The 55,864-nt window shown below is 72.6% G+C and carries 50 protein-coding genes and 3 pseudogenes (1 of these 53 cut by a window edge); 26 read left to right on the top strand and 27 right to left on the bottom strand.

The features are described 5' to 3' along the window. A protein-coding gene (locus ACIODU_RS32460) for a CaiB/BaiF CoA-transferase family protein (protein ID WP_356428505.1) crosses the window boundary here: on the bottom strand, positions 1 to 464 show its start. The gene continues 661 nt to the left of window position 1, outside the view; only the first 464 of its 1,125 coding nucleotides appear in the window; the start codon lies at positions 462 to 464; the stop codon falls past the left edge of the window. A gap of 274 nt (positions 465 to 738) precedes the next feature. Between ACIODU_RS32460 and ACIODU_RS32455 the strand changes: the two genes are divergently transcribed. Next, positions 739 to 897 carry a hypothetical protein gene (locus ACIODU_RS32455; RefSeq protein WP_401772524.1) on the top strand — a complete coding sequence of 53 codons (159 nt, stop codon included), beginning with the start codon at positions 739 to 741 and terminating at the stop codon, positions 895 to 897. A gap of 30 nt (positions 898 to 927) precedes the next feature. On the opposite strand, the gene ACIODU_RS32450 is transcribed toward ACIODU_RS32455, so the two are convergent. Together ACIODU_RS32450 and ACIODU_RS32445 are read right to left on the bottom strand one after the other, a co-directional pair. Beyond that, the gene (locus ACIODU_RS32450) at positions 928 to 1,080 is read right to left on the bottom strand and encodes a hypothetical protein (protein WP_161312314.1); all 153 of its coding nucleotides are present in this window, start codon (positions 1,078 to 1,080) and stop codon (positions 928 to 930) included. Positions 1,081 to 1,164: 84 nt separating this feature from the next. Further along, positions 1,165 to 1,857, bottom strand: a complete 693-nt coding sequence (locus ACIODU_RS32445; protein ID WP_401772521.1) for an endonuclease V — start codon at positions 1,855 to 1,857, stop codon at positions 1,165 to 1,167. Between the two features lie 50 nt (positions 1,858 to 1,907). Here ACIODU_RS32445 and ACIODU_RS32440 point away from each other — a divergent pair, with 50 nt between their 5' ends. Continuing rightward, a complete protein-coding gene (locus tag ACIODU_RS32440) occupies positions 1,908 to 2,207 on the top strand; it encodes a YciI family protein (RefSeq protein ID WP_401772518.1) in 300 nt (99 codons plus the stop codon). A gap of 34 nt (positions 2,208 to 2,241) precedes the next feature. Here the strand turns inward: ACIODU_RS32440 and ACIODU_RS32435 are convergent, their stop codons facing one another. Then, complete coding sequence (locus ACIODU_RS32435) at positions 2,242 to 3,417, bottom strand: WD40/YVTN/BNR-like repeat-containing protein (protein WP_401772515.1); 1,176 nt, start codon at positions 3,415 to 3,417, stop codon at positions 2,242 to 2,244. A gap of 189 nt (positions 3,418 to 3,606) precedes the next feature. Here ACIODU_RS32435 and ACIODU_RS32430 point away from each other — a divergent pair, with 189 nt between their 5' ends. From ACIODU_RS32430 to ACIODU_RS32415, 4 genes are all read left to right on the top strand, one after another. Continuing rightward, positions 3,607 to 4,023: an SsgA family sporulation/cell division regulator gene (locus ACIODU_RS32430; protein WP_356428516.1), complete on the top strand. Its 417-nt coding sequence runs from the start codon at positions 3,607 to 3,609 to the stop codon at positions 4,021 to 4,023. 100 nt (positions 4,024 to 4,123) lie between these two features. After that, entirely contained in the window at positions 4,124 to 6,385 is a 2,262-nt protein-coding gene (locus ACIODU_RS32425; protein WP_401772512.1) for an ATP-binding cassette domain-containing protein, read from the top strand. 113 nt (positions 6,386 to 6,498) lie between these two features. Further along, complete coding sequence (gene ddaH / locus ACIODU_RS32420) at positions 6,499 to 7,275, top strand: dimethylargininase (RefSeq protein WP_401772510.1); 777 nt, start codon at positions 6,499 to 6,501, stop codon at positions 7,273 to 7,275. Positions 7,276 to 7,579: 304 nt separating this feature from the next. Further along, the gene (locus tag ACIODU_RS32415) at positions 7,580 to 8,554 is read left to right on the top strand and encodes an acyl-ACP desaturase (protein ID WP_356428524.1); all 975 of its coding nucleotides are present in this window, start codon (positions 7,580 to 7,582) and stop codon (positions 8,552 to 8,554) included. A gap of 129 nt (positions 8,555 to 8,683) precedes the next feature. On the opposite strand, the gene ACIODU_RS32410 is transcribed toward ACIODU_RS32415, so the two are convergent. Both ACIODU_RS32410 and ACIODU_RS32405 read right to left on the bottom strand, forming a co-directional pair. Next, positions 8,684 to 8,962 carry a WhiB family transcriptional regulator gene (locus ACIODU_RS32410; RefSeq protein ID WP_356428527.1) on the bottom strand — a complete coding sequence of 93 codons (279 nt, stop codon included), beginning with the start codon at positions 8,960 to 8,962 and terminating at the stop codon, positions 8,684 to 8,686. 108 nt (positions 8,963 to 9,070) lie between these two features. After that, complete coding sequence (locus tag ACIODU_RS32405) at positions 9,071 to 9,868, bottom strand: VOC family protein (RefSeq protein WP_401772506.1); 798 nt, start codon at positions 9,866 to 9,868, stop codon at positions 9,071 to 9,073. Positions 9,869 to 10,018: 150 nt separating this feature from the next. Here ACIODU_RS32405 and ACIODU_RS32400 point away from each other — a divergent pair, with 150 nt between their 5' ends. Beyond that, positions 10,019 to 10,735, top strand: a complete 717-nt coding sequence (locus tag ACIODU_RS32400; RefSeq protein ID WP_401772503.1) for a TetR/AcrR family transcriptional regulator — start codon at positions 10,019 to 10,021, stop codon at positions 10,733 to 10,735. Positions 10,736 to 10,897: 162 nt separating this feature from the next. Further along, positions 10,898 to 12,949 carry an NAD-binding lipoprotein gene (locus ACIODU_RS32395; protein WP_401772500.1) on the top strand — a complete coding sequence of 684 codons (2,052 nt, stop codon included), beginning with the start codon at positions 10,898 to 10,900 and terminating at the stop codon, positions 12,947 to 12,949. On the opposite strand, the gene ACIODU_RS32390 is transcribed toward ACIODU_RS32395, so the two are convergent. Further along, entirely contained in the window at positions 12,934 to 13,926 is a 993-nt protein-coding gene (locus tag ACIODU_RS32390) for a multicopper oxidase domain-containing protein (RefSeq protein ID WP_356428649.1), read from the bottom strand. The two genes, ACIODU_RS32395 and ACIODU_RS32390, sit on opposite strands and share 16 nt — an antisense overlap. A gap of 202 nt (positions 13,927 to 14,128) precedes the next feature. Between ACIODU_RS32390 and ACIODU_RS32385 the strand changes: the two genes are divergently transcribed. Both ACIODU_RS32385 and ACIODU_RS32380 read left to right on the top strand, forming a co-directional pair. Then, positions 14,129 to 16,609, top strand: a complete 2,481-nt coding sequence (locus tag ACIODU_RS32385) for a ThuA domain-containing protein (RefSeq protein WP_401772497.1) — start codon at positions 14,129 to 14,131, stop codon at positions 16,607 to 16,609. 62 nt (positions 16,610 to 16,671) lie between these two features. After that, complete coding sequence (locus tag ACIODU_RS32380; RefSeq protein WP_401772547.1) at positions 16,672 to 18,837, top strand: OmpL47-type beta-barrel domain-containing protein; 2,166 nt, start codon at positions 16,672 to 16,674, stop codon at positions 18,835 to 18,837. A gap of 107 nt (positions 18,838 to 18,944) precedes the next feature. On the opposite strand, the gene ligD is transcribed toward ACIODU_RS32380, so the two are convergent. Next, positions 18,945 to 19,985 (bottom strand): non-homologous end-joining DNA ligase, encoded by a 1,041-nt coding sequence (gene ligD, locus ACIODU_RS32375; protein ID WP_356428541.1) that lies wholly within the window; start codon positions 19,983 to 19,985, stop codon positions 18,945 to 18,947. A 75-nt stretch (positions 19,986 to 20,060) separates the two neighbouring features. Between ligD and ACIODU_RS32370 the strand changes: the two genes are divergently transcribed. From ACIODU_RS32370 to ACIODU_RS32350, 5 genes and pseudogenes are all read left to right on the top strand, one after another. Beyond that, positions 20,061 to 21,128, top strand: a complete 1,068-nt coding sequence (locus ACIODU_RS32370; protein ID WP_401772494.1) for an ATP-dependent DNA ligase — start codon at positions 20,061 to 20,063, stop codon at positions 21,126 to 21,128. A gap of 181 nt (positions 21,129 to 21,309) precedes the next feature. Next, complete coding sequence (locus tag ACIODU_RS32365) at positions 21,310 to 22,371, top strand: NAD-dependent epimerase/dehydratase family protein (protein WP_401772492.1); 1,062 nt, start codon at positions 21,310 to 21,312, stop codon at positions 22,369 to 22,371. A 160-nt stretch (positions 22,372 to 22,531) separates the two neighbouring features. Beyond that, positions 22,532 to 23,209: pseudogene (locus ACIODU_RS32360) on the top strand (glycosyltransferase family 2 protein); the annotation flags it as partial. Positions 23,210 to 23,946: 737 nt separating this feature from the next. Next, complete coding sequence (locus ACIODU_RS32355) at positions 23,947 to 24,597, top strand: DUF2064 domain-containing protein (RefSeq protein WP_401772545.1); 651 nt, start codon at positions 23,947 to 23,949, stop codon at positions 24,595 to 24,597. Between the two features lie 2 nt (positions 24,598 to 24,599). Continuing rightward, positions 24,600 to 25,382 carry a class I SAM-dependent methyltransferase gene (locus ACIODU_RS32350; protein ID WP_401772489.1) on the top strand — a complete coding sequence of 261 codons (783 nt, stop codon included), beginning with the start codon at positions 24,600 to 24,602 and terminating at the stop codon, positions 25,380 to 25,382. 49 nt (positions 25,383 to 25,431) lie between these two features. Here the strand turns inward: ACIODU_RS32350 and ACIODU_RS32345 are convergent. After that, a pseudogene (locus tag ACIODU_RS32345) lies at positions 25,432 to 25,488 on the bottom strand (hypothetical protein); the annotation flags it as partial. A 215-nt stretch (positions 25,489 to 25,703) separates the two neighbouring features. Here ACIODU_RS32345 and ACIODU_RS32340 point away from each other — a divergent pair. Together ACIODU_RS32340 and ACIODU_RS32335 are read left to right on the top strand one after the other, a co-directional pair. Further along, the gene (locus ACIODU_RS32340; protein ID WP_356428553.1) at positions 25,704 to 26,114 is read left to right on the top strand and encodes a hypothetical protein; all 411 of its coding nucleotides are present in this window, start codon (positions 25,704 to 25,706) and stop codon (positions 26,112 to 26,114) included. Positions 26,115 to 26,215: 101 nt separating this feature from the next. Then, entirely contained in the window at positions 26,216 to 26,632 is a 417-nt protein-coding gene (locus ACIODU_RS32335; RefSeq protein WP_356428556.1) for a hypothetical protein, read from the top strand. Between the two features lie 78 nt (positions 26,633 to 26,710). Here ACIODU_RS32335 and ACIODU_RS32330 read toward each other — a convergent pair whose 3' ends face one another. Then, positions 26,711 to 27,166: a YchJ family protein gene (locus ACIODU_RS32330; protein ID WP_401772486.1), complete on the bottom strand. Its 456-nt coding sequence runs from the start codon at positions 27,164 to 27,166 to the stop codon at positions 26,711 to 26,713. Between the two features lie 86 nt (positions 27,167 to 27,252). Further along, positions 27,253 to 28,215: a helix-turn-helix domain-containing protein gene (locus ACIODU_RS32325; protein ID WP_401772484.1), complete on the bottom strand. Its 963-nt coding sequence runs from the start codon at positions 28,213 to 28,215 to the stop codon at positions 27,253 to 27,255. A 51-nt stretch (positions 28,216 to 28,266) separates the two neighbouring features. Between ACIODU_RS32325 and ACIODU_RS32320 the strand changes: the two genes are divergently transcribed. From ACIODU_RS32320 to ACIODU_RS32300, 5 genes are all read left to right on the top strand, one after another. Continuing rightward, positions 28,267 to 28,692, top strand: a complete 426-nt coding sequence (locus ACIODU_RS32320; RefSeq protein ID WP_401772481.1) for a cupin domain-containing protein — start codon at positions 28,267 to 28,269, stop codon at positions 28,690 to 28,692. 139 nt (positions 28,693 to 28,831) lie between these two features. Then, positions 28,832 to 29,503, top strand: coding sequence for a GntR family transcriptional regulator (locus ACIODU_RS32315; protein WP_401772478.1), 672 nt, complete (start codon positions 28,832 to 28,834; stop codon positions 29,501 to 29,503). Between the two features lie 5 nt (positions 29,504 to 29,508). Continuing rightward, the gene (locus ACIODU_RS32310) at positions 29,509 to 30,480 is read left to right on the top strand and encodes a dihydrodipicolinate synthase family protein (RefSeq protein ID WP_401772543.1); all 972 of its coding nucleotides are present in this window, start codon (positions 29,509 to 29,511) and stop codon (positions 30,478 to 30,480) included. Continuing rightward, positions 30,477 to 32,213, top strand: a complete 1,737-nt coding sequence (gene araD / locus ACIODU_RS32305; RefSeq protein WP_401772475.1) for an L-arabinonate dehydratase — start codon at positions 30,477 to 30,479, stop codon at positions 32,211 to 32,213. The genes ACIODU_RS32310 and araD overlap by 4 nt, the downstream gene beginning before the upstream one ends. A 73-nt stretch (positions 32,214 to 32,286) precedes the next feature. Then, the gene (locus ACIODU_RS32300) at positions 32,287 to 33,648 is read left to right on the top strand and encodes a 6-phospho-beta-glucosidase (protein WP_401772472.1); all 1,362 of its coding nucleotides are present in this window, start codon (positions 32,287 to 32,289) and stop codon (positions 33,646 to 33,648) included. Positions 33,649 to 33,804: 156 nt separating this feature from the next. On the opposite strand, the gene ACIODU_RS32295 is transcribed toward ACIODU_RS32300, so the two are convergent. The 3 genes from ACIODU_RS32295 to ACIODU_RS32285 form a co-directional block, all read right to left on the bottom strand. Beyond that, positions 33,805 to 34,605 carry an SAM-dependent methyltransferase gene (locus ACIODU_RS32295; protein WP_356428575.1) on the bottom strand — a complete coding sequence of 267 codons (801 nt, stop codon included), beginning with the start codon at positions 34,603 to 34,605 and terminating at the stop codon, positions 33,805 to 33,807. Between the two features lie 133 nt (positions 34,606 to 34,738). After that, entirely contained in the window at positions 34,739 to 34,975 is a 237-nt protein-coding gene (locus ACIODU_RS32290) for a DUF397 domain-containing protein (protein ID WP_161312563.1), read from the bottom strand. Beyond that, on the bottom strand, positions 34,976 to 35,839 hold the full coding sequence (locus ACIODU_RS32285; RefSeq protein ID WP_327233477.1) for a helix-turn-helix transcriptional regulator: 864 nt from the start codon (positions 35,837 to 35,839) through the stop codon (positions 34,976 to 34,978). 208 nt (positions 35,840 to 36,047) lie between these two features. On the opposite strand from ACIODU_RS32285, the pseudogene ACIODU_RS32280 reads away from it, so the two are divergent. Together ACIODU_RS32280 and ACIODU_RS32275 are read left to right on the top strand one after the other, a co-directional pair. Further along, positions 36,048 to 36,500: pseudogene (locus ACIODU_RS32280) on the top strand (ATP-binding protein); the annotation flags it as partial. A 251-nt stretch (positions 36,501 to 36,751) separates the two neighbouring features. After that, entirely contained in the window at positions 36,752 to 37,198 is a 447-nt protein-coding gene (locus tag ACIODU_RS32275) for a hypothetical protein (protein WP_401772467.1), read from the top strand. An 18-nt stretch (positions 37,199 to 37,216) separates the two neighbouring features. Here ACIODU_RS32275 and ACIODU_RS32270 read toward each other — a convergent pair whose 3' ends face one another. The 12 genes from ACIODU_RS32270 to ACIODU_RS32215 form a co-directional block, all read right to left on the bottom strand. Continuing rightward, on the bottom strand, positions 37,217 to 38,257 hold the full coding sequence (locus tag ACIODU_RS32270) for a sugar kinase (protein ID WP_401772464.1): 1,041 nt from the start codon (positions 38,255 to 38,257) through the stop codon (positions 37,217 to 37,219). Then, a complete protein-coding gene (locus tag ACIODU_RS32265; RefSeq protein ID WP_401772462.1) occupies positions 38,254 to 39,156 on the bottom strand; it encodes an SMP-30/gluconolactonase/LRE family protein in 903 nt (300 codons plus the stop codon). The genes ACIODU_RS32270 and ACIODU_RS32265 overlap by 4 nt, the downstream gene beginning before the upstream one ends. Then, positions 39,153 to 39,794, bottom strand: coding sequence for a bifunctional 4-hydroxy-2-oxoglutarate aldolase/2-dehydro-3-deoxy-phosphogluconate aldolase (locus ACIODU_RS32260; protein ID WP_401772459.1), 642 nt, complete (start codon positions 39,792 to 39,794; stop codon positions 39,153 to 39,155). The genes ACIODU_RS32265 and ACIODU_RS32260 overlap by 4 nt, the downstream gene beginning before the upstream one ends. Before the next feature lie 73 nt (positions 39,795 to 39,867). Next, positions 39,868 to 40,770, bottom strand: a complete 903-nt coding sequence (locus tag ACIODU_RS32255; RefSeq protein ID WP_401772456.1) for a hypothetical protein — start codon at positions 40,768 to 40,770, stop codon at positions 39,868 to 39,870. A gap of 5 nt (positions 40,771 to 40,775) precedes the next feature. After that, the gene (dgoD, locus tag ACIODU_RS32250; RefSeq protein ID WP_401772453.1) at positions 40,776 to 41,921 is read right to left on the bottom strand and encodes a galactonate dehydratase; all 1,146 of its coding nucleotides are present in this window, start codon (positions 41,919 to 41,921) and stop codon (positions 40,776 to 40,778) included. Beyond that, positions 41,918 to 42,745 carry an FCD domain-containing protein gene (locus ACIODU_RS32245; RefSeq protein WP_356428595.1) on the bottom strand — a complete coding sequence of 276 codons (828 nt, stop codon included), beginning with the start codon at positions 42,743 to 42,745 and terminating at the stop codon, positions 41,918 to 41,920. The genes dgoD and ACIODU_RS32245 overlap by 4 nt, the downstream gene beginning before the upstream one ends. Before the next feature lie 92 nt (positions 42,746 to 42,837). Next, a complete protein-coding gene (locus ACIODU_RS32240) occupies positions 42,838 to 43,596 on the bottom strand; it encodes an SDR family NAD(P)-dependent oxidoreductase (protein ID WP_401772449.1) in 759 nt (252 codons plus the stop codon). 166 nt (positions 43,597 to 43,762) lie between these two features. Beyond that, complete coding sequence (locus ACIODU_RS32235; RefSeq protein ID WP_401772446.1) at positions 43,763 to 45,898, bottom strand: alpha-galactosidase; 2,136 nt, start codon at positions 45,896 to 45,898, stop codon at positions 43,763 to 43,765. Continuing rightward, positions 45,895 to 46,743, bottom strand: a complete 849-nt coding sequence (locus ACIODU_RS32230) for a carbohydrate ABC transporter permease (RefSeq protein WP_356428604.1) — start codon at positions 46,741 to 46,743, stop codon at positions 45,895 to 45,897. The genes ACIODU_RS32235 and ACIODU_RS32230 overlap by 4 nt, the downstream gene beginning before the upstream one ends. Then, entirely contained in the window at positions 46,743 to 47,645 is a 903-nt protein-coding gene (locus ACIODU_RS32225) for a carbohydrate ABC transporter permease (RefSeq protein WP_401772444.1), read from the bottom strand. Before ACIODU_RS32225 ends, ACIODU_RS32230 begins: the two co-directional genes overlap by 1 nt. 1 nt (position 47,646) lies before the next feature. Then, the gene (locus ACIODU_RS32220) at positions 47,647 to 48,936 is read right to left on the bottom strand and encodes an extracellular solute-binding protein (protein ID WP_327233488.1); all 1,290 of its coding nucleotides are present in this window, start codon (positions 48,934 to 48,936) and stop codon (positions 47,647 to 47,649) included. 207 nt (positions 48,937 to 49,143) lie between these two features. Continuing rightward, a complete protein-coding gene (locus tag ACIODU_RS32215; RefSeq protein WP_401772441.1) occupies positions 49,144 to 51,294 on the bottom strand; it encodes a glycoside hydrolase family 27 protein in 2,151 nt (716 codons plus the stop codon). Positions 51,295 to 51,502: 208 nt separating this feature from the next. Here ACIODU_RS32215 and ACIODU_RS32210 point away from each other — a divergent pair, with 208 nt between their 5' ends. After that, the gene (locus tag ACIODU_RS32210) at positions 51,503 to 52,747 is read left to right on the top strand and encodes an ROK family protein (RefSeq protein ID WP_356428613.1); all 1,245 of its coding nucleotides are present in this window, start codon (positions 51,503 to 51,505) and stop codon (positions 52,745 to 52,747) included. A 102-nt stretch (positions 52,748 to 52,849) separates the two neighbouring features. Here ACIODU_RS32210 and xylA read toward each other — a convergent pair whose 3' ends face one another. Further along, positions 52,850 to 54,019, bottom strand: a complete 1,170-nt coding sequence (gene xylA / locus ACIODU_RS32205) for a xylose isomerase (protein ID WP_356428616.1) — start codon at positions 54,017 to 54,019, stop codon at positions 52,850 to 52,852. Positions 54,020 to 54,298: 279 nt separating this feature from the next. On the opposite strand from xylA, the gene xylB reads away from it, so the two are divergent. Continuing rightward, positions 54,299 to 55,774, top strand: a complete 1,476-nt coding sequence (gene xylB, locus ACIODU_RS32200; protein WP_401772436.1) for a xylulokinase — start codon at positions 54,299 to 54,301, stop codon at positions 55,772 to 55,774. Positions 55,775 to 55,864: the final 90 nt, after the last annotated feature.

Here is a 55,864-nt window from a genome sequence, read left to right as displayed (position 1 = left end):
TCGTCGGCCTTGCCGATCATGGAGAGCGCGCCGGAGAGGGCGATGTAGCCGATGTCGTGCCCGGCGCTCTGCGCGAGCGGGCCGTCCTGGCCCCAGCCGGTCATGCGGCCGTACACCAGGCGGGGGTTGCGGGCGAGGCATTCCTCGGGGCCGATGCCGAGCCGTTCGGCGACGCCGGGCCTGTTTCCCTCGATCAGCAGGTCGGCCCGCTCGACGAGGTCGAGGACGCGGGCGGCGCCTTCGGGCGACTTGAGGTCGATCAGCACGGAGCGCTTGTTGCGGTTGGTGAGGTCGGCCGCGGGGTCGATCCCGAGGCCGGCGCCGCCGGGACGGTCCACCCGTACGACATCGGCGCCGAGGTCGGCGAGCGTCATGGCGGCGAACGGCCCCGGCCCGATGCCGGCCAGCTCGACCACGCGTACACCCGCCAGCGGACCGATTCCCGTCGCTGCCGCGTGGGCCATGGGGCTCTCCTCAACACTGGGGCACAGCCGGTGGAACAGCCGTGGGGACAGGAACGGACACCACACCGCCCAGGCCTCCCGGCCAGAGCGAGCGCTCAGCCCTGATGCCCGATAGTACGAGGGATAAGCCGCCGATCCGGTCCCCGCCTCCCGGTTCGGCGCGGATACGATCGGCCGTCCGTCGAGGTCCGGTCGCGGGGAGGGGGTCACGGCGGGAGCCGTCGAAGCGGGCGGTCGGTGCGTCGGCGAGGCGGGCGCGGGCACGAACGTGAGCGTGTCGGTACCGGGGGGGGTGGCGGCCGGCGCGGTCGAGCGGGGGCAGGTGCTCGCGGCGCCTGGCTCGATCGGCGAACACGCCCGCTTCGCGGCGGCGGTCAGCCTGCTGTCCGAGGAGCACGGGGGCGCCGACGTGCGCACGGGCGAGCGCGGCTGAACCCCGGTCGGTGGAGCCGCCGGAGCCGTCCTAGTCGAGGCCGTACGACAGGAGGGCGACGACGGATATCGCCGCGATCGTGCCCACCAGCATCAGGACGCCCGCGACGACCGTCACGACGGTGAGAGCGCGCTCCGCCTTGCTGGGTTCCACCGGTCCGGCGCAGATCTGCTCGTTGGTCATGCACCCAGGCTGCCCAGCGGTGGCGCGGTGCGATATCCGTACAGATACTCAGGTACGCCGAATCGGGGGGCGTCGCCAGGGTGTTCAGGCTGTGGCCTCACGGAGCGCTCGGCGGCACAGGGTGTCGGCTCGGCGGGTGGTTTCCGGGAGGCGGTAGGTGGGGGACAGCCTCAGGGTGTGGGCGCAGGCCGTGGCGAGGGTGACCCGGTGGCCCACGGAGACGAAGACCGGTTTCACGGCCTTCTGGGTGCGCAGCGCTCTGCCCACCTCTTCGGTGTCGTCCGCCAGGAGCGGCGTGGAGTCGCCCCGCTCCGGGCCCGGTTCGTCGTACGTGAACAGGAACGGGTTCTTCGCGACGCCGATCACCGGCAGCCCGGTGACGACGCCCAGGTGGCTGGCGAGGCCGAAGCGGCGCGGGTGGGCGCGGCCGTAGCCGTCGCAGACGATCAGACCGGGTGGGGAGGAGAGCGCCGCCAGGGCGGCCAGGACGGTCGGGATCTCGCGGAACGCCAACAGCCCGGGGACGTACGGGAAGGTGACCCGGCCGACCGCGGTCGCCTCGTCCACCACCGCGAGGGTCGCCGCGTCCAGCACCACGGCCGCCGCCACGACGACGTCCCGCTCGTCGTCGTACGCCACGTCGACCCCGGTCACCAGGCCCGTGCCGGGCTCAGGGCCCGGCTCGTCCAGGACGACCCGCCCGCGCAGTTGGTCCTGGAGGGCGCGCGCCGCCGTCTCGTCGGCGGGCATCTCGAACGGTGTCACGGTCCGCGTCATGATCGGCCATTTTAGGGCGTGGCCGGAGGCGGTTGGTTAGTCTGGTGATCATGTTCGTACTGGAATTGACCTACACCGCGCCCGTCGAGCGGGTGGACGCCCTGCTGACCGCCCATGTGTCGTGGCTCGACGCCCTGTACGCGTCCGGGGTCTTCCTCGCCTCCGGCCGCAAGAACCCCCGCGACGGCGGCGTGATCCTGGCGGTGGGCGGCGACCGCGCGGAGATCGAGCGGCTCGCCGCGACGGACCCGTTCGTGACCGGCGGGGTGTGCGCCTACCGGATCACGGAGTTCGCCGCGACGAAGACCGCCCCCGCGCTCGCCCCGTACCGCGAGGAACTGCCCGGGTAGCCCGGCGGGGGCCGCGGCCCCCGCCGGACCCGCCTCAGCGCCTCCCCGAGGTCAGCCGGGCCACCCGGCCCTTCTCCCCCGCCGCCCAGCAGCCGAGGTCCGCGGTGCAGTCGACGGTGTCGTACGAACCGGTGTCGACCGTGCGCCAGGTGCGGCCGCCGTCCGTCGTCAGGTCCGTCCCCGTCGGGCCGACGGCCAGGGCCGCGGAACGGCTGTACGGCAGCCACGCCACGCCCGAACGGTAGGCGGGCGGCGGGGTCGTGGCCTGCCGCCAGGTGCGGCCGCCGTCCCCGGTGACCGACGCGGCGCGCGGCGACGCCTGGTCGGCGCGGTAGTCGCCGCCGACCGCCAGACCGTGCTTCCGGTCGCGGAAGGCGAGGCCGAACACGCCCCGCGCCGGATCGCCGGCCGGGATCGTGGAGTCGGTGACGGTCCAGTGCAGGCCCCGGTCGGCGGAGTGCAGAACACGCGCCGTCGCGGCGCCGCCGGTGGCCAGCCAGACGTCCTTCGGCCCCGACGCGACCAGGCACTGCCCGCTCGCCGCGAACCCGGCCTCGCCCGGCAGCGCGGCCGGCATGCCCGCGTCCGGCAGGACCTTCCAGGACGCACCGCCGTCCCGGGTCGACAGGATGCGGAACCTGCCGTCGACCGGGTCGCTCATGGCGAGCCCGTGCCGGCTGTCGAAGAACGTGACGCAGTCGTAGAAGGCGCGGGCGTCGGTGTTCCGGAAGGACTCGGTCCAGCTCGTGCCGCCGTCCTCCGTACGGAAGATCCGGGACGCCTCGCCCTCCCCGATCGCCAGCGCCACCGCGCGCCGCCCGTCGAACGCCTCGATGTCCCGGAACTCCAGCTCCGCCTCCGCCGCCCCCGCGGGCGACACGTCACGCCAGGTGCGGCCTCCGTCGGAGGTGCGCAGCACGGTGCCCGCCGAGCCGGCGACCCAGGCGCTCGTACGGCTGACGGCGGCCAGGCCGCGGAAGCGCGCGTCGGTGCCGGTGTCGGTGAGGTGCCAGCCGAGCGCCCCGCCGCCGGTCCTGTCCTGGCCCTCCGGCGCCCCGCCCGCGTGTGACGCACCGTCCGGCCGGCCGTCCCGCCGGGACGCGCCGTCCGCCTGGGCCGGTACGGCGAGGGCCGCCGCGAGCGCCGTACCGCTCACCCCGACTGCCAGTCCCGCCAGCACCGTTCGCCGCAACTTCCCCATGGGTCTCATGGCGCTGGAAGCTAGCCCACCCGCCCGGCGCCGTCCAGAGCGGGCCGGTCCCGTCCCGACGAGCCGCGCCACCGAAGAGGTGACGCAGGTCACTCTCGATTTCGAGCACGGATCGGGTCTCCCGGCCGTCTTCCAAGTAGCAGGCGACCGTGCGCGGTCGATGTTGGATCCGTCGAAGGGGAGCACGCCGTGTCACCCGTCATCGAACAGGCCGTGCAGGCCCGGCTGGTCGCGTCCGTGCCCCGCATGGAGACCGTCCCCGCGACGCTGCACTACGACCAGGGGGACCCCTTCGCGGTGCGCATGGCGTTCCCGCCCCCGGCGACGCTGGAAGGCACCGACGTCACCTGGGAGTTCTCCCGGGAGCTGCTGGCGCTCGGGATGACAGAACCGTGCGGGGTGGGGGACGTGCGCGTGCGCCCCTTCGGGTACGGGAGGACGGTCGTGGAGTTCCACGCCCCGGAGGGGACGGCGATGGTCCACCTGCGGACGGCGGAGCTGCGCCGCTTCCTGGACCGTACGCAGGGGCTGGTGCCCGTCGGCCGCGAACACCTTTACCTGGACCTGGACCACGACCTCAAGGTGCTGCTGCGCGACGCCTGCTGAGGCGCTGTCGCGCGCGGCGGCACCGCGCGCGGCCGCGGACGGGTAGTGGTCCGGAGAATCCCGACAGAAGGTGTCCGGATGCCTGGCTAGCGTCGGCCGCATGTCTCAGCACCTCGTCATCACGGGCGCCCGTGAGAACAACCTCCGTGACGTCTCCCTCACCCTCCCCAAGAACCGGATCACGGTCTTCACCGGCGTCTCGGGATCCGGCAAGTCGTCGCTCGTCTTCGGTACTGTCGCCGTGGAGTCGCAGCGTCAGTTGAACGAGACCTTCCCCTCGTTCATCAGGAACCGGCTGCCCCGGTACGAGCGGCCCCGCGTCGACGCCGTCGAGCACCTCTCGGTGGCGATCGTGGTCGACCAGAAGCCGGTCGGCGGCAATGTCCGCTCGACCGTCGGCACGATGACGGACATCTACGCGATCCTGCGGGTGCTGTTCTCCCGCCACGGCACCCCGAGCGCCGGCGCGGCGAGCGCGTACTCCTTCAACGACCCGTCGGGGATGTGCACCGCCTGCGACGGGGTGGGCCGGGTCATGCGGCTCGACCTCGACCGCGCGATCGACTGGTCCAAGTCGCTCGACGAGGGGGCGTTGCTGCTGCCGGGGCTCTCCGTGGGCGGCTGGGAGTGGCAGCTGTACGCACGCTCGGGGCGCCTCGACCCGGCGAAACCCCTGGGGGAGTTCAGCGAGGCCGAACGGGAACTGCTGCTGTACGGGGGCGGCTTCCAGGTCCGGGTCGAGCTGTCGAGCGGCTCGGCGGACACCCGGTTCGAGGGGCTCGTGACCCGTTTCACGCGGCTCTTCCTCAACCGGGACACGGCCGGTCTCTCCGAGAGGCGCAAGGAGGCGGCGGCGCGGTTCACCGTGGAGCGGCGGTGCGAGGAGTGCGACGGGGCCCGGCTCAACGGGGCGGCGCGCGCCACCCGGATCGGCGGGCTCACGATCACCGACTACACCCGCATGGAGGTCACCGACCTGGTCGGCGTGCTGGCGGCGCTGGACGATCCGGTGGCGGCCCCGGTCGCGGCGGCCGCGCGGGAGCGGCTGGAGCGGCTGACCGGCATCGGGCTCGGCCACCTGAGCCTGGACCGCGAGACGTCCACCCTGTCCGGCGGCGAGGGGCAGCGCCTCAAGCTGGTGCGCCACCTGGGGAGTTCGCTGACCGGACTCACGTACATCTTCGACGAGCCGAGCGTGGGCCTGCATCCCCGCGACGTCGGCCGGCTCAACGATCTGCTGGTGAGGCTGCGCGACAAGGGCAACACCGTGCTGGTGGTGGAGCACGACCCGGACGTGCTCGCGATCGCCGACCATGTCGTGGACATGGGCCCGGGTGCGGGCGCGGACGGCGGCCGGGTGGTGTTCGAGGGGCCCGTGGAGCTGCTGCGGGAGGCCGATACGCTCACCGGCCGCTTCCTGCGCCGCCGTACGACCGTCAAGGAGTCGTTCCGCTCCCCCGCCGGCTGGTACCCGGTGACCGGCGCCGCCCTGCACAACCTCAAGGGGATCGACGTACGGTTCCCGACCGGCGTGCTCACCGTGGTGACGGGTGTCGCGGGGTCCGGGAAGTCGACGCTCGTCTCCGAGGTGTTCACGGCGGCGTATCCGGAGGCGGTCGTCATCGACCAGGGGGCGATCACCGCCTCGTCCCGGTCGACGCCGGCCTCGTACCTCGGCGTCATGGACACCATCCGTACGCTCTTCGCCCAGGAGAACGGCGTCGACCCGGGGCTCTTCAGCTTCAACTCCACCGGCGCGTGCCCGGAGTGCGCCGGGCGCGGGACCCTCACCACCGATCTGGCCTTCATGGATCCGGTCACCACGGTGTGCCCGGCCTGCGAGGGCCGGCGCTTCCACGACGACGTACGGAAACACCGGCTGCGGGGGCGGGACGTCGTCGAGGTGCTGGCGATGACCGCGGTGGAGGCGCTGGAGTTCTTCGGGGAGAAGCGGCTGCGGCGGCCGCTGCGGGCACTCAACGACGTGGGCCTGACCCATCTGCCGCTCGGCCGGGCGCTCAGCACACTCTCCGGCGGTGAGCGCCAGCGCATCAAGCTCGCCACCCAGCTGCACCGGAAGGGCGGTGTGTACGTCCTGGACGAACCCACCACGGGACTGCACCTGGCCGATGTGGAGACACTGGTGGCGCTGCTGGACCGGATGGTAGACGCGGGGAACTCGGTGATCTGCGTCGAGCACCACATGGAGGTCGTCAAACGCGCGGACTGGGTGATCGACCTGGGCCCGGACGGTGGCAAGCACGGCGGCGAGGTCGTCTTCGCGGGCACACCGGCGGGGCTGCTCGGCCATCCCACCTCGTTCACCGCCGCCCACCTCCGGCAGGATCTGGCACATCCGTAGCACCGTGGGGCATTCCATCGCGGTGGTACGGCGGGTCATGATGGGCGCGACCGGCCCCGTCACGTATCGGGCCCTTCACGAACCGGACCCTTCACGGACCTGGAGAACCGCCCGTGCCCAGCAGGAAAGCCCTGATCCGCCGTCCAGGACCGCGCCTCGCCGAGGGCCTGGTCACCCATCTCGAACGCGTCCCCGTCGACACCGAACTCGCCCTGCGGCAGTGGGAGCGGTACGTCGGGACACTGCGCGAGCACGACTGGGAGACGGTCGAGGTGGCACCGGCCGACGACTGCCCGGACGCGGTGTTCGTCGAGGACACCGTGGTGATGTTCCGGAACGTGGCGCTGATAGCCCGGCCGGGCGCCGCCTCGCGCAGGCCCGAGACCGGTGCGGTGGAGGAGGAGCTGGGGCGGCTCGGCTGCTCGGTGAACTGGGTGTGGGAGCCGGGCACGCTGGAGGGCGGTGACGTCCTCAAGATCGGCGACACGATCTACGTGGGGCAGGGCGGCCGGACGAACGCGGCCGGTGTGCAGCAGCTGCGGGCGGTGTTCGAGCCGCTGGGCGCGCGTGTGGTGGCCGTACCGGTGAGCAAGGTGCTGCACCTCAAGTCCGCGGTGACGGCGCTGCCCGACTCCACGGTCATCGGGTACGAGCCGCTGGTGGACGTGCACTCCGTCTATCCGCGCTTCCTGCCCGTCCCCGAGGAGGCCGGGGCGCACGTGGTGCTGCTCGGCGGCGGGAGGCTGCTGCTGGCGGCGAGCGCGCCCAGGACGGCGGAGCTGTTCACCGATCTCGGGTACGAGCCGGTGCCGGTGGACATCAGCGAGTTCGAGAAGCTCGAAGGGTGTGTGACGTGCCTCTCGGTGCGGCTGCGGGATCTCTACACCTGAGGACGGCTTCACCTGAGGACGGCGCCTGTGCACCTGAGGACGACGCCTGAGGACACCTGGATCGGCGTCCGCGCCGCAAGCGGCGTCCGTCACTCCCTGAGAGCGGCGGACCGGCCCGGAACGGTGGAACAGGGGCACCTTCGACCGGTAGATCCGTATTTGTTCGCCGGTTCGTCCCCGCAGGTCAGCACCTCCGGGACGGTCCGTGGTTCCCGAGGCTTGGCCTCCGGCTTACCGTGGCTTTAACCTACGGTCTCGTAACCTACGAATCCGTAGGTAATATCTCCCGTCCCCAGGAGCACCCGTGACGATCACCTCTCCCCACCTCGGCAGTTCGGACGCGTGGACCGACGCGCGACTGCTGTACGCGCTGGAAGAGGTCGTGGAGAAGGAACTCAACCGTCATCTCAAGGTGGCAAAGGACTGGATGCCGCACGAGTACGTCCCCTTCTCGGACGGCCGCAACTTCACCGGGATCTTCGAGGACGGTGAGGCCTGGGACCCCGCTCAGTCCAAGGTCACCGACATCGGCAAGATCGCTCTCGTGGTGAACCTCCTCACCGAGGACAACCTCCCCAGCTACCACCACGAGATCGCCTCCCTCTTCGGCCGCGACGGAGCGTGGGGCACCTGGGTGCACCGCTGGACCGCGGAGGAGGGCCGGCACGGCATCGTGATGCGCGACTACCTGCTCACGTCGCGGGCCGTCGACCCGGACAAGCTGGAGCAGTTCCGGATGACGCACATGTCGGAGGGCTTCACGTCCGACAACCGCCACTCGATGCTGCACTCGGTGGCGTACGTGGCGTTCCAGGAGCTGGCGACCCGCGTCTCGCACCGCAACACCGGCCACCAGTCGGGCGATCCGGTCTGCGACCGGATGCTGGCCCGCATCGCCACGGACGAGAACCTGCACATGGTGTTCTACCGGAACCTGCTGGGCGCGGCCTTCGAGATCGCCCCCGACATGACCATGCGGGCCGTGCGGGACGTGGTCGTGGACTTCCGCATGCCGGGACACGGCATGCCGGGCTTCGAGCGCGCGGCCGCGCAAATGGCCATAGGTGAGATCTACAACATGCGGATCCACCACGACGACGTGCTCCAGCCGGTGCTCCGCTACCTCAAGGTCCTGGACATCGACGGGCTCGGCCCCGAGGGTCTCAAGGCGCAGGAGGAGCTGGGGCTGTACATGGGCGGGCTGGACCGCGAGGCGAGCAAGTTCGACGAGAAGCTCGCCGCCCGCAAGGCGCGGATGGCGGCGCGCGCCGCCGGCTGATCCGGGGCCCTCCGCCGGTCACCTGCGCCGACCGGGTGTGGTGTCACGCCCGGTCGGCGGGGTGCTCGCGGCGTAAGGCGGTGGTGGCGGGTTCCGGTGTCACGCGCGGTATCACGCGGTGTTCCGGTGTCACGCGCGGGTCCTGCGCAGGCGCTGGCGCTCCTTCTCGGAGAGGCCGCCCCACACGCCGAACCGCTCGTCGTTGTCGAGCGCGTACGACAGGCACGCCTCGCGGCCCTCGCAGGCGCCGCAGAGCTGCTTGGCCTCGCGGGTGGAGGAGCCGGGGGCGGGGAAGAAGAAGTCCGCTCCGGTCTGGGCGCACAACGCGCTCTCCTGCCAGGAGAGTTCGCGTTCCAGGCCGATGACGCCGCTCGTGGTGGTACTGGTCCCCGTGGTGTTGATCGACATGGACCACAGGCTGCCGTACGGCGATAAACGTCTGATGGACGAAAGATCGCCGATCAGGCCGGACGGCCGGGACGGCAGCCTCCGCCGCCTCCGCGTCCGCCGCTCCCGTCAGATCGCCGGCGCGACGGCCTGCATGACCGCGAAGGACGCGCCGTACGGATCCGCGAGCTTCGCGAACCGGCCCACGCCCTCCAGATCGACCGCGGGCGTACGGACCGTACCGCCGAGTGTCCGTGCCCTCGTGACTGTAGCGTCGCAGTCCGTGACAGCGAAGTAAAGGAGCCAATGCGGATCACTGTCCGCCTCGGTCGGGTCGGAGCCGAGCGGTACGAAGCCCCCGAACATGGCGTCCGAGCCCTGGCCCGCGGGATTGACCATCCGGTACGTCCCGTTGCCGCCCGGGATCGGCATGCTGATCGCCTCCCAGCCGAAGACCGCGCTGTAGAAGCCGAACGCGGTGTCCTCGTCCGGGGTGTACAGCTCCCCCCACGTCAGAGCGCCCGGTACGTTGACCAGGTCCAGGCCCTTGTTGGCGGCGGGCTGCCAGACCGCGAAGCCCGCGCCCGCCGGATCGGCGAAGACGGCCATCCTTCCGAGGTCCATGACATCCGCCGGCCGGTGCACGACGGATCCGCCGCCCTCTTCGACGGCCTTCGCCGTGGCCTCGGCGTCGGGGGTCTGGAAGTACAGCGACCAGGTCGGGGGCGCCTGCCCCTCCGGAATCGGCATGACACCGGCGACGGTCCCGCCGCCCAGCTGGAACATGCCGTAGCCGCCGGTGTCGGGCCCCGCCGACACGTGCTCCCAGCCGAAGACACCCCGGTAGAAGTCGATCGCCCCCTCCGGATCGGGTGTGGTGAGATCGGTCCAGTTGGGAGAGCCTGTGACAAACGGGGTGGTGAGCATGGTGTGCGCTCCTTCGTGGGGTCCCTCGGGCCCCGGGGGCCGGTTCTCCGATCCGTGGAGCCTGCTTTCCGAGTCTCCTCCCGATGCCGGGCCACCGCACCGCGCCCGCGCCCGATGACCGCACGACCGTGCGTTCAGTAGACTGGACGGATGAGCGGCACACGTACGGGCGGCGCGGCGGCCGGGAACGGCGCCGGGCGGGCCGGCCCCGCGGACGGGCGCGTCGAGCGCGGGAACCGGACCCGCCGGCTGGTGCTCGACCGCACGATGGACGTGGCGTCGGTGGAAGGGCTCGAAGGGCTCTCCCTGGGCCGTATCGCGACCGAGCTGGCGCTGAGCAAGAGCGGCGTCTTCGCCCTCTTCGGCTCCAAGGAGGAGCTCCAGCTGGCGACGGTACGGGCGGCCGTGGACGTCTACGTCGCGCATGTCGTACGGCCCGCGCGCGAGCTGCCGCCGGGGGTGGCGCGGGTGTGGGCGCTGTGTCACAACTGGCTGGCGTACTCCGCGAACCGTGTCTTCCGCGGCGGCTGCTTCTTCTGCGGTGTCTCGGCGGAGTTCGACGCGCGCGGCGGCCCGGTGCACGACGCGATCGCCACGGCCCGGGCGGAGTGGGTGGGTTACGTCGAACGCACCCTGAACGCCGCGCGGCGGGCGGGCGGTCTCGTGCCGGACACCGACGTACCCCAACTCGCCTTCGAGATAATCGCGTTGATGGAGGCGGCCAACGCGCGGTCCGTGCTGCACGGCGAAACACTCGCGTACGAGCGCGCGGGCAACGGCGTCCTGCACCGGCTGCGCGGGGTGGCGACCGACCCCGGGGCGCTGCCCGAGGGGCCCGGGGAGATCAGGGCGCCGGAGACGGCGTGACCCGGGCGGCGCCGGGACCCGTACGCGGGCGGCGCCCCCGCACGAAAGAGTGAATCGTTCCCCGGACACCCCCTGTCCGGCTGCCGGAGGCAGCACTGTGCAGGGGGTGTCCGGGGAAACCAGCTCCGCACCCGCCACACCGGCACAGGGGAAGGGGTGGGAGTGGCACACACCAAGGGGCGGCTCCCGGTCTCGCTGCGGGACCGGGCGCGCTACCGGTTCGACCGTACGCTGGCCCGCAGCACCGGCACACTGATGGGCTGGCTGATACTCACCTGCCTGGCCGTCGTCGTACCGGTGAGCGTGCTGCTGGTGTGGACGGACCCCGAGTCGCCGCACTCGTTGACCGGCCGGCTGACGGCGGCGTGGCGGACCAGCGCGGAGACGCTGCGGCTGGGCGCGATCTCCGGAACGCCGCTGCGCATGGTCCTGTCGGCGCTGCTCGGACTGGTCGCCCTGCTGTGCGTGTCGACCCTGATCGGAGTGATCACCAACAGCCTGGCCGAACGGATGGCGGAGTTGAGCCGCGGGCGGTCGACGGTTCTGGAGCACGGCCATGTGCTGGTGCTCGGCTGGTCCGACCAAGTGGCCACGGTGGTAGGGGAATTGGTGGCGGCGCAGGCTCCGGGCCGGTCCCGGGCCATCGTGCTGCTCGCCGACCGGGACAAGACCGGGATGGAGCAGGCCCTGGCCGCCCGGGCCGGCCGCGCCCGGCTCATCTGCCGCAGCGGTCCGCCGAGCGACCCCGCCGTACTGGCGCTGGTCAGCCCGCGGACGGCGAGCACGGTGCTGGTGCTGCCCCCGGGCGGGCCGGCGTCCGACCCCGAGGTGCTGCGGGTCCTGCTCGCGCTGCGCGCGGTCGCCGGCGAGGAGCCGGACGGCCCACCGGTGCTGGCGGCGGTACGGGACGACCGTTACCGCGCGTCGGCCCGGCTGGCCGCGGGGCCGCGCGCGACGATCCTGGAGACGGACGCGGTCACGGCCCGGCTCGTCGCGCAGTGTGTCGGCCGCCCCGGTCTCTCCCTCGTCCTGCGCGACCTCCTCGACTTCGCCGGTGACGAGTTCCATCTCACCGACGCCACCGCGTTCTCCGGCGCTCCTTTCGGTACGGCGCTGCTGGGCCACGCCGACTCCTGCGTGATCGGGCTGTTGACCCCGGGGGGCCGTACGCTGCTGAACCCACCCGCCGACACGGTGGTCACGCCGGGGAGCCGGCTGATCGTCCTGGCCCGCGACGAGGCCGGCACGCGCCCGGAGGACTGCCGGCACCTCGTCGACCCGTCGGTGATCGCCGGGGACCGGCCACCGCCGGAGAGCCCCGCGCGCCTGCTGATGCTCGGCTGGAACCGCCGGGCTCCGCTGGTCGTGGAGCAGCTCCGGCAGACGGCCCGGGTCGGCTCCGTCCTGGACGTCGTGACGGACCGGTCCCTGCCGGGACCGCGGGAGCCGGAGGCGGAGACGGTCACGGCGACGGAGGCGAAGGCAGAGGCGGCGGCGGCGGTGGCGGTGGCGGTGGCGGCACAGGAGGCGGACCGGCTGGCCGTACGATTCCGGTCCGCGCCCCTGTCGCGGCCCGAGACCCTGCTCGGGCTCGACCTCGCCCCGTACGACGGTCTGGTGGTCCTCGGTCCCGACCCCGGCGACGGCCCGGACCGGCCCGACGACTGGACGCTGGTCACGCTGCTGGCGCTGCGGCTGCTGGAGGAACGCGCCGGGAGGCGGGAGTTACGGGTCGTCAGCGAGCTCACCGACGACCGCAACCGCCCCCTCGCCCCCGTCGACCCCGGCTCCGACGTCATCGTCAGCGGCGAACTGACCGGGCTCCTCATGGCGCAGATCGCGCAGAACCACCATCTGGCCCCCGTCTTCGACGAGTTGTTCGCCGCGGAGGGCAGCCTGCTCTGCCTGCGTCCGGCCGGGACGTACGTCCGCACGGGGTGCGAGGCGACCTTCGCCACGGTCGTGGCCGCCGCGCGCGACCGGGGCGAGTGCGCCATCGGCTACCGCCGTGACGACCGGCGGATGTCGGCGCCCGACTACGGGGTCCGGCTGAACCCGCCCAAGGCAGAACGACGTGAGTGGGGAGCCGGGGACCACGTGGTGGTCGTCACGACGGACCCGACGGTGCCCGCCCGGACGGCCGGGACCGTCCGGGCCTCCGTGGCCGGCACCGCCGGGGAGGACGGCGTTCCGGCCCGTCAGTGGCCCGTGTGATCCCCGTCCGCCGGCGTTCCCGGGTGGTGCGGCTCGTACCCCGGGATGGTGCCGTCCGGTTTGGCGACGAGGAAGAGTCCCGCCATGCCCATGTCCGAGTGGCTCTGGACGTGGCAGTGGTACATCCACGCGCCCGCGCCCACGTGTTCGCCGGCGATGATCTGGAAGCCGAACGAGTCGGCCGGGCCTGTGATCTTGTTGTCGATCACGCGGCTGGGGTCGTCGGGGCCGGTGAGCAGGCCCGTCCTGTTGTCCGCCCAGCGGTGCCCGTGGATGTGGAACGTGTGGTAGTACTCGCCGTGCGTGATCATGATGACCTCGACACGATCGCCCACCGTGGCCTCGAAGTTGGGCGTGGCGGCGCCGGTCTTGTTGTTGATCGTCATGTCGTTGAAGACGATCGTGACCTGCTTGTCGGGCAGGATGTCACCCTTCCGGCGCACGACGACGGGGCCGTACAGCCCCTTGCGGATCCCGCCGGTGCCGTGGTCCGTGCCCACCACGTGGTCGTGGTAGTGCCAGTAGCCCGCGCTGCCGGGCCGCCAGGTGCCGTCGGCGCGCTTGCCGGGTGTGTGGGTGCGCCAGGTGTACGTCCGGGTCGCGCCGGGCTCCACATGGCTCCGGTTCATCCGGGTGCCGTCGCTGGCGACGTCGTAGTCCACGCCGTGGACATGGAGGCTGGCCGCCACGTCCGTCGTGTTCTCGAACTCGATGTGGAGGGTGTCGCCCTCGGTCAGCTCGATCAGCGGGCCGGGGATCGTCGCCGTGCCCTTCTCGAAGCCGTACCCCAGCTGACCGTCCGCCAGCTTCTCCGCGTACAGCTTGAGATGGCGCACCTTTCCCCCGGCGGGCGCGGTGGGAGGCGGGGCCTCCGCCGAACTCGCGGCGGGCGCGGACGCCACCGACAACGAGGCCGCACCGGTGGCGGCGACCGCACCGCCCGCCAACAGGCGCCGGCTGAAGCTCCTTCTGTCCATGGCCATTGCGAACTCCCCTGTGCCGTAAGGAGATGGACGGGGCGCAGGAGTCCCCGGGGACGGCCACACGGTAGAGCAGTGATCTTCGTTTATCCACACTCAGGACAAAGTTGGTGGGATTCCGTCCATAGCTATTGGCTGAGCGCCGAAAGACGTCTAGCTTCAAGCGCTGTTGCTGTGACCAAAGTTGGGTGGGTGAACAATGCAGCGCGCACCACATCACCGGTCAAGATCCAGGCGCGGGGCGGCCGCGTTCCTGGTCGCCGGCACCATGGCGGCGTCCCTGCTGGGCGGCACCGCCGCCACGGCGAGACCGTTTCCTGAGCCGCCACCGACCGCCTTGGCCCTTCCGTCGCCGCCGGGCGGCCAGAACGTCAAGGTCCTCGTGTTCCACGCCTCGGCCACCGAGGAGTCACCGCTCGTCAACGCCGGGATCGAGGCGATCGAGGCGATCGGCCTCACGGGACCGGCGGCCGGGCGCTTCAAGACCGAGGCCACGGACGACGGTTCGGTCTTCACCAACGCCACGAAGCTGGGCAAGTACAACGCGGTCGTCTTCCTCACCGGCGGCGGCGACGTGCTCGACCCGGAGCAGGAGGCCGGGCTGGAGTCGTACGTGGAGGCCGGCGGCGGCTTCCTCGGCATCCACGACGCGGCCCGTACCGAACCGTACTCCGACTGGTTCACCGGCCTGATCGGCGCGCGCCCCGCTGCCACCAGCCCGGCCACCGTGCAGCGCGCGACCGTCGAGGTCGCCGACCGGGTGAATCCGGCCACGAAGAACCTTCCCGTGGAGTGGAAGCGGCCCGACAAGTGGATCAACTGGGCGGCCAACCCGACCGGCAAGGTGCACACCGTCGCCAAGGTCAGGGAGAGCAGCTACCGGCCGGGGACGGGCGCCAACGGCGTCGACCACCCGGTCTCCTGGTGCCGTGACTACGACGGCGGCCGGTCCTTCTACACCGGGATGGGCGGTACGGCGGAGTCGTACGCCGAGACCGACTTCCGCGAGCACCTGCGGGGCGCCCTCCAGTGGACCACGCGCCTGTCGCGCGCCGACTGCAAGGCGACCATCGACGCCAACTACACGGCGGCGAAGGTGACCCAGCCCAACCAGGCGGGCCAGCAGGACCAGATCGGCGAGCCGCACGGCCTGGTCGTCGCACCCGACGGACGCGTGCTGTACATCGGCCGCGGCGGCGGCGCGAACGGCGCTCCCGTCGTCACCGACTGGAACAACCCGGAGATGGGCAAGGGCCTCGGCCAGGTCCACATCTACGACCCCGCGACCAAGAAGGTCACCCTCGCGGGCGCGCTGACCGTCTTCGGCAACAAGGGCGGCGGCGACGAACTCACCAAGGTCGAGGAGGGGTTGCTCGGCATCGAGCTGGACCCCGCCTTCGCGGCCAACGGCTGGGTGTACCTCCACTACACGCCGCACTCGGGCCTCGACCGTGACAAGCGGATCGCCGAGCGTCGCGTCTCGCGCTTCACGCTGGACCCGGTGACGAACAAGCTGGACCTGGCGTCCGAGAAGGTCCTGCTCAAGTGGCCCGTACAGGTCAACAGCTGCTGCCACGCCGGCGGCGGGATGGCCTGGGACTCGAAGGGCAACCTCTACATCGCGACCGGCGACAACAACTCGTCCGGTTTCAGCGACGGTTACTCGGGCAACAACCCGCAGCCCAACTACAAGGGCCTGTCGTTCGCGGACGCCCGCAGGACCGCGGGCAACACGAACAACCTCAACGGCAAGATCCTGCGCATCCACCCGCAGCCCGACGGCACGTACACCCTGCCGGCCGGGAACCTCTTCACGGGTGAGGAGCAGGACGAGGGCGGCGACAAGACCCGCGGCGAGATCTACGTGATGGGCGTGCGCAACCCGGCACGCATTTCGGTCGACCAGAAGACCGACATCCTCTACGCGGGCTGGGTCGGCCCCGACGCGGGCGCCCCGAGCACCACGTGGGGTCCCGCGAAGTACGACACGTTCGCGGCGATCACCAAGGCGGGCAACCACGGCTGGCCGTTCTGCATGGGCAACAAGCAGCCCTACCGGGACCGCAACCTCCCCGACCCGACGAAGCCGCTGGGCTGGTACAACTGCGACGCCCCGAAGAACGAGTCCCCCAACAACGACGGTCTGGTGAACCTGCCGCCCGTCACGGGCAACACCATCTGGTACTCCCCGCAGGGCGGCGGCCCCGACTTCCCCCGGGACGCCAACGGCGTCCCCAGCTACAAGGCCGAGGAGGGCACCTTCCTCCTGCCGTGGCTCAAGGGCGGCGGCCAGGCCACCATGGACGGCCCGGTCTACCGCTACAACGCGGCGACCGCGACGGCCGACGCGTGGCCGGAGTACTGGGACGGCAAGTGGTTCGTCGGTGACTTCTACGACGCCGACAACCCGCGCCACGCGGTGCTGACCGATCCCAAGACGGTCGGCAAGGGCGGACTGCCCGTCACCGCCGAGTCGTTGAAGAAGATCATCCCGGTCGGCAACGGCGGCATCCGCAACCTCATGGACTGGAAGTTCGCGCCGGACGGCTCGCTCTACGTCCTGGACTACGGGCGCGGGTTCTTCACCTCCGACTCCCAGTCCGCGCTGTGGCGTGTGACGTACAAGGGCGGCGCGGCGACGCCCGCCGCCGCGGATCTGGCCAGGAAGGCGACTCAGTGAGACAGCGATCAGTGAGACACCGACCTCCGCGCCTGTGGACGGCCCTGCTGGGCGCGCTCCTGATGGTGCTGGGCCTGACGTCGACGGCCGCCTACGGGCGGACCGGCGACCGTACGGCCGGCAGCACGGCGGCGGCGCAGGTCCTCAACTGGACGACGAGCGGCCGCACCGACCGCTACGTCACCTTCCCGACCACCGCGGTGGCGGGGGCGACGACCATCGTCTTCGAGAACAGCGTGGCCACCGGCAACGACATCGGGATGCCGCACACGCTGACCTTCGACGTGTCGGACCCCGAGTACAACAACGACGTACCGCTCAACATCCTGGCCAATCCGAGTGACGACAACGGCGGCAAGTACACCGTCGAGGTCAATCTCACCCCGGGGCGCTACCGCTTCTTCTGCACCATCCCGGGCCACGGCCAGATGCAGGGCATCCTGACGGTGACCGAGGCGGGCGGCGGCGACGACACCACCGCGCCCACCACCTCGGCCGCCGTGACGGGCCAGCAGAACACCGACGGCGCGTACGTCGGCTCCGCCACGGTCGCCGTGTCGGCGACCGACGAGGGCTCCGGGGTGGCCACGACGGAGTTCGCGCTCGGCGCGGACGGCGCGTGGCAGCCGTACACCGCACCCGTGGTGGTCAACACGGTCGGTTCGCACACCGTGCGCTACCGGGCGACTGACCAGGCCGGCAACGCGGCGGCCGAGAAGTCCGTGTCGTTCGCCGTGGTGGCGCCACCGAGCGGTGACTCCACCGCTCCGGAGACGTCGGCGACGGTGAGCGGCGACAAGGACCCGGCGGGCAACTACCTGACGATGGCCACGGTCACCGTCACCGCCTCGGACACCGGCACGGGCGTCAACACCATCGAGTACGCGCTCGGGGCGGGCGCGGCGTGGCAGCCGTACACCGCGCCGGTGATGGTCCACCAGGTCGGCTCGCACACCGTCCGCTACCGGGCGACCGACAAGGCGGGGAACGTGGCGGCCGAGAAGTCCGTCGCCTTCACCGTCGTGGCGCCGCCCGCGCAGGACACGACGGCGCCGGTGACCACGGCCGCCGTCAGCGGCACCCTGAACTCCAACGGTGCCTACATCACCAGCGCCAAGGTCACCCTGTCGGCGACCGACACCGGCGGGTCCGGGGTGGACAGGACCGAGTACTCGCTCGACGGCGGTCCGTACCTCGCGTACACCACCCCCGTCATCGTCGACGCGATCGGCTACCACACGCTCGCGCACCGGGCGACGGACAAGGCCGGCAACACGTCCGCGGCCAAGCAGGTGTCCTTCTCCATCGCGCAGGGCGGTGGCGTCCCGGCGCCCAACTGCCCCGAGTTCGACGAGCGGTTGACGGTCATCGTGGGCGCGGTCGACACCGGTGTGCCGAACCGGCTCACCCGTAGCCGGTGCACGATCAACGAGCTGATCGAGGACGAGAAGGACTGGTCCTCGGCGGCGCTGTTCCTCAAGCACGTGGACGGCGTCCTCGACAAGCTGCTGGCCGACAACGTCATCGACCAGCGCGAGTTCAACAAGATCACCAAGGCGGCCAAGCAGTCGAAGATCGGCAAGCCCGGCCAGACCGAGGGCTACCGCGCCCTCTTCGACGGCACGGCGGCGTCCCTGGCCAAGTGGGAGCAGGTCGGCGGCGGCAAGTTCGCGCTGTCCGGCGACGGTGCCATCACCAGCAGCACGACGGTGAACGGCATGGGCATGCTGTGGTTCCCGGAGCGCACCTACGGCGACTTCTCGCTCAAGCTCCAGTTCCGCGACGACGCCCCGGGCACGGGCAACGCCAACGGCGGTGTGTTCGTGCGCTTCCCGAACGTCCGCAACCACCCCGAGGAGTCCCGGCCCGAGTGGGTCGCCATCAACTACGGGCACGAGATGCAGATCCTCGACAACCCCGTCGGCGACATGTACAAGACCGGCTCGGTGTACGGCTTCGACCGGGTCGGCCTGGGCGGCGCGGGGGTCACCCCGAAGGGCACCTGGAACGACTACGAGATCCGCGCGGAGGGTCAGCACTTCACGATCCTGCGCAACGGTGTGGTGATCAACGAGTTCGACAACGTCGGCGGACAGGCCTTCACACCGCCGCGCGCCGGTGACCCGGGGACGGACGGCCGGCGGTACGCCACCGGCTATGTCGGCCTCCAGGTGCACAGCACGACGGACGTGATCTCGTACCGCGACATCCGCATCAAGGAGCTGTAGACACTGTGGACACACCGCACTTCGCAGTGGCGTGACACCGAGGCCCTCACCGCACCCGGCGGTGGGGGCCTTCGCCGTGTCGCCGTGCCGCCGTGCCGCCGTCCCGGTCAGCCCTCCTGCCGGCCTTCCTCGTCCTCCGGCCGCGCCCGGCTCGGCTGGACCCGCTTCGGCTCCCCCGGCATCTTCGGATAGTCCGGCGGGTACGGGAGGTCGCCGAGGCCCTGGTCACGCTCGTGCCGGTCCGCCAGCTCCAGCAGCCCCTCCAGGCTGTACGCGTGCTCCTCCATGTCCGCGTGCACATCGCCCAGTTCGGTGTAGCGCACCGGCATGGTCGCGATGTCGAAGTCCCGCGGGGCCACGTCGTCCAGCTCCTCCCAGCGCAGTGGCGCGGAGACCGGGGCGTGCGGACGGGGCCGTACGGAGTAGGCGCAGGCGATCGTCCGGTCCCGGGCGGTCTGGTTGTAGTCCACGAAGATCTTCTCGCCGCGCTCCTCCTTCCACCACGCGGTGGTCACCCGGCCCGGGTTCCTGCGCTCCAGGTGGCGGCCGATCGTGATGGCGGCCCGCCGCACCTCGGTGAACGTCCAGCGCGGCTCGATCGGGACGAACACGTGCAGGCCGCGTCCGCCCGACGTCTTGGGCCAGCCGCGCATCCCCAGCTCGTCCAGGAAGCTGTGCAGCTCGTGCGCGGTCCTGACGGCGTCCTTGAAGTCCGTACCGGGCTGCGGGTCGAGGTCGATCCGCAGCTCGTCGGGGTGGTCGGTGCGCCCGCGCCGTACCGGCCACGGGTGGAAGGTGAGGGCGCCGAGGTTCGCCGCCCAGAGGACGGCCGCCACCTCGGTCGGGCAGATCTCGTCCGCCGAACGGCCGCTCGGGAACTCGATCCGGGCGGTGGGGATCCAGTCGGGCAGGTTCTTCGGGGCCCGCTTCTGGTAGAAGAACTCACCCTCGACGCCCTCCGGGTACCGCTCCAGGGTCGTCGGCCGGTTCCGCAGGGCCCGGAGGATCCCCGGGCCCACGGCCAGGTAGTAGCGCGCGACGTCGAGCTTCGTGAAGCCGCGCTCCGGAAAATAGATCTTGGCCGGGCTGGACAGCCGTACCGCCCGGCCGCCCGCCTCCAGCTCCACCGCCGCACCCGCTGCACCCATGAGCGCCACCGTAGGCCGGACGGGCCGGGAGCGCATATCGGGCGGAGCGGACCGTTCCCGGACACAATCGGGGACATGGATCTGCCGGTGATGCCTCCCGTGAAACCCATGCTCGCCAAGTCCGTGGCCGCGATCCCGCCCGGGATGCAGTACGAGGCCAAGTGGGACGGCTTCCGGGCGATCATCCACCGCGACGGCGACGAGGTGGTGATCGGCAGCAGGACCGGCAAGCCGCTGACCCGCTACTTTCCCGAGCTGGTGACGGCGGTACGGGACCGGCTGCCGGAGCGGTGCGTCTTCGACGGGGAGATCGTGATCGTCCACGAGGGGCGGCTGGACTTCGACAGGCTCACGGAGCGTATCCACCCCGCGAAGTCGCGCGTGGACATGCTGGCCGAGCGCACCCCGGCGAGTTTTGTCGCCTTCGACCTGCTGGCCCTCGGGGACGGCACGCTGATGGACATCGAGCAGGCACAGCGCAGGGAGGCGCTGGAGGCGGCCCTGATCGGCGTAGAGCCGCCGGTGTATCTCGCGCCCGCCACCACGGACATCGAGCGGGCGCGGGAGTGGTTCGAGCAGTACGAGGGCGCCGGGCTCGACGGGGTGATCGCCAAGCCGCTGGACCTGCCGTACCGGCCGGACTTCCGGGCGATGTACAAGATCAAGCACGAGCGGACGGCGGACGCGGTGGTCGCCGGGTACCGCCTGCACAAGAGCGGTCCCGTGGTGGGCTCGCTGCTGCTCGGCCTGCACGACGCGCGGGGCGTGCTCCAGCACGTGGGGGTGTGCGCGGCGTTCTCGATGCGGCGGAGGGCGGAGCTGGTCGAGGAGCTGGCGCCGCTGCGGATGGAGACGGCGGAGGGCCATCCGTGGGGCGCGTGGGCCGAGGAGGCGGCGCACGAGGGGGCGCGCCTGCCGGGCGGTCCGAGCCGCTGGTCCGGGACGAAGGACCTGTCGTGGATCGCGCTGCGGCCGGAGCTGGTGTGCGAGGTGGCGTACGACCACATGGAGGGTGACCGCTTCCGCCATACGGCGCAGTTCCGGCGGTGGCGTCCGGACAGGACCCCGGAGAGCTGTACGTACGCGCAGCTGGAGGAGCCGGTGGGGTACGACCTGGCGGCGGTGCTGAGCGGGCTGGCGTAGGGGCGGGGGTCTGTGGCGGGTCCCGGGGGCGCGGGCGGGTCCCGGGGGCGGGGTTGTCCGGCGGTGGTGGCGCGGGCGGGCGTGAGAGGGGCGCGCGGCCCGCGGACCGCGATCTTACGGACCGGTGACGCACCGGCGTGCGTCGGCGCGGTGGGGCCGCCCGGCGCATAGCGTCACCGGCATGCGTGTACTTGTCACCGGAGGAGCCGGCTTCATCGGCTCACACATCGTCACGGCCCTCACGGCGCTGGGCCACGAGGCCGTCGTCCTGGACGCCCTGCTGCCGTCGGCCCATCCCGTGCCGCCCGCGCGGCCGCCGGAGGTGGAGTGGATCCACGCCGACGTACGGGACCGGGCGGCCGTCGACCGTGCGCTGCGCGGGGTGGAGGCGGTCTGCCACCAGGCGGCGATGGTCGGCCTCGGCAAGGACTTCGCGGACGCGCCGGAGTACGTGGGCTGCAACGACCTGGGGACCGCGACCCTGCTGACCGCCATGGCGGACGCGGGGGTACGGGACCTGACGCTGGCCGGGTCGATGGTCGTGTACGGGGAGGGCCGGTACGACTGCCCCGCGCACGGGCGCGTCGCGCCGGGACCCCGCGCGGAGGCGGATCTGGTGGCGGGCCGGTTCGAGCCCGGGTGCCCGGTGTGCGGGGCCGAGTTGACGCCGGGTCTGATCGGCGAGGACGCGCGGACCGACCCGCGCAACGTGTACGCGGTGACCAAACTGGCCCAGGAACATCTCGCGGCGTCCTGGGCGCGGGCCACGGGCGGCCGGGCGCTCTCGTTGCGCTACCACAACGTGTACGGCCCGGGGATGCCCCGCGACACGCCGTACGCGGGGGTCGCGTCGTTCTTCCGCTCCTCGCTGGCCAGGGGCGAGGCCCCGCAGGTCTTCGAGGACGGCGGGCAGCGGCGGGACTTCGTGCACGTACGGGACGTGGCGACGGCGAACGCGCTGGCGCTGGCGTTCGTACGGACGAGGGAGCCCGGCACGCTGGGCGCGTACAACACCGGCAGCGGCGAGCCGCACACCGTGGGCGAGATGGCCGGGGCGCTGGCGGCGGCGCACGGGGGTCCTGATCCGGTGGTCACCGGGGAGTACCGGCTGGGCGACGTACGGCACATCACCGCGTCGTCGGAGCGGCTGCGGGCGGAGCTGGGGTGGCGGCCGGAGGTCGGGTTCGCGGCGGGCATGGCGGAGTTCGCGCGGTCGGGGCAGCGGGGGGTGCCGGTGCCGTGAGCGGGGGCTCGCGGCGCCTCGGCGAGGCCCGCCCCCGGTCCCTTCCGCGGCGCTCGGTTCCGGTGTTGGGCCGAACGGGCGGAGCGGATCGCGCCCTCGGCGCTGTCCGTGTTTCGTAAGACCGCGTATCCCATTTGTCGGTTTCTGAATTCATACGGTGATGGACGTGACGTACTCGATCCCCACGACGGTTGACGTCGTACTCCCCTGTCTCGACGAGGCCCGGGCGCTGCCCTGGGTGCTGGACCGGCTGCCCGCGGGCTGGCGGGCGATCGTGGTCGACAACGGTTCGGCCGACGGCTCGGCGGAGATCGCCGCCGGGCTCGGCGCGACCGTCGTGCGTGAACCCCGGCGCGGCTTCGGTGCCGCGTGTCATGCCGGACTGCTCGCCGCCGAGGCGGAGTTCGTGTGCTTCTGCGACTGCGACGCGTCGCTCGACCCGGGGCTGCTGCCCGCGTTCGTGGCGGAGGTGGCGGCGGGCCGGGCGGATCTGGTGCTGGGCCGCCGCCGGCCGCAGACCCGGGGGGCGTGGCCGGCGCACGCCAGGGCGGGGAACGTGGCGCTGTCCCGGATGCTGCGCCGCAGGACGGGCCTGCGGTTGCGTGACCTGGGCCCGATGCGGGCGGCGCGCCGGGAGGCGCTGCTGGACCTGTCGCTGACGGACCGGCGCAGTGGCTACCCGCTCCAGATGGTGGTCCGCGCGTCGGACGCGGGCTGGCGGGTGACGGAACGGGACGTGCCGTACCTGCCGCGTACGGGCAGGTCGAAGGTGACGGGCACGTGGCGGGGCACGTGGCAGGCGGTGCACGACATGCGCGCGGTGCTGGCGGAGGAGCCGGTGCGGGTGCGGGTGCTTCCGCAGGAGCCGGTGCGGGTGTTGGCGGACACCCCGGTGTCGATGTCGGCGCGGATGCCGGTGCCGGTGTCGGCGCACGTGCTTGCGCAGGAGTTGTTGCTTGCGCAGGAGCGGGCGCCGGTGCGGGTGCAGACGCCGGTGCCGGAGCCGGAGCTGGCGCAGAGGCCGGTGCCGGAGCCGGAGCTGGCGCAGAGGCCGGTGCCGGAGCCGGTGCTGGCGCAGAGGCCGGTGCCGGAGCCGGTGCTGGCGCGGGAGCAGGCGCCGGTGGGGGTGCAGGCACCAGTGACGTTGCCGGAGCGGGAGGCGAGCGCGATGTCGGCGCACGAGGCGGGGACAGGGGCCGTGCCGGCGCACGAATCGGCAGCGGGCGCGGTAACTGAGCGCGAGCCGAGGGCGGGGACAGGGGCGGTGCCAGCGCACGAATCGGTAGCGAGCGCGGAACCGGCGCGCGAGCCGGGGGCGGGCCCGGAGGCGGCGCACGAGCCGGGGACGGGTGCGGGGGCAGCGCGCGAATCCGTAGCGGGCACGGAACCGGCGGACGAGCCGGCGGCGGGCGCGGTATCGGCGCACGAATCAATGGCGGGCCCGGTGCCAGCGGACGAGCCGGGGGCGGCGCACGAGCCGGCGCGCGAGACGGGGGCCGGTGGCGGGCGGGTGGCGGGGCCTTTTGGGGGCGTTCGTGATGAGTGGGTGGGTGTGCGGTGACCACGATTCTGGTGATGGCCAAGGCCCCCGTACCCGGGCGGGTCAAGACGCGGCTCACTCCGCCGTTCCGGGCCGAGGAGGCCGCCGCGCTGGCCGAGGCCGCGTTGCGCGACACGCTGGCCGCTGTCCTGGCCGCCCCCGTGCGGCGCCGGGTGCTGGTCCTCGACGGGGTGCCGGGCGCGTGGCTGCCGGACGGGGTCGAGGTGGTCGCCCAGGTGGCCGGCGGGCTGGACGAGCGGCTCGCCGCCGCATTCGCGGGGTGTGGCGGGCCCGCCGTGCTCATCGGGATGGACACCCCCCAGGTCACCCCGGAGCTGCTGGGACCGGCCCTCGCGCCGGACGCCTGGCTGGGGTGCGACGCGTGGTTCGGACCGGCGGTCGACGGGGGGTTCTGGGCGCTCGGGCTCGCCGTACCGGATCCGTCCCTGCTGCTGGGCGTACCGATGTCCGTACCCGAGACGGGGGCGGTGCAGCGGGCCCGGCTGACCGGTGCCGGGCTCGCGGTACGGGACCTGCCGGTCCTGCGCGACGTCGACACCGCGCACGACGCGGAGCTGGTCGCGGCCGAGGCACCGGCCACCCGGTTCGCGGCGGCGCTGGCGCGGTTCACGGGGGCGCGCGGCAACGGCGCGGGCACCCCGTCGTCGCGGGCCGGGGTGCGGTGACCATGGGCCTGGCCAGGATCCGTACGAAGTCCACCGCCGCGGTGCCCCGGTCGGCCGTCCCGCTCCGCCGGCGCGCCGCCCCCGACACGCCCTGGCACGCCGACCCGTACACGGACGCGCTGCGCGCCGGGCGCGGGCCGCTCTTCCTGCGGCGCGCCGACGGGTGGCTGCTGCCGCTGGAGGTGGAGCGCTGGTGCGGCGGCCCCGACCGCGCCGATCTGACCGTGCTGGAACGCTGCCGGGGCACCGTCCTCGACATCGGCTGCGGCCCCGGCCGCCTGGTCGCGGCGCTCGCCGCGCGGGGCCGTACCGCGCTCGGCATCGACATCAGCCCGGCGGCCGTGGCGCACACCGTGCGCGGGGGCGGCAGCGCGCTGCTCAGGTCGGTCTTCGATCGGCTGCCCCGCGAGGGCGGTTGGGACACGGCGCTGCTGATCGACGGCAACATCGGCATCGACGGCGACCCGTCGGCGCTGCTGCGGCGGCTCGCGGGGATCGTGCGTCCGGGCGGCTCGCTGATCGTGGAGACCGCGCCCACCGGGGTCGACCCGGATCTCGACGAACGGGTGCGGGTACGGGTGGACAACGGCAACGGGGCACCCGGAGAGGCGTTCTACTGGTCCCGCGTCGGGGCGCGGGCGCTGGTGCGCCGGGCCCGTACCACCGGCTGGGTCCCGGCCGAGCAGTGGACAGTGGAGGGACGGCGCTTTGTGACGCTCCGTCAGGAGTCGTCGGGGGCAGGGCCGTACGGAGAACCTGCCGCCCGGACCGAGGCAGGCGGATGACCGATGTCCGTCCGTCCAGATCCACCGTGGTCCGGTGCGGCGGCCCCCCGTCGTCCTCGCCGTCCTCGTCGTCCCGCAGGACGAGCGCCGACCGACGCTCCTTCAACTCGTGCCGCTGCCCGGCGAGAAGCCCGCGTGGAGCAGCCAGAAACCGGACATCACCGTTCCCCTTGTGGTCATTTCGCTCAGACAGGGCGTTCTGACACCGGAACGCCGCTTCATTGGGCAAAAAGTCTCTCGCGGGATGCGCGAGCGGGAACCTAGGGTCTTTTCAGGCCCCGGGAGGCACCCGGGGCACCACAGAGATCCGGGGGGATCTGTATGCGCTTCACGCGCCGCCACGCTTCCGTCACGCTCGCCGCCGCCGCGGCCTTCATGGTCGCTTCCGTCGGGCCGGCGAGCGCCGGTTCCAACTCGGCCCACTCCTATGGCATCGCGCGGGGGAACTGCGCCCACGTCTCCGACGGCTGGTTCACGCACGACGGGGAGATCTTCCACCTCGACGACACGTGCGCGGACGGCTTCGCCGCGGTGATCAAGGTCGACATCGAGCCCATCCAGAGCGGAGGTGGCTACGACTACGCGCTCTGGAGCCACCTCAGCGCCGACGGGGGCGTGGAGACATGGAACAAGAGCTATGCCGAGGGCACCGCGGTGTGTCTCCAGGCGGGCTTCGGCCACGAGGGTGGCGAGTGGGCCGGCTGGGGCGCCTGGAAGTGCGGGACTGCCTGAGTCCGGACGCTCCGGATCGGCCCGCGGTCCGCAGACGGCGATCTGCGGTCTGCGGTCCGTGAGCGGCTTCAACTCGACCAGAACAACAGGGGGATGTACAGATGCGAATCTCACGGAGGAGGCTCGCCGGGACGGTGATCGCGGCAGCCAGCTTCGCCGCCATGGCCGCCGGCCCGGCGAGCGCCGGCAGCAACTCGGCCCACGCGTACGGCTCGTCCGCCGACGGGTCGTGCACGTACGGCTCCGACGGCTGGTTCACGCACGACGGCGAGATCTTCCATCTCGACGACGTGTGCAAGGACGGCTGGTCGGCGGTGATGAAGGTGGACGTGGAACCGTTCAAGACCGGCGGAGGCTACGACTGGAGCATGAGGAACGACCTCAGCGCGGCGGGCGGAGTCGTCACGGTCAACAAGAGCTACGCCGAAGGCACCGCCGTCTGCGTCCAGGCGGGCATTTCGCCCTCCGGGGAGACGGAGTGGGGTGGCTTTGGTACGTGGCGGTGCGGCACGGCCTGACCGGGAGCGGGACGCGCGGTCACGCGTGACGCGGACACCGGCGCGTACCCGGATACCGGCACGTACCCGGACCGCCCGCTAGTCCAGGTACGTGCCGTCCACGTACACCCAGGCGCCGTCGTGGCGGGTGAAGCGGCTGCGTTCGTGGAGGGCGCCCGGATGGCCCTGCTGGGTGTACGAGGCGCGGAAGGTGACCGTGCCCGTGGTGTGGAACGCGGTGCCCTCCGTGGTCTCCAGGATGTCCAGTCCGGTCCAGCGGGTGGTGGGGTCCAGTTCGAGGCCGTTGGGCCGGGTGGCCGGATCCCACGTCCTGAGCAGGTACGACGCGTCCAGCACGACAAACGCGCTGTAGCGGGACCGCATCAGCGCCTCGGCCGTGGGCGCGGTGGCGGGCCCGACGTGGTAGCGCCCGCAGCACTCCCCGTACGACGCGGGCCTGCCGCAGGGACAGGGCGAGGCGGTCGAGGGCGAGACCGGGGAGGGCGCGGGCGCGGTGCGCGCGGGGCGTGTCTGGCGGTGGGGGCGTCGGGCCATGTCCCCATTCTGCCTCGCGGGCGGGCACGACCAGGACGCGCGCGCCCGGAACGTGCCTGCCCGGGACGCGCGCGCCCGCTCCCGGGTCACGTGGGGGCGAAGCGATGGCGGTACGCCGTCGGGGGCAGGCCGGTCCGGCGTTTCAGCTGGGATCTCAGGTTCGCCGCCGTGCCCAGGCCGCTCAGGCGGGCCACCCGGTCCAGCCGTACCTCCCCCTCCTCCATCAGGCGGCAGGCCAGCGCCACCCGCTGCGCGGTGAGCCAGGCCAGTGGCGTCGTGCCCAGCTGGCTGCGGAAGCGGCGGTGCAGGGTGGCCTGGCTGATCGTCGCGCGGGCCGCCAGGTCCGCCGTGGTGAGCGGAGTGGCCAGGCGGGTCGCCGCCCAGGTCAGCAGCGGGGAGAGGGAGGTGTCGGGGACCTCGGGGAGCGGCTGTTCCACGAACTGCCGCTGGCCGCCGTCGCGGTGCAGCGCGAAGACCAGCCGGCGGCTCACCGCGACGGCCGTCCGCGCCCCGTGGTCGTGGCGGATCAGCTGGAGAGACGCGTCGAGCGCGGCCGCGCTGCCCGCCGCCGTGACGACGTCCCCCTCGTCGACGAAGAGGACGTCCGGGTCGAGCCGTACGGCGGGGAACCGCTCCGCGAACAGGTCCGCCCACCGCCAGTGGGTCGTCGCCCGCCGCCCGTCCAGCGCCCCCGCCGCCGCCAGGACGAAGGAGCCCGTGCAGAAGCTCACCAGCCGGGCGCCGCGCGCCGCGGCCCGGCGCACCGCGTCCAGGACCGCCGGGGAGGGGTCGTTCTCGGGGTCCGGCCGGTTCGGGACGATCACGGTGTCCGCCCGGTCGACCGCGTCGAGCCCGGACACCCCCGAGAGCCGGAAGAACCCGGCGTGCATCGAGACCGACGGGCTCTCCGCGCACAGCTCGAAGTCGTACCAGGCCGTGTTCAGCTCCGGCCGGGCCAGGCCGAACAGCTCCGTCGCCACGCCCATCTCGAACGGGTTGGAGCCCTCCGCGACGATCATGACCACCCGATGCGAGAAATCTTGCGCCATGTGCGATTCCTAGCACTGTCGCTCCCGCGACGCCAGGACGACGATGTGGTCATGACCACCGAACCCCGCGAAGCCACCGAACCCCGCGAAGCCACCGAACCGCTCGCGCTCAGCACCGCCCTCGCCTCCTTCGACGCCATCTGGAGCCCGCGCGTCATCGCGCGCGTCAACGACTACGACGTGCGCGTCGCGAAGGTCGCGGGCGAGCACGTCTGGCACGTGCACGAGAACACCGACGAGTTCTTCCAGGTCCTCGACGGGGAACTGCTCATCGCCCTGCGCGAGGACGGCGCCGAGCGGACCGTCACCCTCGCCGCCGGATCGGTGTTCGTCGTCCCGCGCGGCGTCTGGCACAAGCCGTCCTCGCCGCGGGGCGCGTCGATGCTGCTGTTCGAGCCGACCGGCACGCTGTCGGTGGGCGATCAGCACGAGGAGGTCCCGGACCAGGTGGACGTGACGGTGGGGCACGCCCTCTGACGGCCGGGGCGATCCGCCCCAACCGCGCACGACCCGGGCGCCCTTGACGCCGCCGCGTCCTCGGCCTAGCCTCCCTCTCCGTCGTACTTCATACGTCATATATGAGGCACGATCCGTGAGTTGAGCGAGGAGCGCGCCCATGGTCTTCACGCCGGTCCCGATCCCCTCCCGCACGCAGTTCGTGCTGGAGGCCGTCCGGCACCACATACTGACCGGCGGGCTGCCACCGGGGCAGCCGCTCGTGGAGGCGGATCTGGCCGCGCGGTTCGGCGTCTCCAAGACCCCCGTCCGCGAGGCGCTGAAGACCCTCGCGGGCAGCGGCCTGGTGGTGATGAGCCAGTACAAGGGCGTCACGGTCCGTACGGTCGACACGGCGATGGCGCGTGAGGTGTACGACGTACGGCTGCTGCTGGAGCCGGAGGCGCTGCGGCGCTCGGTCGTCGCGGCGGCTCCGTTCGACGCGGCGGCGGACGCGCTGGTACGGGCGGAGGCCGCCGCCGACGCGGCCGAACGGTCCCTCGCCAACCGGGACTTCCACCGCGCGCTGCACGTCTCGTGCGGCAATCCGCTGCTGGTGCGGATGCTGGACGAGGTCAGCGACCAGGCCGCGCTGGTGGCCACGGTCGCCTGGTCAGCCGACGCCACGTGGGAGCGCGAGGCGGCCGAGCACCGCGCCATCCTGCGCCTGGCGCGCGCGGGCGACGCGGACGGCGCGGCGCGAGCCCTGCACGGCCACATCGACCGCTTCGTCCGGGGCGCGTTCCCGGCCGGGGCGGCGGATGGGCCCTCGGCGTCGGAGGAGGAAGCGTGACCTCCATCGACTTCTCCCGGGTCCGGGACGCGCTCGCCGACGTCGTGGCCATCCCCGTGACCCCCTTCGCCGCCGACGGAACCGTCGACACCGCCGCGTACCGCACGCTGCTGCGCCGCTTGCTGGACGCGGGGGTACGGACCGTCACGCCCAACGGGAACACCGGCGAGTTCTACGCCCTCTCCCCCGAAGAGCGCCTGCGGGTGGTGGAGTTGACCGTGGCGGAGGTGGGCGACCGCGCCGAGGTGGTCGTCGGGGTGGGGCACGACCTGGCCACGGCGGTGGCTGCCGCCCGGCACGCGAGGGACGCCGGGGCGTCCATGGTCATGGTGCATCAGCCCGTGCACCCGTACGTCTCGCAGGAGGGGTGGGTCGCGTACCAGCGGACGATCGCCGACGCCGTCCCCGGGCTCGGGGTGGTCCCGTACCTGCGCGACCCGCTGATCACGGCCGGGGCGCTGGCCCGGCTCGGGGCGCTGTGCCCCAACGTCGTCGGGGTGAAGTACGCGGTCCCCGACGCGACCCGCTTCGCGGCCTTCGCCCAGGACGCCGGCCGGAACGCCGCCGGCGGCACCGGCGGCACCGGCGGGACCGGCCCTAAAGGCCCGACCGGCCCGACCGGCCCGGGCCGCTTCGTCTGGGTCGCCGGGCTGGCCGAGCTGTACGCCCCCGCCTACTGGGCCGGCGGCGCCACCGGCTTCACCTCCGGTCTGGTCAACGTGGCGCCTGGCCTCTCCCTCGCCCTGCTCGCCGCCCTGCGCGCCGGGGACGCCCCGGCCGCCCGGGCGGTCTGCGAGCGGATCCGCCCGTTCGAGGAGCTGCGCGCCGCCCGGCACTCCGCCGACAACGTGTCCGTGGTCAAGGAGGCCCTCGCCGTGCTCGGTCTCTGCCGCCGTGACGTACGGCCACCGAGCAGTACCCTGCCCGCCGGGACCCGCACGGAGATCGCGGCGCTCGTGAGGGCGTGGGGCGCGTGAAGGCCCGGGAGGCCCCGGTCGCCCCGCGTGAACTGCGCAGCCATCAGTGGTACGGGACGGACGGGCTGCGGTCGTTCAGCCACCGCGCCCGCACCCGCCAGCTCGGCTACCTCCCCGAGGAGCACCTCGGCAAGCCGGTCGTCGCGATCCTCAACACCTGGAGCGACATCAACCCCTGTCATGTCCATCTGCGCGAGCGCGCGCAGGCGGTGAAGCGCGGGGTGTGGCAGGCGGGTGGCTTCCCGCTGGAGTTCCCCGTCGCCACCCTGTCGGAGACGTTCCAGAAGCCGACCCCGATGCTCTACCGCAACCTTCTCGCCCTGGAGACCGAGGAGTTGCTGCGCTCGTACCCCGTGGACGGCGCGGTCCTGATGGGCGGCTGCGACAAGACCACACCGGCCCTGCTGATGGGGGCGGCGAGTGTGGACCTGCCGACCGTGTTCGTGCCCGCCGGGCCGATGCTGCCGGGCCACTGGCGCGACCAGGTGCTGGGCTCCGGGACGGACATGTGGAAGTACTGGGACGACCGGCGGGCCGGGCTGATCGGGGACCGTGAACTGGCGGAGCTGGAGAGCGGCTTGGCGCGCTCCCCCGGCCACTGCATGACGATGGGCACCGCCTCCACCCTGACGGCGGCGGCCGAGGTGCTGGGCGTGACCGTGCCGGGCGCGTCGTCCATACCCGCCGTGGACTCGGGCCACGAGCGGATGGCCGCCGCGTCGGGCCGGCTGATCGCGGACCTCGTCGGACGGGACCTCACCCTGTCGCGGGTGCTGACGCGGGAGGCGTACGACGACGCCGTCACCACCGTGCTAGCGCTGGGTGGTTCGACCAACGCCGTCATCCATCTGATCGCCATGGCCGGGCGCAGCGGGATACGGCTGACGCTGGACGACTTCGACCGGACCGCCCGTACGGTCCCGGTGCTGGCCGATCTGCGGCCCGGCGGGCGGTACTTGATGGAGGACTTCCACTTCGCGGGCGGACTCCCCGCGTTCCTGGGGCAGTTGACGGATCTGCTGCACCTGGACCGGCCGACGGTGGCCCACCCCACCCTGCGGGCGCAGTTGGCGGGCGCGGTGGTCCACAACCGGGAGGTGATCCGCCCGCGCGACCGCCCCCTCGCGGACGAGGGCGGGGTGGCGGTGCTGCGCGGCAACCTCTGCCCCGACGGGGCCGTGATCAAGCACATCGCCGCCGACCCGGCGCTGCTCCGCCACACCGGTCCCGCCGTGGTCTTCGACGACTACCCGACGATGCGGCGCACCATCGACGATCCCGCGCTCGGCATCACGGCCGGGCATGTGCTGGTGCTGCGCGGCGCGGGGCCCAAGGGCGGGCCGGGGATGCCCGAGTACGGGATGCTGCCGATCCCGGACCACCTCCTCAAGCAGGGGGTGCGGGACATGGTGCGGATCTCCGACGCCCGGATGAGCGGCACGAGTTACGGCGCGTGTGTGCTGCACATCGCGCCCGAGTCGTACGTCGGGGGCCCGCTCGCCCTCGTCCGAACCGGCGACCTGATCACCCTCGACGTGGCGGCCCGCTCGCTGCGGCTGGAGGTCTCCGACGACGAGCTGGCGCGGCGGCGTGCCGAGTGGGTCGCACCGCCGCCGCGGTACGGCCGGGGGTACGGGGCGCTCTACAGCGAGCACATCACGCAGGCCGACACGGGCTGCGACTTCGACTTCCTGTCCCGGGAGGGCGAGGTGCCCGATCCGTACGCGGGGTGAGGGGCGCGTGCGGTGTGGGCCGTTTCGTGGATGATCGGTCCATGCAGGCGACCGAGGTGGAGGCGGACCGGGTATGAGGCTGACGATTCTGGGCGGGGGCGGTTTCCGGGTGCCGCTGGTGTACGGGGCGCTGCTCCGCGACCGCGCGGAGGGCCGGGTCGACCGGGTCACGCTGTACGACGTGGACGCGGCACGGCTCGGGGCCGTGGCGCGGGTCCTGGCCGAGCAGGCCGACGGGGTGGCGGACGCGCCGGAGGTCACCGTCACCACCGACCTGGACGACGCGCTGCGGGGCACGGACTTCGTGTTCTCCGCCATCCGGGTGGGCGGTCTGGAGGGGCGCGCGGCCGACGAACGGGTGGCGCTGGCCGAGGGAGTGCTGGGTCAGGAGACGGTCGGGGCGGGCGGGATCGCGTACGGGCTGCGGACCATCCCGGTCGCGGTGGACATCGCGCGGCGGGTGGCGGCGCTGGCCCCGGACGCCTGGGTCATCAACTTCACCAATCCGGCGGGGCTGGTGACGGAGGCGATGTCCCGGGTGCTCGGCGACCGGGTCATCGGGATCTGCGACTCCCCCGTCGGTCTGGGCCGGCGGGTGGCCCGGGTGCTCGGGGTGGACCCGGACCGGGCGTGGTTCGACTACGTGGGGCTGAACCATCTGGGCTGGCTGCGCGGGCTGTGGGCGGGGGGCCGCGACCACCTGCCCCGGCTGCTGGCCGATCCGGAGCTGCTGGGCTCCTTCGAGGAGGGCAAGCTCTTCGGGCCCGAGTGGCTGCGGTCGATCGGCGCGATCCCGAACGAGTATCTGCACTACTACTACTTCAACCGCGAGGCGGTACGGGCCTATCAGGGCGCCGAGCGGACGCGCGGCGCGTATCTGCGGGACCAGCAGGCCGGGTTCTACGCGGAGTTGGCGGACACCGGCGGCACGGTGGGCGGTGACGGCTCGGCGCTCGGGGCGTGGCACCGTACCCTCGCCGACCGTGAGGCGACGTACATGGCGGCCAACCGTGACGCCGCCGGGGTCGGTGAACGGGACGACGAGGACCTGGGATCGGGCGGGTACGAACAGGTCGCGCTCGCCCTGATGCGGGCCGTCGCGCGGAACGAGAGCGCGGCCCTGATCCTCAACGTCCGCAACCGCACCACCCTGCCGGCGCTGGACGCGGACGCCGTGATCGAAGTGCCGTGCCTGGTCGACGCGAACGGGGCGCATCCGGTGTCGGTCGAGCCGCTGCCGTACCACGCGGTGGGGCTGGTGACGTCGGTCAAGGCGGTGGAACGCGCGGTGCTGGCGGCGGCGGAGAGCGGATCACGCGACGACGCGGTGCGCGCGTTCGCGCTGCACCCGCTGGTCGACTCGGTCGCCGTGGCCCGGCGGCTGCTGGACGCCTATACGGACGTCCACCCGGGGCTGGCGTACCTGCGGAACTGACGGACGCGCCGAGACCGGCGGGTCCGGGGAGAACTGACGGGACTGGCGCCGGTCCCCCAAGACCGGCGCCAGTCCCCTGCGGACGGGAGGGGACGCGCGAGGCGCCGCAGCGCACCTGAAAAGTGCTGCGGCGCCACCCGCCCGTACCCCACCCACTTACGGTTTGCGTGCCACGCCCGCGTATCCGGGGATGGGTCCTTCGCCGGAGACGGGGACGACCTCACCCAGCTCGGGACGCCAGTCCGTGGCGAGGGAGACACCCGGCGCGACCAGTTCGAGCCCGTCGAAGAAGGCCGCGAACTCGTCCCGCGTGCGCGGGACCAGGGTGAGGCCCCGCTGCTTGTACAGCTCGCGCGCCCGGTCCGACGTCTCCGGCGCGAAGTCGCCCGTGACGTGGGACAGGACCAGATAACTGCCGGGTGCCAGGGGGGCGAGGAGGGCGCGCACCAGATCGTGCGCCCCGTCCTCGTCCGAGATGAAGTGGAGCAGCGCGATCAGCGAGAGCGCCACCGGCTTGCTCAGGTCGAGGCTCTGGCCCGCCGCCTCGATGATGGCGCCGGGCTCCCGCGCGTCGGCCTGGACGTACTCCGTCACACCCTCCGGGGTACTGCGGAGCAGGGCTTCCGCGTGCCGGAGGACGATCGGGTCGTTGTCCGTGTAGACGATCCGGGAGTCGGGGGCGACCTCCTGGGCGATCTGGTGGAGATTGGGCGCGGTCGGGATGCCCGTACCGATGTCGAGATACTGCCGCACCCCGCCCGTCATGCCGAGCCAGCGCGTGGCGCGGTGCATGAAGGCCCGGTTGACGCGGGCCATCTCCGGCGCTCTGGAGTCCAGCGCGAGCAACTGCTGCGCCATCTGCTCGTCGACCGGATAGTTGTCCTTGCCGCCGAGAAGCCAGTCGTACACCCGGGCCGGGTGGGGCCTGGAGGTGTCGATGGCGTCGTGCCCGGTCATGTGCGCTCCATGAGTCTCAGGGTCTGTGAGCGGGAACTGCGGTCGGTGCGCTGGGACTGCGGTCTGTGCGCGGGGACTTCGAGCGGGACGGGCGGTGGGGCGGGGCGGGGCGGGAACTGTGGACGGACGCGGTTCAGGTGAGCAGGAAGTCCGCCTGGCCCGACTTGGCGCCCTGGATGAAAGCGGCGATCTCTCCGGTGGTGTAGATCAGTGCGGGGCCGTCAGGGTCGGCGGACTGGCGCACCGCGACCCTGCCGTCGGCCAGCTTCATGGCCTCGATGCAGTTGCCGCCGTTGCCGCCGCTCCACGGCTTGTGCCAGCCTTCGGCGCCGAGGTCGGCGGCCGGCATGCCGTTGTATATGGGATCCATTCACAGCTCCTTGCGGACATCCCGGAGGATCTCCTTCGTGCGTGGTGCAGTGGCGGCCTGGGCCGCCATCCGGTCCATGACCTCCAGGTGAGTGGCCACCTCGGGTCGCGCGTCGAGGTAGACGGCGCCGGTCAGGTACTCGCTGTAGACCATGTCGGGCAGCTCCGGTACGGCGAAGCGGAAGATGACGAACGGCCCGTACGTACCGGGATGGTGTCCGCTCGAGAACTCCGCGATCTGGAGGGTCACGTTGGGCAGGGCGGACGTGTCGAGCAGCCGGTCGATCTGCTCCCGCATGATCTCCGGGCTGTCGCCCACCGGGCGCCGCAGCACCGTCTCGTCCATGATGACCCAGAATCTGGGCGCGTCGGGACGGGTGAGCAGCGACTGGCGTTCCATGCGGAGCGCCACGTGGCGCTCGATGTCCTCGGGCCTGGCCTGCCCCACGGCGCCGGCCCGCATGACGGATCGTGCGTAGTCCTCGGTCTGGAGCAGTCCGGGGACGAAATGCGGCTCGTACGTCCTCAGGAGGGCGGCAGCGCCCTCCAGGCTGACGTACATGCTGAACCAGTCCGGCAGGATGTCGTGGAACCGCTGCCACCAGCCGGGCTTGTTCGCCTCCTCCGTGAGCTCGACGAAGGCCTCGGCCTCCGCGTCGTTGATTCCGTACGCCTTGAGCAGCACCTGTACATAGGGAATCTTGAGAGTGACCTCGGCGGTCTCCATCCTGCGGATCGTCGCCGGGGCGACGCGCAGAAGCTTGGCGGCTTCCTCGCGTTTGAGCCCGGAACGCTCTCGCAGGTCCTGGAGACGCCTGCCGAGGACGACCTGACCCACGGTCGGGGCTGACCGCGGTTCACTCACTTTTGGGACCTCCCCATGCACGGATGCCAGCAGTCTGCCATGCCGGAAGCACGAAGAACACGGCACTCTGGAAAATTCAGAGTGCTACTTGCCAAGTGTCGTCGGCGGGTGGAGAGTGGTGGAGTGAACCAGTTCACACGGTCGCCGCGCCTTGCCACGGGAGAGGTCTTGTGCGCGTCTGCCGGCTCCCCACCGTTAGGAATCGGTCGTGGCACCTGGTAACGCGCCCACCCCCCAGCTCATCACCCAGCGGCCTGGCAACGTTGTCCGGCGGTACGGATTCGAATTGCCGGCCCGCGCGGAATCGGTCGGCCGGGCCAGGAAACTGACCGCGGAGCGGCTCGGCCGTTGGGGGATGGACGACGACACCTGCCAGACCGCGATCCTCGTCGTGTCCGAGCTGGTGACCAACGCGGTGGTGCACGCCGCCGGGGAACACGTCGTCTGTGAGATACGGGAGGGCGAGGGCCACCTGCGCATAGCGGTGGAGGACCAGGGGTACGGCCCGACCGGGCCGCAGATGCATCCGCACTCGGACGACGAGGGCGGCCGCGGGCTCTTCCTGATCGATTCCCTGTGTACGGGCTGGGGGGCCCACGACACGTCGGGATACGGTCCTGGGCGCGTGGTCTGGGCGGAGTTGCCGCACGGCGCGGGGCAGCGGGCCGAGCTGTCGCACGGGGATCTTCCGCGGGTCGAGCCGGGGCGGGTGGATCTGCCGCGTGCTGAGTTGCCGCGGTCCGAGCTTTCGCGGGGCGAGCTTTCGCGTGCGGAGTTGTCGCGGGTGGATCTGCCGCGTGCGGAGTTGTCGCGCGCCGAGTTGGCGCGTCCCGAGTTGGCGCGGGCCGAGCTGCCGCGCGGCGTGGCGCGCCAAGTACGGCCGGCCCTGCCCGGCCGCGCGTCGGAGCCGATGTGCTGAGGACGGCGCTGCACCGGCTCTCCCGTGGGCTGCGCGGCGACCTTCCCGACCACCACACCGCCGGCCGGGTGGAGCTGGCCCTGCCGGCCGCCCTGCCCGCCTCGCTGGGCTGTGACGCGGTGGGCGTCCCGGCGCGGCACGGCTTCCGGCTGCTGGCCCGGCTGCCCAGGACGGGCTGCGTCTTCGCCGACACCGACTGGTGGTGGTGGATCGTGCCGTCCGGCTCGGACCTCGATCTGAAGTGGCCCGCTCCGGCGCGGTACGTGGTGGGGACGAACGTACCGGCGGAGCATCCCCGGCTGATCCACTGGCCGGACTCCCCGTCGCCGTACACCCCGCCGATCCCGTTCTACCTGATGGTGTGCCAGCTGGCCGGCACGACTCCCGCGTGGGGGCCGGAGGCGCGGGCGCAGGACACGGGGACGGTCGCGGCGCAGTAGGGGCGCGGCCGTACCGCGTCAGGGCGTTGCCGTCGCCCACGTCCCGTCGTCCGCCCGCAGCAGATCGTCCATCCGGGTTGCGGACAGCAGGGGCCCGTGGTCCGAGGAGACACGGAGCGCGGACGCGGCGGTGAGGTGGCCCAGGCGCAGGGCCCGTACCGGATCGCCCGAGTCCCGCAGCCCCGCCAGGAAGCCCGCCGCGAAGGCGTCTCCCGCGCCGACCGGTTCGACGACCTCGACCTTCAGGGCAGGCACGGTGTACGGCACGGGGCCGAGGAAGGCCGTGGCCGCGCGGGAGCCGTCCTTGACCACCAGGGTGTACGGGCCCGGCAGCAGCGCGCGTACGGCCGACGCGTCCCTGATGGTTGGACCCCACAACGCCTGGGCCTCGTCCAGACCGACGAGGACGAGGTCGGCGCGGTCGGCGAGGGCGAGGAGGGTCTCCGGCGCCGGGCGGTCGTTCCACAGCGCGGGGCGGTAGTTGACGTCGAAGCTGACGGGGTACGGCCGGTCCGGCGCGAGTGCCGCGTCCACCAGGGCGAGGCAACTGGCCGACAGGGCGGGGGTGATGCCGCTCAGGTGGACAAGTCCCGCCCCTTGGAAGGCCGTTGAGCGCAGCACCTCGGGACCGAGCGCGGAGGCGGCGGAGCCGCGCCGGTAGTAGTGGACGCGGGTCCCGTCCGCTCCCGGGTCCTTGACCAGAAGACCCGTGGGACGCGCCGGGTCGGTCCGTACCCCGGACACGTCCACCCCGAAGGCCGCGACCCGCCGCCGTATCAGCCGCCCGAACGGATCGTCACCCACGGCCGACACCCAGCGAGCGGGCACGCCGTGGTCGGCCAGGTAGACGGCCACATTCGACTCGGCACCAGCGATGTCGAGACGCAGAAGCTCCGCACCGTCGAGCGGCGCAACGGGCTCGGGCGCCAGCGCGGCCATGGTCTCCCCGACACACACGACCGGCCCGGGGCCGAACGGGCGGGGTGGGGACGTGCGGGCCTCGGGGGCGGGCGCGTCGGCTCCGGTGTGAGCGCTCGCGCCCCCTGTGGTTTCGTTCATGCCGCGCTCGCCGGGCGGTAGTACGCCGTCGGGCGGCCCGGGGTCTCGACCCGGAGCGTGAAGACTGCGCCGTCGAGTGGGGTGGGGTGGGTGAGGGCCGTTCGGGCGGTGGTGACGAACAGCGTGCGGCCGTCGTGTCCGCCCAGGCATACCCCGGCGGGTTGCGCGGCGGGCACGGGGACCACGCGGTCGAGCGTGCCGTCGGGGTGGTAGCGGTGGATCGCGCCCTCGCCCCAGACCGCCGTCCACAGGCCGCCCTCCCGGTCCACCGCCAGGCCGTCGGGGCTGCTCGCGTCCAGTGTCGTGAAGACGGACGGCTCCCCCAGGTCGCCGGTGGCCGGGTCGACGGGGTACGTCCTGATGACGCCGCGCGCGCTGTCCGCGAGGAAGAGGAGCGTCCCGTCGGCGGAGAACGCGGGGCCGTTCGGGACGGTGATGCCCGTCAGGACCCGGGTGAGCGTGCCGTCGCGGTCCAGGCGGTACAGCGATCCCGCCCCGTCCACCGCGTCGTACGCCATGCTGCCCGCCCAGAACCGGCCGTGCGGGTCCGCGACCCCGTCGTTCATCCGGGCCGCCGGGGTCGCGCCGTCCTCCGGCCTGCCCAGCCACCGGATCGTCCCGTCCGCTTCGAGCAGGCACACGCCGGTGCCGGCCGCCGCGATCCAGCTGCCGGGGCGGCCCTCGACCGGGGCGACCGCGCCGAGCGGCACCGGCAGGTGGGCCAGGACGTCCAGCGGGCCCGTGCCGTCGGGGTCGCCGGGCGGGGCGGCCAACAGCCTGCCGGTGAGGATGTCGGTCAGGACGATCCGCCCGTCGACCCAGCGGATCCCCTCGCCCAGTTCGAGGCGGTCGGACCAGCGGGGGACGGGGGCGTAGGTCGGAGTGTCACTCGCGCTCATCGGGGGCCCTCCTGTCCTTCCCGTACCACCGCCAGGAACGCCCGCGCCCGCTCGCGCAGCCCCTCCTGGCTCCCGCCGTCCGCCGCGTCCCCGATCAGCGGCGAGCCGACCCCCACCGCCGTCGCGCCGTACGCCAGATAGGCGCGCGCCGCCGCCGCGTCCACACCCCCGACGGGGACGAACGGGAGGTGGGGGAACGGGCCGCGCAGCGCCTTCAGGTAGTCGGGGCCGCCCGCCTGCGCGGCCGGGAAGATCTTGAGCGCGTCGGCGCCGAGGCGCAGGGCCGCCACCACGTCCGTCGGGGTCATCACCCCGGCGAGGACCGGCAGGCCCAGTTCCTTGGCCGCCGTGACGCCGTCGCCGAGCGCCGGCGTGACGACGAAGTCCGCGCCCGCCTCGTGCGCGGCCCACGCGTCCTCGGGGGTGAGGACCGTGCCCGCGCCGAGCGGCGCGCCGGGGCCCAGCGCCGCCCGGGCGCCCGCGAGGACGTGGAGGGCGTCCGGGCCGGAGAGGGAGACCTCGACCAGCGCGACGCCTTCCTCGACCAGGGTCAGTACGGTGCGCAACGCGGCCTCCGGGTCCTGGCCGCGCACAATGGCGACCAGGCGGTGGGCGCGCAGCGCGCTCAGCAGATCCACGGGGTGGTTCCTCTTCTCGTTCGGGGGTGGGAGGGGCGGGAAGGGGTGGGTGGTCACGACGGCCGCGTTCTCGTCAGCGGTGGCGGGTCGCCGTCACGGTCAGCCGCCAGCGGACCTCGCCGGACGGACCGACCCTGGCCGCGTCCGCCGCACCGGCCGCCGCCAGGTCGAAGACCCGGCCGAGCATCGGCTCGACCCCGATGGAGCGGTACGGCGTGTCCTCGGGGAAGCCCCCCAGGTTGCGCCACAGGGCCACGGAGACGGGCTGGTCCCCGGCCTCCAGCGCGAAGTGGAGGCCGTCGGCGCCGTCCCGTACGGACACCTCACGCGCGTCGACCACCGCGCCGAGCGCCGTACCGTCGTCGGGGCCGAGGCGGTCGAGCCGTACCCCCGCCGCCTCCGGCCAGCTGCCCGGCACCCACCCCGCGCCCCCGTCGGGGTAGAGCCGGACCGCCGCGCCGCCCGCCATCACGGCGCGGGCCCGCCCGGAGACCTCCAGCAGCGCGTGCGCGGCCCAGAGGAAGCGGTAGCCGGGCGCGGCGGTGAGCCGGTAGTCGACGACGGTCCTGCCCGCCCCGGCGGAGACGCGCCGCGTGAGCCGGAAGTCGGGGCAGTCGACGGACATCTCCTCACCCTCGCGCCGCCAGGGCCGCGACCAGGCGTCCCCGTGGTCGGGGGTCCCCCGGACGGTGGGGACGCACTCCTCCAGGCCCCCGGCGTCGGCGAAGGGGTCCCCGGGCCCGACCCCGGCCCTGCGGGGCTCGTCGCGGTGCCACAGCCACTCCCGGCCACCGGCGGTGAGCGAGGTCCAACGGCCGCCGTGGGCCGGGTCGGTGACGATGCGCGGCGCGGGCAGCTCCTCCGGCGCGGATTCGGGCGCGGCCTCGGATATGGGCGCGGGCAGATCGTACGGCGCGGGACCGGATACGGGCCCGGGCGCGGCCAGATCGCCAGGTTCAGGTACGGAAGCGGGCACAGCGCTCACCATTCCGCGAACGAGCCGTCCGCGTGCCGCCACACCGGGTTGCGCCAGGCGTGGCCCGTCCGGTCGGCGGCCCGTACCGCCGCCTCGTCCACCGTGATGCCGAGCCCGGGCAGCTCCGTGCGCCGGGCCTGGCCGCCGACGAAACGGAACGGCTCCGGGTCGACCACGTACGACAGCAGGTCGGCGTCCTTGTTGTAGTGGATGCCCCTGCTCTGCTCCTGGATGAGGAAGTTCGGTGTGCAGAAGGCTATTTGGAGGCTGGCGGCGAGCGCGATCGGCCCCAGCGGGCAGTGCGGGGCGAGCTGCGCCCCGTACGCGTCCGCGAGAGAGGCGATCCGGTGCACCTCCGAGATGCCGCCCGCGTGCGAGAGGTCCGGCTGGGCCACGGCGATGCCCGCCGCGAGCGCGGGCAGGAACTCCGCCCGCCCGTACAGCCGTTCACCGGTGGCGATCGGCACCTCGCTCGCGGCCACCAGCGCGGGCAGCAGATGACCGTGCTCGGGCAGCAGCGGCTCCTCCGCGAACAGCGGGTGCAGCGGGCCGATTTCGTGGAGGACACGCCGCGCGCTCGCCGGGCTGAACCGGCCGTGGAAGTCCACGGCGACGTCGCGGTGCGGGCCGAGGACGGCGCGGGCGGCGGCCACCCGGTCCACCACCGCCGCGGTCTCGGCCGCGGTGGTGAGGGGGGAGGTGCGGCCGGACGCGTTCATCTTCACGGCGGTGAAGCCGGCCTCGACCTGCTCGGTTATCTCCTCGGTGAGCCGGGCGGGTTCGTCGCCGCCGACCCACGCGTACACCCGGACGGAGTCCCGTACCGGACCCCCGAGCAGGGCGTGCACCGGCGCGCCGTACGTCTTGCCCGCGATGTCCCACAGCGCCTGGTCGATCCCGGCGACGGCGCTGGAGAGCACCGGGCCGCCCCGGTAGAAGCCGGCCTTGCTGAGCACCTGCCAGTGGTCCTCGATCCGCAGCGGGTCCCGGCCGACCAGGTACTCGGCGAGGACGTCGACCGCGGCCCGTACGACCTCGGCGCGGCCCTCGACCACCGGCTCGCCCCAGCCGACCACACCCTCGTCGGTCTCGACGCGGCAGAACAGCCAGCGGGGCGGGACGAGGAACGTCTCGACGCGAACGATCTTCACTTCGCCTCGGTGCCTTTCGTGTCGGTGGTGGTGTCCCGCGCGCCGTCGCCCCGGGCGCCGGAGTCCCCGGCCTCGGAGCCCCGGGCCCCGGAGTCCCCCGCGCCGCGGTCCCCCGGCGTCCCGTGGACCTTGTCCAGGTCGCGTACCGCCTGGTCGAGCAGGGCCCGCATGGCCGCCTCCGCCGCGTCCTGGTCCCCCGCCCGTACCGCGTCGAGAACGGCGCGGTGGCTGGGCACGGGGTCCTCGCCGTGCGGGGAGCTGTGCACGATCTGGTCGCGGTGGGCCAGCCCGGACTCGATGACCATCTCCATGCGTTCGAGCAGCTCGTTGTGGGTCGCGGCGAGCAGCGCGCGGTGGAAGGCGAGGTCGGCCTCGACCGCGTGCGCGGCCTCGCCCCCGCCGTCGCCCATCGCCGCCAGCGCCGCCTCCAGCTCCGCGAGGTCGGCGTCGGTGCGGCGCCGGGCCGCCAGCCGTACGGCGGCCGGCTCGACGATCCCGCGCACCTCGCCGAGGTTGCGCAGCAGGCCGAGGTCGGCGTCCGAGCTGGTGCCGCCCGCGAACTGCCAGCGCAGCACATCCGCGTCGAGCAGGTTCCAGTCGGCGCGCGCCCTGACGAACGTCCCCCGTTTCTGGCGCGCGTCGACCATCCCCTTGGCGGCGAGCACCTTCAGCGATTCGCGCAGCGCGGTCAGACTGACGTCCAACTCGCTCTGCAACGCCACGAGATCGAGTGTCGCCCCCTCGGGAATCTCCCCGCTGAGCACCCGGCGCGCAAGAGTCTCCACGGTCTGGCCGTGCACTCCGCGGCGCGCGTATGGCGTCATGTCGTTATGCCTTTCTGCTGGTCGGTCGGGTCCGGCGGTGGGGTGGTGCCCTGGAGCCTGTCCGCCGGACAGGGCCCAGCGGGCGCCGGCGGTCAGGCCGACGCCTTCACCACACTCCAGCCGCCGTCCACGAGCAGGCTCGATCCGGTGATGTACGAGGCTTCCTCGGCGGCCAGGAAGGCGATCGCGGCGGCGACCTCCTCCGGTCTGCCGAAGCGTCGGGCCGCCGTCTCGGCGACGCTGCGCTCCCGGTCCTCCGCCGGCACCCGGTCCCAGGCGGCGGTGAGGATCGGTCCCGGCAGGACCGCGTTGACCCGCACCTCGGGGCCGTACTCCACGGCGAGCTGTCCGCACAGCGAGAGCAGCGCGCCCTTGGAGGCGGCGTACGCGGGGTGGCCCGGGATGCCCTTGTGGGCGTGCACGGACGAGGTCAGGACCACCGCGCCGCGCTGCTCCCGCAGGTCGGGCAGGACGGCCCGGAAGCCGAGGAACCCGCCGGTGAGGTTGACGGCGAGCTGTCGTTCCCAGGAGGCGAGGGTCATCGTGTGGGCGGGCGCGACATCGACGGTGTAGGCGTTGCTGACGAGCACACCGACCGGGCCGAAGGTGTGCGCGGCGGCCACGATCCGGTCCCAGTCGTCCTGCCCGGAGACGTCGGCCGTGACGAACACGGCGCGTCCGCCGGCCGTACGGATGCCGGCCGCGGCGGCCTCCCCGCGCTCGGTGGCGACGTCGGCGAGGACCACGGCCGCGCCTTCGGCGGCGAGCCGTTCCGCGGTGGCGGCGCCGATGCCCGAGGCGGCTCCGGTGACCACGGCGACGCGGTCGGTGAAGCGGGCGGTTCCGTTCATGGGGCGGGTCGACTCCTTGGGGTGCGGGGAGGGCTCTTCTGCGGTGGGACGGTGGTGCGGCGGTACGGCTGTACGGGGCCCGGGCGACGTGAAGACTTTAGTGACCGGCCGGACCCCGAACCGGTCACTCGGCGCCGGTCACCCGGACCCGCTCACCCGGACCCGGTCACTCCCGGGTGAGAACGACCAGCTCCGCGTCGTACCGCTCGGTCCACGCGAACGGGACGCCGGAATGGACCAGATGGGCGCCGCTGTAGGTGAGGCCCGACGCCCTGTCGACGTAACGGGCCGTCGGTTCGAGCCCGCGCAGCCGCAGCCGGGCCGCGCGCCCCGGGACCAGCGGCGCGCCGTCGAGGCGGCCGGTGTTCCACGCGGTGACGACGACGCGTGCGCCGCCCGGTTCCTCGTACTGGATGCCGCAGGTCGCGTCGGCCGGGGTGTTCAGCAGGTGGACCTCCCCGTGATGGACGACCTCACGCACGTCCTTGTAACGGGCGATCCACTCCGCCGCCTCGGCGCGCCGCTCCGGCGACCAGGTGCGGATGTCGGCGCCGATGCCGAGGACGCCCGCCATGGAGTTGACGAAGCGGAAGCCGAGCGAGCGCGGGCGTGGGTCGAAGACGCCGGGTGAGTCGGTGACCCAGGAGCTCATGGTGTGCGGCGCGTGGGCGTGGAGGTAGCCGTACTGGATGGAGAGCCGGTCGAGCGGCGCGGTGTTGTCGCTGGGCCACACGACGTCCGTACGGGCGAGCGTGGCGTGCTCGATCCGGGCGCCGCCGCCCGCGCAGCCTTCGACGGTGACGTGCGGGTGGCGGTCACGGAGGTGGTCGAGGACCCGCAGGTAGCCGGCGACGTGCGCGGCGTCGAGGTCCTGCTCCTCGACGGGGCCGCCGCCCGGCCTGCCGCGTTCGGTCGGCGGGCGGTTCATGTCCCACTTGAGGTAGCTGATCGCGTGGTCGCCGAGCAGCCGGTCGAAGGTGGCGAGGACGAAGTCCTGGACGTCCTCGCGGCCGAGGTCGAGGAGGAGTTGGTTGCGTACGAGGGTGGCGGGGCGGCCGTCGATCCGGTAGACCCACTCGGGGTGGGCCGCGTACAGCGCGGACTTCGGGCTGATGGCCTCCGGTTCGACCCAGAGCCCGAAGTCCAGGCCCAGGGCGCGGACTTCGCCGATGAAGTGGTCGAACCCCTGCGGGAACGAGACCGGTTCGGGAGTCCAGTCACCGAGGCCGCCGGTGTCGTCGTCCCGGCCGGGGAACCATCCGTCGTCGACGACGAACAGTTCGGCGCCCATCTCGGCGGCGATCCGCGCAAGTTCGAGCTGGGTCCCGGCGTCCACGTCGAAGCCGGTCGCCTCCCAGGAGTTGTAGAGAACCTGGCGGGGGCGGTCCATCCGGGCTCCGGTCAGGTGCCGTTCGTAGCGGTGCCAGACCCGGGCGAGGCCGTCGAGTCCTTCGGAGCTGAACGCGCAGGCGAGCCGGGGGGTGGTGAGGGTGGCGCCGGGGACGAGCCGTACGGCGCCCTCGTGGGGCACACGTCCGGCGCGGACGCGGACGGCGCCGCCCGGCTCGGCGTCGGTGGTGAGGTGCCAGTTGCCGGACCACTCCAGGGCCACCCCGTAGGTGGGGGTGGCTCCTTCGGCGGGCGACGCGAGATCCTGGACGGCGAGCCACGGCGCGTAGGCGTGCCCCGGCACTCCCTGGGTGGACGCCATCTCGAAGCGGCCCCGGGTGAGGTCGAGTTGCGTGCGCTGGAACTCCTGGGACCACTGTCCGGTAAGGTACGTGAGCCGGGCGCCGCCCGCGACGGGGATGTTCACGGCGGCGGAGTCGAAGCGCTCCAGGCGCAGTTCGGTGTCACCGGTGCAGGTCAGTTCGGTCCAGCGGAGGATCACGTCGGTGCCGGGGACGGCCTCGTAGCAGAGGGCCGCCGTCAGGCCGAGGGTGTCGTCGGCGAAGACCAGCCGGAGCGTACGGTCGCCGTCCTGGGCGGCCTCGGTGAACCGCCACCACACCCCCCGCTCCTCGCCGGGCCGCTGGGCGACCAGGTCCGCGCCGGTGAACGGCCGCAGTCCGTACGGGATGTACTCGGCGGGAGACGCGTCGGCGGGGGTGATGAAGTGGGTGCGGCGCGACCAGTCCAGCGCCGGGGGCCCTGTCTCCACGCCGTGCGGTCCCCACGCGGTCAGCTCGGCCCACCGGCCGTCACCGGCGAGGGCGACCGCGTAGGTGGTGTGGTCGGTGCGCAGCAGCCACCGGTCGTCCGGCAGCCCCGTACCCACCGGAGTTGTGTCGTGCGGGGTCACTTGACTGCTCCCAGATTGAGTCCGGCCACGAAGTGGCGCTGGAACCGCAGGAATACGACGACGGTCGGGGCGGCGGCGATGACCGAGCCGGCCGCGATGACGTTCCACATCGACACGAACTGGCCCTGGAGCCCGATGAGGGACGCGGTGATGGGCATCTTGGTGTCGGTCCGCAGCACGGTGATCGCCCACAGCAGGTCGTTGAAGATCCAGGTGAAGGAGAGCGCGCCGAGCGCGGCGAGGGCGGGGGTGGTCAGCGGCATGATGATCCGCCGGTAAATCTGCCAGGGCCCCGCGCCGTCGATGACGGCGGCCTGCTGGATCTCGGGCGGGATGGACCGCATGAAACCGTGCAGCACGAAGACGTAGAAGCCGACGCCGAAGCCGACCTGGACGCCGATGAGCGCGTACAGCGAGTCGTACAGGCCCAGCGCTTCGCTGATCTTGGAGACGGGGATGAGCAGGATCTGCGGCGGCAGGAGGTTGCCGCCGAGCATCACCAGGAGCAGGGTACGCCGGAACGGCAGGTCGTAGCGGGCCAGTCCGAAGGCGGCCATGGAGGCCAGCGCGAGGGACAGCAGCACGGTCGGGACCGACACCAGCAGGCTGTTGAGGAGGGCGCGGCCCTGTCCGCCGTCCACCCACGCCTGGCGGAAACCACCGAGGGTGAAGGAGTGCGGGAGGCTGCCCAGGCCGTTGGCGGCGATGTCGTCGAACGAGCGCACGCTGGTGACCAGGACGAGCGCGATCGGCACCAGCCACAGGAGGGACAGCGCGCCGGCTCCGGCGTGGAAGCTCGCGGTGGCCCACGCGCGGTGCCTGGCCCGCCGGTTCATGGCGGTCATCAGTCGGCCTCCCGGAAGGCGCGGACGAGATAGGACACGATGACCCCGAAGGCCAGCACGAAGATCACGACCGCGAGGGCGGAGCCGTATCCCAGCCGGAGGGACTGGAAGGCGGTGGAGTACATGTACGTGGAGAGCAGTTCGGAGGAGTGGTACGGGCCGCCGCGGGTGAGCGCCCACACGACGTCGAACGAGCGCAAGGAGTCGATGACGATGACCGACAGGACCACCGCGTTGACACCGCGCAGCTGGGGGATCGTGATGTGCCGGAACTGCTGCCACCGGGTGGCGCCGTCGACCTTCGCGGCTTCGTACAGCACCGGGTCGATGCCCTTGAGCCCGGCGAGGTAGAGCACCATCACGTAGCCGATCTGGCGCCACAGCGCGGGCACGATCACGGCGTACAGGGCGGTGTCCTGGTCGGCGAGCCAGGCGTGCTGGAGGCTGCCGAGACCGAAGAACTCCAGTGTGTTGTTGATCAGGCCGTCGGGCTGGTACATCGCCTGCCACACCAGGGCGGTGGCGGTCAGCGAGAACACCACGGGCAGGAAGAGCGCGGCCCGGTAGAAGCCGACTCCGCGGCGCTCCTGCTGGAGGAGCAGGGCGGCGCCGAGGCCGAGGAGCGCGGAGAGTCCGCCGAAGAGCAGCAGCCACAGGACGGTGTCGAGCAGCGCGGTGCGGAAGACGCTGTCGCCGAACATCTCACGGTAGTTGCCCAGTCCGACGAACGTGGGCGCCGAGACGCCGTCCCAGTTCGTGAGCGAGAGGTAGAAACCCTGGACGGCGGGCCAGAACACCCAGAAGGCCTCGGCCAGGAGTGGTACGAGGACGAAGGCGAGGACCACGGGCGGGACCCGCGTCGCTCCCCGCCTCCGCCGCCGTGCCGCGGTCAGGACCGCCATGTCACTGGCCCCAGATCTTCTGGGCGTCCCGCTGCCAGGTGGTGAGGATGGAGTTGATCTCCTTGGGCTTGGCGAGGAAGCGGGTGAGCGCGGTGTCCGCCGACGGCTGGAGGGCGTCGCTGGAGTCGCGGTTGAAGAACTGGGTGACGTCCGCCGCGCCCTCGATCAGCGCGCGGCCCTTCTTCACCAGCGGGGTCCCGGTGTCCTTGGCCTTGGGGTTGGTGGGCAGCGCGGTGCCGGAGGAGCCCTTGAGGTAGATCTCCTGGGCCTCGACGGTGGCCATGTAGGTCATCAGTTCCTTGACCTCGTCCTTGCGGCCGGTGTGGGCGCTCGCGAAGTAGCCGTCGGTGGGGCCCTCTTCGGCGAGCGGGACCTTCGGGTCGATGACCGGGAAGCGGAAGAAGTCGATGTCGTCGAGCATGTCCTTGGGGGCGGAGTCGGCGAAGAAGGTGCCGATCAGCATCATGCCCGTACGGCCCTGGAGCAGGGAGGTGGTGGCGTCCTGGAAGGCGAGCGCGGTGCCGTTGGGGTCGAAGTACGGCAGGGCCTCGCTCCACCGGTCGAAGACCTTGTGGACCTCGGGGTCGTCGAAGCGGTGCTTCCCGGCGAGGAGGTCGCGGTGGTACTGGGCGCCGTTGATCCGGATGTTGAGGTAGTCGAACCAGGAGGACGCCACCCAGGCGGTGTTGCCGCCGGCGCCTATCCCGATCGGGGCGACGCCTTTCTTCTTGAGCTTGTCGCACAGGTCGAGGAACTCGTCCCAGGTCGTGGGCTCCTGGACGCCCCACTTGGCGAAGTTCGACTTCCGGTAGAAGCAGCCCCACCAGTAGTAGGTGGCGGGAACGAACACCTTCTTGCCGTCGGACGAGGTGCAGAGCTTCTTCAACGCCTCGCTGTAGCCGGACAGTTCGGGCTTCGTCCAGATGTCGCTGACGTCGAGCAGGAGGCCCTTCTTGGCGTACGAGTCGGCGACCGAGCCGGGGTACCAGGTGAGCAGGTCCGGCGGCTGGGCGGAGGTCAGGTACGTCGGCAGCTGGGTGCGGAACGTCTCCGAGGCGACGGTGTTGAGCGTGGCCTTGGCACCGCCGCGCTTGTTGAAGCCGGCGACGAGGTCTTCCATCGCCTTCTTCGCCTGGGGCGAGGAGAGGTTCGACTGGAGGGTGACGGGCCCGCCGCCGGAGGAGGTCTTGGTGCTCGGGCCCGAGGTGACGCATCCGCTCATCAGCGCGGCGGCGCCGACGGCGCCCGTGCCCGCGAGGAACCGCCGGCGGCTGGGTACTGAGTTGATCATGGAGGAACTCCCTGGCTAAGCCCGCGGAACGGGGCCGGGCCCCCTGACGGCCGGGCCCTCGTTCGGCGGGTACAGATTGACGTGACGCCGAGGTCGGCGTCAAGATTAATTACTAATTTATTCCTGATGGGCCGGCAGATCCCGGGCGCATCCCCGGGCACATCGCCCGGAGGTCCTGAGGAACCCGCCGGCCCGCACCGCGAACGGTCAGAGCCGGCTCTGGTGTACGGCTCCGGCCACCCCGCGATAGGCGATCAGCACGGTGTTGTCGGCCGCCGCGACCCCGCCGAGCGACCCGTCGAACACACCGCTCACGAACGGAGGCCGGGGGAACCAGCCGCCCCAGGCGCCCTCCCCGCCCCCGGAGTCGGCGGAGTAGTTGCGCTGCCAGAGCGTGTAGTCACTGGCCCGCGCGAAGAGGTAGACACTGCTGCCCGCCGCCACCAGGGTCGGGCTGCCGCTGACCGTACCGCCGAGAGAGGTCCACTCCGACCAGGCCCCGGAGGCCGACCGCACGCGCTCCCAGACCGCGTCGTCGGCCGTCCGTACGGCGACATGGGTACGGCCCGCCGCGTCGGTGACGGCCGAGGGCCGCCCGTACGTCGGCGCGTCACCGGGCGCGCCCACCGGGGTCCATCCGCCGGACGGGCCGCGCGAGGTGATGAGCCCGTCGGCGCCGCGCGCGAAGAGCGTCCAGTCGTCCGGGCCCCGGAAGGCGACCCCCGGCGCGTCCGTGATCCGGCCGCCGAGACTCCGCCAGGCGCCCCACGTGCCGTGGGCACCGCCGCTGAAGGTCCGGCGGTACGTGGCGTCGTCCGTGCCCCGTACGAACACGTCGATCCGCCCGCCCGCCGAGCCGTACGCGGCCGGCTGGCCGAGGATCCGGCCGTGGGTGGGACCGCCCAGACGGACGGAGTGCCCGGTCCACGCCCCGTCCCGGCCGGTCTGCTGGACCAGCGCGCCGTCGGTGGCGCGGGTGAACGCCGTCAGCCGGTCGCCGTCCGCCACCAGCGCGGGGCTGGCCGAGGACTTCGTACCGAGAGAGGCACCCGGAGCGGCGTCCGTGCCCGACAACTTGAGGAAGGCCGTGCCGTGCGCGGGGACCGTGACGGTGTACGCACCGGTGTGCGTCCCCCGGTCCTGGCGCGCCCGCAGGTCGCGGACGGTGATGTTCCCGGTCAGGCCGGCGTCGGCGAAGGTCAGCGTGCGCTGCGCCGGCTGGTCCGAGCGGTTGAGCAGCGCGACCGCGCGCCTGCCCGTCCCCTGGAGCACCTTGCTGTAGACGTCGCCGGTGGCGTCCGAGGCGACCCGTACCCCCTGGATGGCGAGCGGGTCCTGGTCCACGGCGAGGATTTCGGGGTTGCGCAGGGTGTCGATCATCGACTGGGGCAGGGTGCGCGGGTCGGAGCCGATGACCAGCGGGGCGCCCATGACCGACCAGAGGACCAGCTGCGAGGTGGACTCCTCCTCGTTCAGCTCGTACGAGCCGTCCGCGGTCTTCCGCATGGGCAGCAGGTAGTCCGGATCGTTGTAGTGGCCGGGGCCCTGGGCCTCGGGGTGTGCCGCGTTGGCGTCGGCGCTGCGCAGGATGTTGGGCCAGTTGCCCGGGTACGGCGTACCGAACGCGAGGTCCGTGCCCGTACGCCAGGAGTCGCCGGTCGTCGGACCGTAGGTGTACGCGTTGTGCGCGTCCTGGGCCGGGGTGTGCGGCAGGCCCCAGTCGTCGGTGAGCGGGTTGCAGAGGTTCAGCAGCATGGGCCGGCCCGCCTTGGCGAGGGCGTCGCTGAACTCCTTGAACGCCGGGCCCGGATCGAGCTTCTCGGCGATCCCGCACAGGAAGTCGATCTTCACCGCGTCGAACTTCCAGCGCGCGAACTGCCGGGCGTCCTGCTCGTAGTACCCCCGGCTGCCGAGCCCGCAGCTCTTGCCGCCGTCGTAGGTGCCCGCGTCGGTGTAGATCCCGGCCTTGAGGCCGCGCTGGTGGAGGTACGTCACCAGCGACGGCAGCCCGGACGGGAAGCGGGTGGCGTTGGCGGTCAGCCGTCCCCGGCTGTCGCGCGGGGTGTCGGCCTGCCAGCCGCCGTCCAGCCAGACGATGTTGTAGCCGCTGTCCCTGAGACCGCTGCTGACCAGGTGGTCGGCGACGGACTTGACCGCGCTCTCCGTCGGGGCGCCCAGGCCGTAGTACGTGTTCCAGCCCATGTAGGGCGTCGGGGCCAGGCCGCTGTTGTAGTAGCGCGGCGCGCCCTGGTCGGTGGTGCCGGGCGCGGCCGGGCCGGCGGCGTGCGCCACCGGCCCGGACATCCCTACCAGCGTGGCGGCCCCCAGGGCCGCCGCGGCCCGCCGGGCACGCACCATCCCTGCACGATGCGAAGTCACTGTGTCTCCCGAGAGTTGGGGAATCGTCGGCGCCCCGCCCACCGGAGCGTTCCCCCGGGACCGCGGCGGCGGCGCCACGACGAAGACTGTGGCGGCGCGCCCGAACGCTGTCAACGTTTATTACTAATTAACTTAAACAAGTCGGCGAGCGGCAGCGGCCCGCCGATCACATAGGCTCGACCGCGAGATGAACAGCAATCACACTTCCCTCGGCCCCAAGGCCGACAAGGAGACGGTGCGCCGGCACAACCTGAGCCTGGTGCTGCGCGCGGTGCGGGACGAGGGGGAAGCGACCAGGGCCGGCGTGGCGGCCCGGGTCGGTCTGACCCGGGCGGCCGTGTCCTCGCTGGTCGAACAGTTGCTGGACAGCGGCTTCCTCTCCGAGTCGGGCAAGACCTTCAGCGGGCAGGCGGGACGCCCCGGCACGGTCCTCAAGGTGACCCGCTCGGGTCCGGCCGGCATCGGTGTCGAGATCAACATCGACTACGTGTCGGTGTGCGTCGTGGACCTGTCGGGCACCGACCGCGTCCGCCTCACCGAACACATCGACAACCGGGGCGCGCTGCCCGCCGAGGTGCTGGCGCGGGGCGCCCGGATCGCCGCCCGCACCCTGGAGTCGGCGGCCGAGCAGGATCTCCTGCCGGTCGGCGTGCGACTCGCCCTGCCGGGACTGGTGTCGGGCGGTACGGTCCGCCAGGCGCCGAACCTGGGGTGGAACCGCGTCCCGGCCGAGGACCTGTTCGCGAAGGCCCTGGCCGAGCTGCGGCCCGATCTGCCCGCGCTGCCGGTGAGTTCGGAGAACGAGGCCAACCTCGCGGCGCTGGCCGAGCTGTGGTTCGGCGGCCTGGGCCCGTTGCGCACGTTCCTCTACCTGACCGGTGAGATCGGGGTGGGCGGCGCGCTGGTGCTGGACGGCGAACTGCTGCGCGGGGCCCACGGGTTCGCGGGCGAGATCGGCCATGTGGTGGTCGACGCGGAGGGCCCGCTGTGCCGGTGCGGGTCCCGGGGCTGCCTGGAGCAGTACGCGGGGCAGTCCGCGCTGCTGCGGTCGGCCGGGATCGACGAGAACGCGGGCGTGCCGGGGGTCGCGGAACTGGAGCGCCGGGCGCGGGGCGGTGACACGCGGGCGGTGGCCGCCGTGGAGCAGGCCGGGGTGATGCTGGGCCGGGTGCTGTCGGGCGCGGTGAACCTCTTCGACCCGGACGCGGTGGTGCTGGGCGGGATCTACCGGGAGCTGATGCCCTGGCTGTCCCCGGCCGCCGACCGGGAGCTGACCGCCCGGGTGGTGTCGGGGCTGTGGCCGAGGGACAGCGGACGGCTGCGGGGGTCCTCGTCGGCGGGGGACGCGGCGCGCGGCGCGGCGGCCCTGGTGGTACGGGCGGTGCTGGCCGACCCGGTGGCGTACGTACAGCGGACACGCACGACGCACTGACGCCGGTGGCGGACGTACAGCGCGGGGCGGGCTGACACCAGCCCGCCCCGCGCGCGTTCCGTACGGCGTCCCTCCGTACGGCGTTCCCGCGGTGTCCTCCGGTCAGCGGGCGCCGAGGAGGTGGTCCATGGCGAGCTGGTCCAGGTGCTCGAACGCCATGCCGCGCGCGGCGGCCGCCTCGACGTCGAACTCCTCGTACGCACCGGCGTCACCGAGCAGCCCGGCCAGTCCGTCGGCGGCCGTCGGGAGCGCCAGCTCGTCCAGGCGCGCGGCCCGCAGCGCCTCCTGGACCTGCGGGTCGGCGCGGAACGCGGCGGCGCGCTCCTTGAGGATCAGGTAGTTGCGCATGCAGCCGGCGGCGGAGGCCCACACGCCGTGGAAGTCTTCGGTGCGCGGCGGCTTGAAGTCGAAGTGCCGCGCGCCGTCCCAGCCCGCGGTCTCCAGCAGGTCGACGAGCCAGAAGGCGGCGCGCAGGTCGCCGGCGCCGAAGCGCAGGTCCTGGTCGTACTTGATGCCGTTCTGGCCGTTGAGGTCGATGTGGAAGAGCTTGCCGGACCAGAGGGCCTGGGCGATGGCGTGCGGGAAGTTCAGCCCGGCCATCTGCTCGTGGCCGACCTCCGGGTTGACGCCGAACAGCTCGGGCCGCTCCAGGCGCTCGATGAACGCGAGGGCGTGGCCGACGGTGGGCAGCAGGATGTCGCCGCGCGGCTCGTTCGGCTTGGGCTCGATGGCGAACTTGAGGTCGTAGCCCTTCTCGGTGACGTAGTCGCCGAGCAGGTCGAAGGCTTCCTTCATCCGGTCCAGCGCCAGCCGCACGTCCTTCGCGGCGCCCGACTCGGCGCCCTCGCGGCCGCCCCACGCGACGTAGACCTTGGCGCCCAGCTCGGCCGCGAGGTCGATGTTGCGGATGGTCTTGCGGAGCGCGTACCGGCGGATGTCGCGGTCGTTCGCGGTGAAGCCGCCGTCCTTGAAGACGGGATGGGTGAAGAGGTTGGTGGTGGCCATCTCGACCACGAGCCCGGTGGTGTCCAGCGCCTGCCGGAACCGCTTGATGTGCGACTCACGCTCCGCGTCGGACGAGCCGAAGGGGATCAGGTCGTCGTCGTGGAACGTCACGGCGTACGCGCCCAGCTCCGCGAGGCGCTGGACGGACTCGGCGGGGTCCAGCGCCCGGCGGGTCGCGTCACCGAACGGATCCCTGCCCTGCCAGCCCACGGTCCACAGACCGAAGCTGAACTTGTCCTCGGGGGTGGGCGTGTAGCGTTCCGTCATTCTCTGGCCGCCTTCGATACCTCAGGTCCGGCACGTGCCGACCTTTTTGTTTCCTGACATGACTAATAAAGCACGCCGCTGCCGGTGCGCAAAAGCCCCTGGCTCCGCTCATCCGTGTCGGCCTTCTTCTGTGGCGTCGAAGACGCACGAGCACGCGGTGTCGAAGAGGATGATCCCACCGGCCGTTCCCGTGGGCCGCGCGATCGCGTAATTTGTTCCTCCGACGTTCAAAACCGCGCCGGACGGCCGCACCGACCGGTCCAGGGAAGAGGTACGCGCATGCCGCAGAGCCCGGTCGTCATCGGCGTGGACAGCTCCACCCAGTCCACGAAGGCGGCCTTCACGGACGCCACCACCGGACGGCTGCTCGCCGTGGGCCGCGCCCCGCACCGGGTGACCGGTGAGGGCGGCGCCCGCGAGAGCGACCCCGAAGTGTGGTGGAACGCGCTGCGCGACGCCGTCGCCGCAGGCCTCAAGGAGTCCGGCGTCGAGCCCTCCGCGGTCGTCGGCATCGCGGTCGCGGGCCAGCAGCACGGGCTGGTCGTCCTGGACCGCAGGGGCCGGCCGCTGCGCCCGGCGCTGCTGTGGAACGACACCCGGTCCGCGCCGCAGGCCGTCGCGCTGACCGATGAGCTGGGCGGCCCCGACGCGTGGACGGCGCGCACCGGGTCCGTACCGGTCGCGTCGATGACCGCGACGAAGTGGCGGTGGCTGCGCGAGAACGACCCCGCCCTGGCGGACGCCACGGCCGCGATCAGGCTCCCGCACGACTTCCTCACCGAACGCCTCGCGGGCACGGCGGCCACGGACCCGGGGGACGCGTCGGGCACGTGCTGGTACTCCACCGCCACCGGCGCGTACGACCCCGAGCTGCTCGCCCTCCTCGGCCTGGACGAAGCGCTGCTGCCGCCCGTCGCCGAGACCGGGGCCACCCGGATCGGCTCGCTCACCGCCGGGTCGGCGGCCGAACTGGGCCTGCCGGCCGGCATCGCCGTCGCGGCGGGCACCGGCGACAACATGAGCGCGGCCGTGGGCCTGGGCTTCGGCGGCGCCGGGCTGCTCGACCACCCGGTGCTCAGCCTCGGCACCTCGGGCACGGTGTTCGCCGCGACCCGCACCCGGCCGGCCTCCGCCGCGCTCGCCGGGTTCGCGGCGGCCGACGGTACGTACCTCCCGCTCGCCTGCACGCTCAACTGCACGCTCGCCGTCGACAAGGTGGCGGACCTGCTCCGGCTCGACCGCGAGGACGCGGCGCCCGGCGGCGAGGCCGTCCTCCTCCCGTACCTCGACGGCGAGCGGACCCCGGACCTGCCGGCCGCCTCCGGCCTGCTGACCGGCCTGCGCCACGACACGACGCCGCAGCAGCTGCTGGGCGCCGCCTACGAGGGCGCGGCGGTCACGGTGCTGCGGGCGCTGGACGAGGTGCTGCGGGCGGGCGGCCTGGACCCGGCCGATCCCGGGGTGGCGGCGCGCCCGCTGCGGCTGATCGGCGGCGGGGCGCAGGGGCGGACCTGGGTGGAGACGGTACGGCGGCTGTCGGGACGCGCCCTGATCGTCCCCGAGACCGGCGAACTGGTCGCCCTGGGGGCGGCGGCCCTGGCGGCGAGCGCCGCGACCGGCGAGGACCCGGTGGCGATCGCGTCGTCGTGGGGCACGGGCGCGGGGCCGGAGCTGGAGGCGGTGGAGCGGGACGTGGAGACGTGGGAGCGGGTGGGCTCGGTCCTGGACCGGGCGGCGCCGGGGCTGCTGTCCTAGGGCGTGTCCGTAAAGTCGGTCGGTCGTTGGTCCGTTCGTGGTACGACGTCATGAACTGACTGATCAGGCTTGGGATGTCATCGGGCCGTT

Origin of the sequence: Streptomyces sp. NPDC088261, assembly GCF_044740805.1 — a bacterium.
In the GTDB taxonomy this organism is placed as follows: Bacteria; Actinomycetota; Actinomycetes; order Streptomycetales; family Streptomycetaceae; genus Streptomyces.
The sequence above is the reverse complement of the archived record's forward strand: the minus strand, read 5'-3'. Positions and strand labels throughout refer to the sequence as shown.

Excerpts from the sequence above, each read along its gene's own strand:
- ACIODU_RS32320 (WP_401772481.1), top strand. The coding sequence starts at position 28,267 with ATGACCACCGAACCCCGCGAAGCCACCGAACCCCGCGAAGCCACCGAA.
- ACIODU_RS32385 (WP_401772497.1), top strand. The coding sequence starts at position 14,129 with ATGCAGCGCGCACCACATCACCGGTCAAGATCCAGGCGCGGGGCGGCC.
- ACIODU_RS32450 (WP_161312314.1), bottom strand. The coding sequence starts at position 1,080 with ATGACCAACGAGCAGATCTGCGCCGGACCGGTGGAACCCAGCAAGGCG.
- ACIODU_RS32290 (WP_161312563.1), bottom strand. The coding sequence starts at position 34,975 with ATGGATCCCATATACAACGGCATGCCGGCCGCCGACCTCGGCGCCGAA.
- ACIODU_RS32440 (WP_401772518.1), top strand. The coding sequence starts at position 1,908 with ATGTTCGTACTGGAATTGACCTACACCGCGCCCGTCGAGCGGGTGGAC.
- ACIODU_RS32230 (WP_356428604.1), bottom strand. The coding sequence starts at position 46,743 with ATGACCGCCATGAACCGGCGGGCCAGGCACCGCGCGTGGGCCACCGCG.
- ACIODU_RS32270 (WP_401772464.1), bottom strand. The coding sequence starts at position 38,257 with ATGAACGAAACCACAGGGGGCGCGAGCGCTCACACCGGAGCCGACGCG.
- ligD (WP_356428541.1), bottom strand. The coding sequence starts at position 19,985 with ATGGGTGCAGCGGGTGCGGCGGTGGAGCTGGAGGCGGGCGGCCGGGCG.
- ACIODU_RS32445 (WP_401772521.1), bottom strand. The coding sequence starts at position 1,857 with ATGACGCGGACCGTGACACCGTTCGAGATGCCCGCCGACGAGACGGCG.
- ACIODU_RS32225 (WP_401772444.1), bottom strand. The coding sequence starts at position 47,645 with ATGGCGGTCCTGACCGCGGCACGGCGGCGGAGGCGGGGAGCGACGCGG.
- ACIODU_RS32410 (WP_356428527.1), bottom strand. The coding sequence starts at position 8,962 with ATGTCGATCAACACCACGGGGACCAGTACCACCACGAGCGGCGTCATC.
- ACIODU_RS32400 (WP_401772503.1), top strand. The coding sequence starts at position 10,019 with ATGAGCGGCACACGTACGGGCGGCGCGGCGGCCGGGAACGGCGCCGGG.
- ACIODU_RS32325 (WP_401772484.1), bottom strand. The coding sequence starts at position 28,215 with ATGGCGCAAGATTTCTCGCATCGGGTGGTCATGATCGTCGCGGAGGGC.
- ACIODU_RS32335 (WP_356428556.1), top strand. The coding sequence starts at position 26,216 with ATGCGAATCTCACGGAGGAGGCTCGCCGGGACGGTGATCGCGGCAGCC.
- ACIODU_RS32300 (WP_401772472.1), top strand. The coding sequence starts at position 32,287 with ATGAGGCTGACGATTCTGGGCGGGGGCGGTTTCCGGGTGCCGCTGGTG.
- ACIODU_RS32245 (WP_356428595.1), bottom strand. The coding sequence starts at position 42,745 with ATGACGCCATACGCGCGCCGCGGAGTGCACGGCCAGACCGTGGAGACT.
- xylB (WP_401772436.1), top strand. The coding sequence starts at position 54,299 with ATGCCGCAGAGCCCGGTCGTCATCGGCGTGGACAGCTCCACCCAGTCC.
- ACIODU_RS32365 (WP_401772492.1), top strand. The coding sequence starts at position 21,310 with ATGCGTGTACTTGTCACCGGAGGAGCCGGCTTCATCGGCTCACACATC.
- ACIODU_RS32355 (WP_401772545.1), top strand. The coding sequence starts at position 23,947 with ATGGCCAAGGCCCCCGTACCCGGGCGGGTCAAGACGCGGCTCACTCCG.
- xylA (WP_356428616.1), bottom strand. The coding sequence starts at position 54,019 with ATGACGGAACGCTACACGCCCACCCCCGAGGACAAGTTCAGCTTCGGT.
- ACIODU_RS32340 (WP_356428553.1), top strand. The coding sequence starts at position 25,704 with ATGCGCTTCACGCGCCGCCACGCTTCCGTCACGCTCGCCGCCGCCGCG.
- ACIODU_RS32370 (WP_401772494.1), top strand. The coding sequence starts at position 20,061 with ATGGATCTGCCGGTGATGCCTCCCGTGAAACCCATGCTCGCCAAGTCC.
- ACIODU_RS32330 (WP_401772486.1), bottom strand. The coding sequence starts at position 27,166 with ATGGCCCGACGCCCCCACCGCCAGACACGCCCCGCGCGCACCGCGCCC.
- ACIODU_RS32215 (WP_401772441.1), bottom strand. The coding sequence starts at position 51,294 with ATGGTGCGTGCCCGGCGGGCCGCGGCGGCCCTGGGGGCCGCCACGCTG.
- ACIODU_RS32350 (WP_401772489.1), top strand. The coding sequence starts at position 24,600 with ATGGGCCTGGCCAGGATCCGTACGAAGTCCACCGCCGCGGTGCCCCGG.
- ACIODU_RS32425 (WP_401772512.1), top strand. The coding sequence starts at position 4,124 with ATGTCTCAGCACCTCGTCATCACGGGCGCCCGTGAGAACAACCTCCGT.
- ACIODU_RS32210 (WP_356428613.1), top strand. The coding sequence starts at position 51,503 with ATGAACAGCAATCACACTTCCCTCGGCCCCAAGGCCGACAAGGAGACG.
- ACIODU_RS32240 (WP_401772449.1), bottom strand. The coding sequence starts at position 43,596 with ATGAACGGAACCGCCCGCTTCACCGACCGCGTCGCCGTGGTCACCGGA.
- ACIODU_RS32315 (WP_401772478.1), top strand. The coding sequence starts at position 28,832 with ATGGTCTTCACGCCGGTCCCGATCCCCTCCCGCACGCAGTTCGTGCTG.
- ACIODU_RS32380 (WP_401772547.1), top strand. The coding sequence starts at position 16,672 with ATGGTGCTGGGCCTGACGTCGACGGCCGCCTACGGGCGGACCGGCGAC.
- ACIODU_RS32265 (WP_401772462.1), bottom strand. The coding sequence starts at position 39,156 with ATGAGCGCGAGTGACACTCCGACCTACGCCCCCGTCCCCCGCTGGTCC.
- ACIODU_RS32390 (WP_356428649.1), bottom strand. The coding sequence starts at position 13,926 with ATGGACAGAAGGAGCTTCAGCCGGCGCCTGTTGGCGGGCGGTGCGGTC.
- ACIODU_RS32295 (WP_356428575.1), bottom strand. The coding sequence starts at position 34,605 with ATGACCGGGCACGACGCCATCGACACCTCCAGGCCCCACCCGGCCCGG.
- ACIODU_RS32405 (WP_401772506.1), bottom strand. The coding sequence starts at position 9,868 with ATGCTCACCACCCCGTTTGTCACAGGCTCTCCCAACTGGACCGATCTC.
- ACIODU_RS32435 (WP_401772515.1), bottom strand. The coding sequence starts at position 3,417 with ATGAGACCCATGGGGAAGTTGCGGCGAACGGTGCTGGCGGGACTGGCA.
- ACIODU_RS32220 (WP_327233488.1), bottom strand. The coding sequence starts at position 48,936 with ATGATCAACTCAGTACCCAGCCGCCGGCGGTTCCTCGCGGGCACGGGC.